Annotated in this window: 43 protein-coding genes and 2 pseudogenes (1 of these 45 running past the window's edge); 25 read left to right on the top strand and 20 right to left on the bottom strand. The window is 42.8% G+C overall.

The features are described from left to right. From PTE_RS15820 to PTE_RS15735, 18 genes are all read left to right on the top strand, one after another. Positions 1-290, top strand: the 3' portion of a protein-coding gene (locus tag PTE_RS15820; RefSeq protein WP_036848632.1) for a phage tail protein. It extends 169 nt beyond the left edge of the window; the window shows 290 of its 459 coding nt (coding positions 170-459); the start codon falls outside the window, past its left edge; the stop codon is at positions 288-290. Then, a complete protein-coding gene (locus PTE_RS15815) occupies positions 287-466 on the top strand; it encodes a DUF5908 family protein (RefSeq protein ID WP_036848631.1) in 180 nt (59 codons plus the stop codon). Before PTE_RS15820 ends, PTE_RS15815 begins: the two co-directional genes overlap by 4 nt. Further along, positions 453-1,136, top strand: coding sequence for a CIS tube protein (locus PTE_RS15810; protein ID WP_036848627.1), 684 nt, complete (start codon positions 453-455; stop codon positions 1,134-1,136). The genes PTE_RS15815 and PTE_RS15810 overlap by 14 nt, the downstream gene beginning before the upstream one ends. After that, positions 1,133-2,734, top strand: a complete 1,602-nt coding sequence (locus PTE_RS15805; RefSeq protein WP_036848624.1) for a phage baseplate assembly protein V — start codon at positions 1,133-1,135, stop codon at positions 2,732-2,734. The genes PTE_RS15810 and PTE_RS15805 overlap by 4 nt, the downstream gene beginning before the upstream one ends. Positions 2,735-2,746: 12 nt before the next feature. Next, positions 2,747-3,193: a GPW/gp25 family protein gene (locus tag PTE_RS15800; protein WP_036848622.1), complete on the top strand. Its 447-nt coding sequence runs from the start codon at positions 2,747-2,749 to the stop codon at positions 3,191-3,193. Continuing rightward, a complete protein-coding gene (locus PTE_RS15795) occupies positions 3,190-3,606 on the top strand; it encodes a hypothetical protein (RefSeq protein ID WP_036848619.1) in 417 nt (138 codons plus the stop codon). The genes PTE_RS15800 and PTE_RS15795 overlap by 4 nt, the downstream gene beginning before the upstream one ends. 84 nt (positions 3,607-3,690) lie before the next feature. Beyond that, positions 3,691-6,396 carry a baseplate J/gp47 family protein gene (locus PTE_RS15790; RefSeq protein WP_036848617.1) on the top strand — a complete coding sequence of 902 codons (2,706 nt, stop codon included), beginning with the start codon at positions 3,691-3,693 and terminating at the stop codon, positions 6,394-6,396. Then, positions 6,389-9,283 (top strand): hypothetical protein, encoded by a 2,895-nt coding sequence (locus PTE_RS15785; protein ID WP_036848614.1) that lies wholly within the window; start codon positions 6,389-6,391, stop codon positions 9,281-9,283. The genes PTE_RS15790 and PTE_RS15785 overlap by 8 nt, the downstream gene beginning before the upstream one ends. A gap of 148 nt (positions 9,284-9,431) precedes the next feature. Continuing rightward, positions 9,432-10,904, top strand: a complete 1,473-nt coding sequence (locus PTE_RS22925) for a hypothetical protein (RefSeq protein WP_051477432.1) — start codon at positions 9,432-9,434, stop codon at positions 10,902-10,904. 80 nt (positions 10,905-10,984) lie between these two features. Beyond that, positions 10,985-12,943, top strand: coding sequence for a contractile injection system tape measure protein (locus PTE_RS15775; RefSeq protein WP_036848611.1), 1,959 nt, complete (start codon positions 10,985-10,987; stop codon positions 12,941-12,943). A gap of 9 nt (positions 12,944-12,952) precedes the next feature. Continuing rightward, on the top strand, positions 12,953-15,034 hold the full coding sequence (locus tag PTE_RS15770; protein WP_036848608.1) for an ATP-binding protein: 2,082 nt from the start codon (positions 12,953-12,955) through the stop codon (positions 15,032-15,034). Positions 15,035-15,058: 24 nt separating this feature from the next. Beyond that, on the top strand, positions 15,059-15,961 hold the full coding sequence (locus PTE_RS15765) for a Pvc16 family protein (RefSeq protein WP_036848605.1): 903 nt from the start codon (positions 15,059-15,061) through the stop codon (positions 15,959-15,961). A gap of 153 nt (positions 15,962-16,114) precedes the next feature. After that, positions 16,115-16,972: a cycle-inhibiting factor gene (locus PTE_RS15760; protein ID WP_051477431.1), complete on the top strand. Its 858-nt coding sequence runs from the start codon at positions 16,115-16,117 to the stop codon at positions 16,970-16,972. A 27-nt stretch (positions 16,973-16,999) separates the two neighbouring features. Then, complete coding sequence (locus PTE_RS15755) at positions 17,000-18,007, top strand: cytotoxic necrotizing factor Rho-activating domain-containing protein (RefSeq protein WP_036848602.1); 1,008 nt, start codon at positions 17,000-17,002, stop codon at positions 18,005-18,007. Positions 18,008-18,247: 240 nt separating this feature from the next. Continuing rightward, positions 18,248-19,159 (top strand): hypothetical protein, encoded by a 912-nt coding sequence (locus PTE_RS15750; protein ID WP_036848599.1) that lies wholly within the window; start codon positions 18,248-18,250, stop codon positions 19,157-19,159. 201 nt (positions 19,160-19,360) lie between these two features. Continuing rightward, positions 19,361-20,302 carry a YwqJ-related putative deaminase gene (locus PTE_RS15745; RefSeq protein ID WP_036848596.1) on the top strand — a complete coding sequence of 314 codons (942 nt, stop codon included), beginning with the start codon at positions 19,361-19,363 and terminating at the stop codon, positions 20,300-20,302. A 634-nt stretch (positions 20,303-20,936) separates the two neighbouring features. Continuing rightward, a complete protein-coding gene (locus PTE_RS15740; RefSeq protein ID WP_051477430.1) occupies positions 20,937-21,722 on the top strand; it encodes a tail fiber protein in 786 nt (261 codons plus the stop codon). Positions 21,723-21,784: 62 nt separating this feature from the next. Continuing rightward, positions 21,785-22,828 carry a fucose-binding lectin II gene (locus PTE_RS15735; protein ID WP_036848593.1) on the top strand — a complete coding sequence of 348 codons (1,044 nt, stop codon included), beginning with the start codon at positions 21,785-21,787 and terminating at the stop codon, positions 22,826-22,828. A gap of 190 nt (positions 22,829-23,018) precedes the next feature. On the opposite strand, the pseudogene PTE_RS23935 reads toward PTE_RS15735, so the two are convergent. The 6 genes and pseudogenes from PTE_RS23935 to cmoM all read right to left on the bottom strand — a co-directional run bounded on the left by PTE_RS23935 (position 23,019) and on the right by cmoM (position 31,995). Further along, positions 23,019-23,258 (bottom strand): annotated as a pseudogene (locus tag PTE_RS23935) (Txe/YoeB family addiction module toxin). A 320-nt stretch (positions 23,259-23,578) separates the two neighbouring features. Continuing rightward, on the bottom strand, positions 23,579-24,529 hold the full coding sequence (locus PTE_RS15730) for an Rpn family recombination-promoting nuclease/putative transposase (protein WP_036848591.1): 951 nt from the start codon (positions 24,527-24,529) through the stop codon (positions 23,579-23,581). Positions 24,530-24,742: 213 nt separating this feature from the next. Further along, entirely contained in the window at positions 24,743-29,191 is a 4,449-nt protein-coding gene (gene mukB / locus PTE_RS15725; RefSeq protein WP_036848587.1) for a chromosome partition protein MukB, read from the bottom strand. Beyond that, on the bottom strand, positions 29,188-29,910 hold the full coding sequence (gene mukE / locus PTE_RS15720; RefSeq protein ID WP_036848584.1) for a chromosome partition protein MukE: 723 nt from the start codon (positions 29,908-29,910) through the stop codon (positions 29,188-29,190). The genes mukB and mukE overlap by 4 nt, the downstream gene beginning before the upstream one ends. After that, the gene (gene mukF, locus PTE_RS15715; RefSeq protein ID WP_036848581.1) at positions 29,891-31,213 is read right to left on the bottom strand and encodes a chromosome partition protein MukF; all 1,323 of its coding nucleotides are present in this window, start codon (positions 31,211-31,213) and stop codon (positions 29,891-29,893) included. The genes mukE and mukF overlap by 20 nt, the downstream gene beginning before the upstream one ends. Next, on the bottom strand, positions 31,210-31,995 hold the full coding sequence (gene cmoM, locus PTE_RS15710) for a tRNA uridine 5-oxyacetic acid(34) methyltransferase CmoM (RefSeq protein ID WP_036848579.1): 786 nt from the start codon (positions 31,993-31,995) through the stop codon (positions 31,210-31,212). Before cmoM ends, mukF begins: the two co-directional genes overlap by 4 nt. Positions 31,996-32,148: 153 nt before the next feature. Here cmoM and elyC point away from each other — a divergent pair, with 153 nt between their 5' ends. After that, positions 32,149-32,988: an envelope biogenesis factor ElyC gene (gene elyC / locus PTE_RS15705; RefSeq protein WP_036848577.1), complete on the top strand. Its 840-nt coding sequence runs from the start codon at positions 32,149-32,151 to the stop codon at positions 32,986-32,988. Positions 32,989-33,068: 80 nt separating this feature from the next. Here the strand turns inward: elyC and kdsB are convergent, their stop codons facing one another. The 6 genes from kdsB to PTE_RS15675 form a co-directional block, all read right to left on the bottom strand. Further along, positions 33,069-33,818: a 3-deoxy-manno-octulosonate cytidylyltransferase gene (gene kdsB / locus PTE_RS15700; protein ID WP_036848576.1), complete on the bottom strand. Its 750-nt coding sequence runs from the start codon at positions 33,816-33,818 to the stop codon at positions 33,069-33,071. Positions 33,819-33,821: 3 nt separating this feature from the next. Further along, positions 33,822-34,001 carry a Trm112 family protein gene (locus PTE_RS15695; RefSeq protein ID WP_036848571.1) on the bottom strand — a complete coding sequence of 60 codons (180 nt, stop codon included), beginning with the start codon at positions 33,999-34,001 and terminating at the stop codon, positions 33,822-33,824. 246 nt (positions 34,002-34,247) lie between these two features. After that, positions 34,248-34,463: a cold-shock protein gene (locus PTE_RS15690; RefSeq protein ID WP_021325185.1), complete on the bottom strand. Its 216-nt coding sequence runs from the start codon at positions 34,461-34,463 to the stop codon at positions 34,248-34,250. Positions 34,464-34,855: 392 nt separating this feature from the next. After that, on the bottom strand, positions 34,856-35,851 hold the full coding sequence (lpxK, locus tag PTE_RS15685) for a tetraacyldisaccharide 4'-kinase (protein WP_036848570.1): 996 nt from the start codon (positions 35,849-35,851) through the stop codon (positions 34,856-34,858). Further along, the gene (msbA, locus tag PTE_RS15680) at positions 35,848-37,596 is read right to left on the bottom strand and encodes a lipid A ABC transporter ATP-binding protein/permease MsbA (protein WP_036848568.1); all 1,749 of its coding nucleotides are present in this window, start codon (positions 37,594-37,596) and stop codon (positions 35,848-35,850) included. The genes lpxK and msbA overlap by 4 nt, the downstream gene beginning before the upstream one ends. Before the next feature lie 35 nt (positions 37,597-37,631). Continuing rightward, the gene (locus tag PTE_RS15675; protein WP_036848567.1) at positions 37,632-39,968 is read right to left on the bottom strand and encodes a ComEC family protein; all 2,337 of its coding nucleotides are present in this window, start codon (positions 39,966-39,968) and stop codon (positions 37,632-37,634) included. Positions 39,969-40,498: 530 nt separating this feature from the next. On the opposite strand from PTE_RS15675, the gene PTE_RS15670 reads away from it, so the two are divergent. Continuing rightward, a complete protein-coding gene (locus PTE_RS15670) occupies positions 40,499-41,311 on the top strand; it encodes a 2OG-Fe(II) oxygenase family protein (RefSeq protein WP_036848565.1) in 813 nt (270 codons plus the stop codon). A gap of 4 nt (positions 41,312-41,315) precedes the next feature. Then, positions 41,316-41,951: a LysE family translocator gene (locus tag PTE_RS15665; protein ID WP_036848563.1), complete on the top strand. Its 636-nt coding sequence runs from the start codon at positions 41,316-41,318 to the stop codon at positions 41,949-41,951. Positions 41,952-42,388: 437 nt separating this feature from the next. Here the strand turns inward: PTE_RS15665 and PTE_RS15660 are convergent, their stop codons facing one another. The 8 genes and pseudogenes from PTE_RS15660 to ansB form a co-directional block, all read right to left on the bottom strand. Beyond that, the gene (locus PTE_RS15660) at positions 42,389-42,856 is read right to left on the bottom strand and encodes a DUF6392 family protein (protein WP_036848561.1); all 468 of its coding nucleotides are present in this window, start codon (positions 42,854-42,856) and stop codon (positions 42,389-42,391) included. Between the two features lie 86 nt (positions 42,857-42,942). Further along, positions 42,943-44,068 (bottom strand): annotated as a pseudogene (locus PTE_RS15655) (S-type pyocin domain-containing protein); the annotation flags it as partial. A 461-nt stretch (positions 44,069-44,529) separates the two neighbouring features. Continuing rightward, positions 44,530-44,814, bottom strand: coding sequence for an integration host factor subunit beta (gene ihfB / locus PTE_RS15650; protein ID WP_021325190.1), 285 nt, complete (start codon positions 44,812-44,814; stop codon positions 44,530-44,532). Between the two features lie 72 nt (positions 44,815-44,886). Further along, positions 44,887-46,560, bottom strand: a complete 1,674-nt coding sequence (gene rpsA / locus PTE_RS15645) for a 30S ribosomal protein S1 (protein WP_036848559.1) — start codon at positions 46,558-46,560, stop codon at positions 44,887-44,889. Positions 46,561-46,731: 171 nt separating this feature from the next. Then, on the bottom strand, positions 46,732-47,424 hold the full coding sequence (gene cmk / locus PTE_RS15640; RefSeq protein ID WP_036848556.1) for a (d)CMP kinase: 693 nt from the start codon (positions 47,422-47,424) through the stop codon (positions 46,732-46,734). Positions 47,425-47,604: 180 nt separating this feature from the next. Beyond that, positions 47,605-48,891 (bottom strand): 3-phosphoshikimate 1-carboxyvinyltransferase, encoded by a 1,287-nt coding sequence (gene aroA / locus PTE_RS15635; protein ID WP_036848553.1) that lies wholly within the window; start codon positions 48,889-48,891, stop codon positions 47,605-47,607. Positions 48,892-49,018: 127 nt separating this feature from the next. Beyond that, positions 49,019-50,107 carry a 3-phosphoserine/phosphohydroxythreonine transaminase gene (serC, locus tag PTE_RS15630; protein ID WP_036848551.1) on the bottom strand — a complete coding sequence of 363 codons (1,089 nt, stop codon included), beginning with the start codon at positions 50,105-50,107 and terminating at the stop codon, positions 49,019-49,021. A 239-nt stretch (positions 50,108-50,346) separates the two neighbouring features. Continuing rightward, positions 50,347-51,390: an L-asparaginase 2 gene (gene ansB, locus PTE_RS15625; protein ID WP_036848548.1), complete on the bottom strand. Its 1,044-nt coding sequence runs from the start codon at positions 51,388-51,390 to the stop codon at positions 50,347-50,349. Between the two features lie 152 nt (positions 51,391-51,542). Between ansB and ycaO the strand changes: the two genes are divergently transcribed. The 4 genes from ycaO to pflA all read left to right on the top strand — a co-directional run bounded on the left by ycaO (position 51,543) and on the right by pflA (position 57,654). Next, positions 51,543-53,306 (top strand): 30S ribosomal protein S12 methylthiotransferase accessory factor YcaO, encoded by a 1,764-nt coding sequence (gene ycaO, locus PTE_RS15620; RefSeq protein ID WP_036848545.1) that lies wholly within the window; start codon positions 51,543-51,545, stop codon positions 53,304-53,306. A gap of 325 nt (positions 53,307-53,631) precedes the next feature. Beyond that, positions 53,632-54,489 (top strand): formate transporter FocA, encoded by an 858-nt coding sequence (focA, locus tag PTE_RS15615; protein WP_036848542.1) that lies wholly within the window; start codon positions 53,632-53,634, stop codon positions 54,487-54,489. Between the two features lie 54 nt (positions 54,490-54,543). After that, complete coding sequence (gene pflB / locus PTE_RS15610) at positions 54,544-56,826, top strand: formate C-acetyltransferase (RefSeq protein ID WP_036848540.1); 2,283 nt, start codon at positions 54,544-54,546, stop codon at positions 56,824-56,826. A gap of 87 nt (positions 56,827-56,913) precedes the next feature. Next, entirely contained in the window at positions 56,914-57,654 is a 741-nt protein-coding gene (gene pflA / locus PTE_RS15605) for a pyruvate formate lyase 1-activating protein (RefSeq protein ID WP_036848537.1), read from the top strand. Positions 57,655-57,671 lie beyond the last annotated feature (17 nt).

The following is a 57,671-nucleotide window of genomic DNA, read 5'->3' as shown; positions in this document are numbered from 1 at the left end:
TGGCCGAAAAAATCCAACATGGCAGTCTGATGTTGGAGCGTGGCGTGATGACGGTGACACCCCTCACGCTGGTGTTTGATCGTGTCCTGCGTGGCGAAAAAGCGGTCTATGCCGATGTCGTGATTATGTTACTGAATGAAAATTCGTTACCCGTGGCAAGTTGGACATTAAGCAACGCACTACCGGTACGCTGGTCCACCGGCGACTTTGACGCCAATAGCAATACCGTTTTGGTGAATTCACTGGAGTTGCGTTATCAAGATATGCGCTGGTTAGGAGTAAAAGTATGACCGTCGAAATTAAGGAGCTGATTATTCGAGCTAAAGTGACTGATTCCGAGAGTAATCCCATCACATCACAGACATTAGCCCAAGAGACGCTAGATAACGCCCGTCTGATCGAGATTATCAAACGGGAAGTGTTAGAGGCGTTGCGTGAAACAGGAGGCTATTATGAGCTTAATTGAACGCAGCCTGTCCAAACTCACCCTGACCGCCTTTAAAGACCGGGAAGGGAAAATCTCCGTAGGCAGCTTACAGGCAATGTATAACCCTGATGGGATCCAGCTCGATTATCAAACCCACTACCAACAGGATGAAAGCGTTAACAATGCCAGCCAAAGCAGCCGATATGTGCTATCACAACCCGCCGGTTTGACGTTAGTTCTGCTATTTGACGCGACCATGCCGGGCAACAACATCCCGGTAGAAACCCAACTAGCAACCTTGAAAGCTTTGTGTACGGTGGATGCCAGCACCAACGTGCCCCACTTCCTCAAAATCAAATGGGGCAAAATGCGTTGGGAAAACAAAGGTTATTTCGCCTGCCGGGCTAGTGATCTCACCCTCAATTACACCCTATTTGACCGGGACGCTACGCCACTGCGAGCCAGCGCCACGTTATCGCTGATTGCGGACGAAAGCTTTGTTATTCAAGCCACTGAACAGCAGTTAAAATCACCGCCGATCACCGCAGTCAGCGTGACCGATATGCTCTCTCTGCCGTTAATCGCCTTAGGCGCCGGGGCTTCTCTGGCAGGCGGCATTGATTACCTCACCCTCGCCTGGCAAAACAATCTGGATAATCTTGATGATTTCACCCCGGGGCAAACGCTACAGGCACAGGGGGATGCATGAAGATACCGGCGATAGACGTTAAAATAGCGGGGAAAACCCTCAGCCAGTTTTCTGTGATGAGTCTGACCGTAAACCACCCAATCAACGGTATCCCCACAGCCAATATCACGCTTAGCGTAGCCGGTGACGCCAACGCGATTTTTGCCGCTAAAGCTCAAGCTGAACTCACAAGCTGTCGGCCCAATCAAGAACTGATCGTGAGACTGCAAAAAACCGTGTTGTTTAAAGGGATCATTGTTCGGCAAGCGCTTAAGTTCAAAGGTCAGGACAGTCTGGTTACCCTAACGGCGAAACATCCACTGCAAAAACTCACTGACAATTTCCATTCACAGTTATTCAGTCAACAAAGTGATGAAGCCATTATCAGAAAACTATTCAGTCAAGCAGGTATACCTGTCACGATAAAACAGGCGCCTCAGCTTAAAACTGAACATGAGCAAATGGTCCAGTTTCGCTGCCATGACTGGAAATTCTTAAAAAACCGGCTGATCGCCACCAATATCTGGTTATTACCCGGTAACGAGACGGTCACGCTGGTGACGCCAGAATCACTGAATCAATCGACCGTGCACACAATTAAACAACGTACCGGTGATCAAGACATTGTGCTGTTTGAGGCAGATCTGCAATGGGATAACCGGCACAGCCCCAAAACGGTGAGCGTACAATCCTGGGATATCGCACAACAAAAACTGTCTCAGGCCACTCAGGCAAAAAACAGCGGGTTTGGCAGTGGTCAACTCGCGCCAGACAGTTTGGCAACCTTATCCGATCAGACATGGCAATGGGTTTTTAGCTATCCGCAAGATAATGAACAAGCCAAATACCTTGCGCAAGGCATCCTGAATAACCTGCGAAGTGATAACGTCTCCGGCAATGTTGAAGTCGCAGGGAATAGCCGCTATCAACCGGGGGATGTTCTGGCGTTAAGCGGCTTTGGTCAGGGAATGGATGGTAAAAGCGTTATCACCGGCGTCAGTCAAACCATCAATCAGCGGCAAGGCTGGCGCACCCGGCTAACTCTGGGCCTGTTGCCGGAGGCAGAACCGGCGATCCCGCAAGTTAAAGAGCTGCATGTAGGGATTGTGGAAAAATACCAACAGGACAAGCAGTCACTGGACCGAATTCCGGTCAGAATACCGGCGTTAAACTTAACCAACAGCGTACTTTTTGCCCGACTGGGTAAACCTTATGCCAGTCATGAAAGCGGGTTCTGTTTCTACCCGGAACCGGGGGATGAGGTGATTATCGGCTTCTTTGAATGCGATCCCCGCTTCCCGGTGATATTAGGCGCTATGCACAACCCGAAAAATAAAGCACCAATAGCACCCAGTGAAAAAAATCCAATAAAAACCCTGGTCATTAAACAAGGGGATAATCAACAAGCATTAGTGTTCAATCATCAAGATAAAATTGCCGCCCTTAATAGCGGAAAACATTCATTATCACTGCAACAGGATAAAGATATCACGCTAGATTCAGCGAAAAATCTGATCACCAAAGCCCAGGAAATTAACCTACAGGCGGAAAAATCCTTGTCAGCCACTGGAAAGTCCGGCGTCGATATTAAAGGTGCGAAAATTAACTTAACACAATAATAGGACAGCAAAATGACAGACAACATATTAGCCGATATTTATGGCCGGGGTTGGGCTTTTCCGCCACAGTTTTTTATCCAAGAGAATATACAGTCAGAAATACCCACCGGTGTCCAAATGGCAGCCGGTGCGGAAAATGTTCGCCAAAGCATGAAAATTCTCTTTCTCACTGAACCCGGCGAAAGAATTATGCGTGAAGATTACGGTTGTGGCCTGAATGATTATCTGTTTGCCAATATCAATGATGCACTGATAGCAGAAATCCAAACTCGAATTGAAGAACGCGTACTGCGTTATGAACCGCGCGCGGAAATCACGGTGATTCAGGTCAATCAGAGAACGGACTTGCCAAATACCCTCCATGTTCAAGTGACTTACTCCCTGAGAGGCAGCGAAATCAACCAACAAATTGATGGCATCCTTGAAGTCAGCGAAGGCCAGGTGTGGGTGAACCTATGAGTAAACAACTCGTGGTGGATGGTGACAATCTGCTATTTGAACCGCTATTCGGCAACCGGCAAGCCACCCTGCTGGGACCGGCAACCATTAGAGGCAGCGGGCACGCCCAGATCCAAGGCAAAAAGATCGCCATTGTGGGTGACGAAAAAAAGGTCCAGTTTCAGGCGCAATATATTACCCCTAGCCACCCGATACCCGGCATGGGGATGATCACCATTGCTCAATTGGATACCAGCCAGCAGGCAAACTTTTGTCGCAGCACCGCCACGGTGATCGTGGTCGGGCAGCAATTTACCGCCCGTTTCACCCCGACACAACCGGCGAATAATCCATCGAGTGGCCCGGATGTGACAACGCCGAGTATGGGAAAAGGTCGCTTTATTGCCAGCCAATATATCGTCAGTGCCGGATAAATCCCCCCTTCAACCTTATTTCTAAATAACTATGATCTCCTGAGAATTGATCAGGGATATATTCAAATAATAGGTGGTGTAAATATGGGACAGGCCGAGTTAGATAGTAAACTCTCCGCTATCGTGCCAAATACTGCGTTTAAACTTGATGAAAGAAGCACGCTGGATATTTTAAACTGGCTTAAAAAATACGCCGCAATCATCCCTTTCGATCAAGATAAAAAACAGTTCTGGGACAGTTTCTACTTTATTCATAAAAACGATCCTCAACAATTAGCCAATATTTACCAACAGGCGAATCAAGCCGATGGTCTTTTACCGCCACATCAAGCTTTTATATTGGCTTTTTTAAAACTATTAGAAACAACCAAACGCTTATTAAACACCTTCCCGGCACGACACCGTGATCTTTATTATCGAGAATTACTGGGACTGAACCCCAGAAATGCCCAGGCTGATAGCGTTGCTATCAGCGTTACCCTGAATACAGATAACGCGGAATTTCTGGTAGCACAAGGTACCCTGTTTGATGCCGGGCAAGATAGCGCTGGCAATTCGTTACAGTATGCGTCAGACGCGGATTTATTGGCGAATCAAGGGGCGCTGACCGACCTGCGTTGGTATCGGAAAGATGGCAACAATGGCCGGCAATCGGCAATACCTTTTAATCTTTCGGATAACATTGCATTACCTGAAAATGGTATCCGACTTTTTAGCCCAACAGCTAATGATGTGTCGGTTCTATCCGGATATCTGATTACCTCATCTTTATTTGCTATGTCCGCCGGAGAACGCCATATCACCTTGACGCTGGAAAACGATTGGGAAGGTCAAGCTGAACATCTCACCGCCAAAATAAGTGCAGAAGATCACTGGTTATCGTTGTCGGTAAAACTTATCGACAAAAAGAACATTGAACTTGGATTATCATCCACGGCTGATCCTATCAACCCGCCAGATAACCTTGATGGCATGACATTCGACGTACCGGTATTAAAATTAGGCACTGCTCAGCAACCCATACTGCCAAAAATTACCGGTATTGAAATCAATATCAACGGCAACCGCAGTGTGCACTATGCCTCTGATGGCGGAACTGAACAAACAGATAAAACCAGTTTCCCCTTTGGTCAATATCCACTGTTGGGTTCCGGTTTTAATCTGGTTGCCCCTGAATGGTATGGTTCTGAAAACGCGACGCTTACCCTGATTCCGCAATGGGTTGGCTTGCCCACAAAGAGTTTTAAAGCGTGGTATAAAGGGTACACCCCTGAACCGGATAATAGCGCGTTTAAAGCCCAGGGCTATTTAGTCACGCCTCAGGAAAGAAAGAAGCTCACTGGAACCCCATCATTATTTGGCGGAACCGATGTACCACAAGGACAAAGCCTGAGTTTTACCTTACCGACAATGGACTACTCTGTGTCTGATAATCCATCACCTAATGACTGGCCTGCATCAGTGCGCATAGAATTGGTTGACCAAGATTTTATGCACACCCAATACTGGCAAGATCCGACCGGTAAGAATTTACCCTACACCCCACAAATCAGTGCGTTGCAAATCGCATTCAGCGCTAAAGTAAAAACTGAGCAATATACCGTTTATCCTCTCACTCCTTTTGGTTGGGGAAACGCGAACGCTGAAACGCCTTCATTCGCCAATGACGCACTCTATTTGGGCTTCACTAACGTGTCACCGGGACAAACCTTATCCCTATACTGGCAATTAGTCGGTGTTCAAGAAATTACGCTATTTTGGTCTTATCTGAATCAACAAAACACCTGGCAGCCATTAAATCAACTGGTTCACGATCAAACTCACAACCTGTTTGACCGGGGGATATGGAGTACGTTATTGCCACAAGACGCGTCAAATCAGGCAACCTTAATGCCGTCAGGACGATACTGGTTGAAAGCAGAGATCTCTCAACAAACCGCCCCTGAGAATTACCCCAAAATGCAAGGCATACTGTATAACGCCACCACCGCTACATTAATCAACCCAGAAACTGTTGAAAATGATCACTTTATCGATGGATTAGCCGCCGATAGCATCAAGCAAACCGTCAGCGCGTCCGTCGCCATTAGCCGTGTGAAGCAACCCTGGGCATCCTGGAACGGTCGTCCAAAAGAAACAGAATCCGCTTTTCTTACGCGAATTCCGCCCCGGTTGTCCCATCGTAACCGTGCTTTAAGTTGGGATAATATTGTTACGCTACTGAAAGAGAATTTTATCAGCATATTTGATGTCAAATACCCTTCCGCCAATGAATTAACCAAAATCCCGGCTCCGGAAACGCAACAACTGATTGTGATCCCCAACAGCCGTTACAAAGATAACGACGATGCGCTACGCCCAATCCTGAATCCGGCCCGACTGGCGGAAATGGCCGACTGGATAAGCCAACTCAGCAGCCCCTGGACCACCCTCAAAATCGACAACCCCACCTACGTTAACGTGCTGATCAGCTATCAACTGGTGTTTGCTACGGGGGTTAATCCCGACTATGGCCGCCATCAGTTACAGCAGGAACTCAGCCGAAAATATATGCCGTGGGCAGAAGATAGCGCTATCGGCGTCACAACCGGCAACCGCATTGATTACTACCCGTTATTAGCCACCATTCAGCAGTCACCTCTAGTGGAACGGGTCACCAACTTAACATTGAAAAAATCGCCCCAAACCGCAGGAGCCATCGGTGACAGTGTAGAAGCCGCTGATAATGAAGTACTGATTTTGGTTTGGTCAGAAAAGAGTTCCGCTAATAAAGGAGCAGACAATGGATAATCAAGATGCCCTGTTTCCCATCGTTAAAGACGACATCGCCTTTGAGGCCCTACTCACTCAAGCCAAGACGGTCATTGAACAACAGTCTGGGCAACTCTGGAGCAATACAGCAGAAAATGATCCCGGTATCACTTTATTAGAAGCCGGTTGTTACGGCGCATCTGATCTAGCCTATCGCCATTCGCTACCCCTACGTGATCTGCTTACCCCCGAAAAACAAGAACAGACACCGGACGATGGCATTTTTCCACAAGAATTCGGTCCACAACAAATGCTGACCTGTGGCCCAATTACCGCGGAAGATTATCGCCGCGCCTTACTGGATTTGCATAGCAGCGATAACATTAACGACAAAAGCACAGGTTATTTTTTCTTTAACGATGTACAGCTAGTTCGTGAACCTGCAAGCGAACGCTATGAATACTGGTATAACAAAGAAAAACGTGAATACAGTTTCATTAAAACTCCAGATAGCCAACAGTTAACACTAAGAGGTAATTACTGGCTTTATCTACTCCCTAGCCGGGAAACTGAGGCCGATAAGGTACTGGCGCAGCAAAGTCTGGCGACTTTCTTAAAAAACAACCGTAATCTGGGGGAATCCGTCAGTAAAATTATCTGGCTACAACCCACGGATTTCCTCTTACAGCTTAATATTGAGCTGGATGATGATGTGAGAGATATTGCTGACATCTTCGCCAAAGTCTATATAACAACCGCACAGACGGTACTGACAACACCATTACGTTATACCACTCAAGCCATGAAAGAATTAGGCTACAGCAATGAAGAAATATTCGCGGGACCTTATTTACATCACGGCTGGATACCTGAACTACCTGCGGCCAAAGATTACACCACGGCGACAGAATTAAAACTCAGCCATCTGGCTAATCGTTTATTGGCTATTCCCGGAGTACAAAGTATTACCCGATTGGCATTAGGCAAACACGATGAAAACATTTCTCCGCTGGCAGACGATAATTGGTCCTGGACCATCGCTCAAAGATATTATCCCAGGCTATGGGGCAGTGATCCCTTAAGCTTAATTTCCTCGCCAGCAAGCCCGCTCATTATTACCGCCAAAGGTGGAGTAAAAGTTGCCGTATCTAAACAAGACATAGAGAACAAAATTACTATTGCACCATTAATTCAGACACAGCCTGAATTATTAAACTGGGGCAAACATCGTAAAGTCCTGGACTATTATCCGATCAGCAATAAATTACCCGCTTGCTATGGATTACAAACCTGCGCCGAGACCCAACAACAAATACACTTGCACCAATTTATGTTGCCTTTTGAACAGATGCTGGCTAATGGCTGCGCCGAACTCGCTATTTTGCCGAAACTGTTAGCCTTTAAACAACGGGGAAATGCAGTATATGGCACCCAATGGCCTTTTAAAGCCAATACAGTTAATCAGCAAGTCCATCAAAATATAAAATCTGATTTGATGGAAAAATTAAATAATAATTCCCAAATTAATAATGATGACGGTATCCATCCGCAAAATTATGCAAAAGAATTATCAATCCTGAATGACTTATTGGAATATTTTGGCACGCATCGCGCGGCCAGACCACTCACTCTGGATTCATTGGATTTTCTCTCTACTCAGCGCGGTTATTTGGCTCAACAACCTGAATTGACCTACCAGCGTAATAATATTCGTATTGATAAAGTGTCAGCGCTGCAAAAACGGATTGCCGCCCGTATTGGCTTAGGTGGCGAGTGTTTCAAAGACAACCCCAACTTGGCTAATTTGCCTTTCTATCTGATTGAACATCGTCAGCTATTACCGGTAAAGCCTGACAAAAAATTCGATAGTGAGCAAAAGCCCGATAATCTGGAAATAAAAAGTGACCCCAATGCTAAAAATCATCAATTAATCATTACCCAGAAAGGAGCAGCGGACCAATTATTGCACGGACAGGTCATTAATCTGATTACTATTGAGGGCGACAGAAAATTCACATTACGGGGCCAAATGATCACCGATATTACCGGAGACGCCTTCTCTCTTAACACCCGTAATAGCAGTTATCTAGAACGTAACCTAGACCGCGTGAAAACTGCGTTTGAGCAAGGTAATTTACGCTGGTGTAATAGCCCGGTATGGATGGAAGATATGGATTATCAACTGGTTTATGCCAGTGAAGCATATCAAACGGGAACAGAAGATGAACGCTGGATAATCTCCAGCCCCCAAAGTCCCTTCCCTGCTATGATCGAAATAAATGATGAAATCACCCTGAAATATATTATTACCCCCGATGGACCGCCGACAAAAACATTAGTTACAAAAACATTAGTTAATAATGATTCTCCCGCCGATTATGCACTTAAAGCACAAGTAGTGGAATTTGATCGCATTAAAGGCCGAGTATTACTTAAAAAAATATCAGGCCAACAATATGATTTCCCGAAATCAGAAGACGCATGGCGCTATCGTTGGTATTTTTCCAATGAAAAATACGCGTTGGCTGACCGTTTTTCATTTATAGTCAGTGTAGTGATTAATCGTCAGCTTATTGAGAATGATAAGGTCGATCCTTATAAACTGGAGGCGTGGGTAAAAACAGAGATCTTAACCGAATTTCCCGCCCATCTTTCTATGATTTTCCACTGGCTATCACCAGAACATTTCAAGAATTTTGCCAGTACTTATAAGCGTTGGCAGAACAATGGCGCTCCTCTGGGTGATGAAGCCTATAATATCTTAGAAACCTTAACGTTAGGGCGTCTACCTTCAACGGCAACCGGTACCGGTAATATGCGAATCGCCACTGAACAGCAGCGCAAAGAAGTTATTGGTGACTCTGGAACCGAATGGAACGAAAAGGTAATAGAAGATAATCAGTTATTATATGTACCAAAAATTTAAGTAAAAATAATAGCAAAAATAGATTAGTTGAATAATATCGATTTCATAGTTAAATAAAATATTCTCCCTAATTGTCATTTCATTATATGGCAACATTGACAGAATATTTAAAACAGAATAATTCAATATTATATATAAGGTAAGAAAAATGGAAAAAGAATATAACCTATCGACTTCGCAATCCAATACAGAAAATACTAAATCAATAGGACCTTCAACAGATGCACTTAAAAATCGCTTTAAAGAGGGCAGTATTCCCCTACAAACGGATTATTCAGATCTGATTGATATTGCTGATATTGGCCGCCGGGCAATGGGCAAAGCTCCCGATCAGACGGATAACCCAAATTCAGGACTAGAACTGAATAATAACTCTGGACTATCAGTAAAAACTAATCCTACCGGTGGCTTAAAAGCAGATAAAGATGGATTAAGTGTGGGCGAAGGTAATGGTATTCAAGTGAATACAGGTAATATCGCTATCAAAGCGAAAAGCAATAGCGCTATTTCCGCTGATAAAGATGGCGTCGGTGTTCTATGTTGGAATGCAGGCGGTATCACGGTAACTGACGGTTATGGACTTTATTTAAAATTAAAAGGGGGTAATACCAGTAACGGTTGGAGTGGCGTAAGCGGATTAAGCTTGAGTACAGAAGGTTTAGCTGTTAAATGTTGGGATAGCGGTGGTATTCAAGTCACTGACAATACGGGTATTTATTTAAAACTAGAAGGAGGTGATACACATGATTCAAGTGGCACCAGTGGTTTGAGTTTAAGTAAAAATGGTGTAAAAGTTAAAGCGGGTAATGGTATTAATGTTGATGGGAATGGGGTTTCTGTAAAAGCCAGAGACAACACAATTAACGTTGATCCTACAGGGATATCCGTAAGACTTGGTTGGGGAATAAAAATAGGTGATGGATTAGATGTTAAGGCCGGCAATGGTATTACCGCTGATTGGAATGGTGTCTCTGTAAAATCCAAAGATAACACAATTAGCGTTGATCCTACGGGAATATCTGTGAATCTTGGTTGGGGGGTAAAAGTTGGTGGAGGATTGGATGTTAAGGCCAGCAATGGTATTAACGTTGATAGTAATGGCGTCTCTGTAAAAGCTAAGAATAATGGTGCTATTGCCGTTGATAACGAGGGAGTCGCTGTTAAATGTTGGGATGGCGGTGGTATTACAGTCACTGATGGTTCTGGTCTTTATTTAAAATTAAAAGGGGGTAATACCAGTAATGGTTGGAGTGGTGTCAGTGGCTTGAGCCTGAGTTCTGCCGGTGTAAAAGTTAAAGCTGGTAATTATATTAAAGTAGACAGTGATGGCGTAAGTGTTGATATCAATTCAATTGCATCAGCACTGGCTGACCTAATTATCCCTTCAGGAACAATTGTGCCATTTTATGGCAATTATGATAGCCCTCCTTCTGGTTGGGTATGGTGTGATGGAACTAATGGCACACCTGACTTAAATACTAATAGCAATAAACACGACTCAGTTGACAGTATTAATTTAATTTCAGGTGGGGGAGATACAAAGACTGATTTTTGGCAGTTAGAGTATGGAACACATGTAGTAGCAAATGTGTATTTTATGAGATATATCATGAAAAAATAGACTCGTTAATCAGTATAATATACTCCATATATAAAACTTTTATATTAATTACATTTATCAATTAAACATGAGATATTAATATGACTTCGGAGCCAAATCTGTTAAATCGGATTACCATTACTATTTCAGCTAATAATCAACAGGTAGCTAAAAAAGTATTACATGGCTCCCTGCTTAATCAAGCCAATATAAACAACCTATTTAATACATTCTTTACTAAATATCCCATCAATCAGGACATTTATTTAGAAACATTAACTCTGGATCTTGGTGAAATAAGTTTACATAATTTTAATTTACTATTCCCTGTACGATTTAACACTACGCTGAATAAAGCATTAAGCCAATATCAAACCAACAATCGGGAGAAAAAAACAGACCTAAAACAATCAAAACCACAGAAAATAACCAACACCTCATCTTTATTATATAATAATTTAATTGACCTTAAGAATTTCATTCATTATTTAAATCAGGAAAATTCCATATCAAATTCAATGGAGGTCATAGACAATCATCAAAATATTGATATCAATATTCAGAAATTAATTAATCAGTTAGCAGGCTCAGAAAATCAATTGGCACTACTATTGGCAAAAAGCTGTTTATCTGAACCAAGTCTGCAACGGTTGTTAAATCTCAATCAACCCGATTTATTAAACGCTATTAATCATAGACTATCCGACAAAATAAACAGGCTACAATATTCAGGGGAGCTCGTCTCCCCAGGGCAACTGATACTCAATGCTTTACAATATATACAACTAAATAGCACACAGGGGATACCCAAACTGGATGCGAAAGTGTTATTACATATCACTACTGCATTAGATGGCGGTACACTTAATGCAGCATCTATTATTACGTTATTTCGCCAAATTATCATTCACAATATTCCATTAAATAGTTGGTTAAAACAGATCTGGCAAACTATTTCTGTTGCAAGATTAAGTAAAAAACATCTATCTGATAAAGAATATCAATATTTATCAGAACGTTTTACTGCAAACTGTACAGATAAAAATCGTTCTGATATAGAGTTAACTACTGTTCACAAGAATATCTCGAAAATCCAACAGGAAAAATATTTACCTGAACATTCTATCTCAAATCATATGGATAAAAACACACTCGGTAAAAAATTAATTTCTACTTATCATGACAACATTAATACTCGGGAAGAACCATATTTATCTGAATATTTTACTCAAAACCATACGAATAGAAAGCAATCCAGCAAACAGTCAGTTATTACTGACATTAGCGGCAAAATTACTCAAGAAAATCAATATACTTCAGAACATTTGGTTTCAGTCCATGCAGATAAAAATAAATCTAGTAAGAAATTAGCCTTTACTCACGTTGATATTCAAAACATCCAGCAATATCAATATTCGACAAATCAAAAGTTAATATCAGAAAACCATAAGATATCATCAACATCAAATAATCTATCTGTTAAAGATAGTCAATGTAGCCAATTCCGAACTATCAGAAAAATACGTCCTGAATCAACTTTGTTATCCGGACGAATTCTTCCATATCAGGTGAATAACACCGGAATATTGATTTTATGGCCGATGCTACCCGCATTATTTAATCAACTTGGCTTACTTGAAGATCAAAAATTTATTCATCGTCAAGCCCAGTTTAGCGCGGTTAATTTCCTTAACTACTTGGTTTGGGGAAATGAAGAAATACAGGGAGAACGAAAGATTATGAATAACGTTCTGTGTGGATTAATGGTTGATGAAATGATTGAATTAACCCCTATTGAACCAGAAAAACAATTGATAATAAATCAATGGCTAGACGCCGTTATCAGCCAACTTCCTGGCTGGAAAAAGTTAAGCAGCAATGACGTTCGCCAACTGTTTTTACAACGACCGGGTGAATTGCTGATCAGTGATCAAGAAATCAAAATCACGGTAGAGCATCAGCCGTTTGATGTGCTATTAGCCGATTGGCCTTGGCCATTAAATATCGCTAAGCTTCCCTGGCTGGATCGCCCTTTAAAGATTGACTGGAAAAATATTTAGAAGGTTTATATGGACTACCTACTGACAAATAACCCCTGTAGCGTGACAGAATTACACTGGATTTATCCCCATCTGGAACGTATCGATCTGCTATTACAGCACTATTATTATCAAAAGGGAGATCAGTACGATTCATTACCGGAAAGTTTTTTACTGGCCGAAGAGGAAGTAGAACAGTGTTTAATATCACCGCAAGGTATGCCTCATTGGCTGACTAAAACGAATAATCCTATTCGCTATTCAGAAATCGAGGAAAGCCCTGCCCTTGATGCATTATCATTGTTGGTCAAACGTTTTGAACTGACCGAATTTGAGCGTGATGTTTTATTATTAGGTTTATTACCCCATTTCGATAGCCGTTATCATGCGTTATTTGCCGCTCTAAATGGTAGCAGTAAAAAACAGTGGCCCAGTTTTACTTTAGCCATTGAATTATTTAGCCAACGCCAAAGTGATCGGCAATTACTGCAAAACAGCTTGTTACCGCAAACACCGTTAATCAGTAACCAATTATTACGACTCAATAATCACGAAGAATCTATCTGGTTACAAACGCAATTTTTAACCCACAACGCAATCTGGCATTTTTTATCGGGACAACGAACACTTTTACCACCCCTAATAACCTGTGCTAACTGGCGTATTCCAGCCTCACATAATTGGTATCCGCAAACTCTTTATTCTTCTCTTGAAAAGATATTATTGAATGACACCGATGAAATACGCCCATTAGTCATACTCAGAGGAAAACAGGACAGCGCCAGAGAATTAGCGGTCAGCAATATTATGGCATCTCATGGTATTCATACCTTAGTCCTGGATTTAGCCCACCTGCCCGACGAAGAAAATAGTGTCACAATATTCATACTAACGGGCGCAATACGGGAAATTCGGTTACACGATGCTTGTTTACTCATCCGTAATTTTTCTTTGCTTGCAGAGGAAAAGAAAAGATTACACCATGAATTATCTGTTTTACTGAACCAGCCGCAATTAAAAATAATTTGCCTGACAGAACCGGGAGATGCATTAGTCTGGCTTAAACATTTACCAATGGTGCAAATTGATATGCCAGTAGCAACTTTAGCAGAGAGAAAAACAATGCTAAAAGCAAGTTTACCGGAGAATGTCGCTCAGGAAATCAATATTACTCAGCTCTGTCAACGTTTCTCCTTTACCGCAGAAACATTACCGATCATTCTTGAAGAAGCGCATCAATATCAAATGATTCGGCAACCAGAAGATCAAATAAAAGAAACAGACCTGCGTAAGGCATTAAGTTTTCGCGCTCAACAGAATTTCGGTAAATTAGCCCAACGAATCACCCCAAAACGCAATTTTAATGATTTAGTGATTTCAGATACATTGGCGCAACAGTTAAAAGAAATCATTGCGGCCACTCATTACCGTGACCAAATTCTAAGCGCTGGATTTCAGGAAAAAATCAGCTATGGTACCGGTATTAGTGTATTATTTTACGGAGAATCAGGTACCGGTAAAACCATGGCTGCCGAGGTAATTGCCGGTCATCTTGGCGTGGATTTAATTAAAGTGGATCTGTCTACCGTGGTGAATAAATACATCGGTGAAACGGAAAAAAATATCTCCCGTATTTTTGATCTGGCCGAAGCGGATTCCGGGGTGCTATTTTTCGATGAAGCCGATGCTTTATTTGGCAAACGCAGTGAAACCAAAAATGCCCAAGACAGACACGCTAATATTGAAGTTTCTTATTTATTACAACGGCTGGAGGATTATCCAGGGTTAGTCATTTTAGCCACCAATAACCGCAGCCATTTGGACAGCGCGTTTAACCGTCGCTTTACCTTTATTACCCGTTTTACTTATCCGAATGAAGCATTACGCAACAAAATGTGGCAAAAAATTTGGCCTGAACAGCTGATATTATCCAACGAAATTGATTTTGAACATCTGGCTAAACGGTCTGATTTAACCGGAGCAAACATTAGAAATATCGCTTTATTATCATCCATATTAGCCACAAATGATAATATTGGACAGATTGAAAATAAACATATAGAACGGGCCGTGATACTTGAATTAAATAAAACGGGCCGCTTGGTATTTTAAAAATTAAGTAGAATTGGAGTCAATATGACAACTATAATTTCTTCTGACAACGCGATTATCGAGATTAATAAAGCATTAAATGATATTCTAATTAAATATTTAAACATTCCTGGTCAGAATATTAATATCCGCTTTGACCTACCAGAAATTAACTCAATTCAATCAGAACCGACAGTCAGCGTATTTCTTTATGATATACATGAAGATCTGCAATTACGCTCTGCCGAAGCAAGACGTTATAACCCGCTAACCAGTACATTATTACCGGGATGGTTCAACATCAATTGTAACTATTTAATCACTTACTGGGATGCCAATAAACCGTCCAGCGACAGCTCCAGCCCGGACAGTCAGCCGGATAATCAGGCGGCACAAGTGATGACCCGCATTTTAAATGCATTGATTAATAATCGTCAATTAACCGGCATACCCGGCGCATATGCCCGCGTAATCCCACAACAGGAGAATTTAAATAGCTTAGGTAACTTTTGGCAGGCTCTCGGTAATCGCCCTCGCCTCTCTCTATTATATTCCATTACTGTACCGATGAAATTGCAAAATATTGAAGACAGTGTAACCCCAATAAGTAAAATATCCGCTTCTGTGAACCAAAAACCCAGTCTGGATAATTCACAAATAAACCAGGCTTTAATAGATAAATTATGCATGGAATTAGGCGGCACACAAGATGTACGTCTTGCCCTTGCTAAAGTGAATCTGACAACCGAGCCTGATACAGAAAATAATCAAAATCAAGAAGATGAAAGCGTTATTGTTGAAGTTTCCGGTATGACTAGTGCAACATATTTACCACAAATAAAAGATACACTTGAAAAATGGAAAAACAGCCAAGCGGCTATTGTTAAGATAAATGGTGTTGGTGTTGTTATTTCTAAAGAAAACTCTGATAGATTAACTGGAATTTAAAATTATTTTTATATTAAAATAACAAACAATCACTCACCTAATAAATAATTACTTATTAAAACTAATTATTTTTAATATATTTATTTCAGCTTTCCATGTTATAAATATGCTATTCATTCCTCGAATTCACTCTATAGATAAAATGGTAAAATAATGCAAAACGAATATAGTGAAAATACAGTAACAGACTTGCACCTGGAAGTGGGTTGTCACACCAAACCATCTAAACTGAGGGGGAGATTATCCCCCCAAGACGATAACGAAAATTCTACAGAATTAATAGATGATATTATAAAACTCCATAATGATCCCAAGGGAAACAAATTACTTTGGTATGATAATTGGGAGGATAAAATCATCGATAGAAATTCTGATGCTATACTTAAAGCAATTGATGAAAATGTTTCTCAATTCGGAGGACTTGAAGCTTATAAAGATATTGTTGGAGAAAACCCTTATGATCCCATTGAACCGGTTTGTGGCTTGTCTGCACAAAATATATTTAAATTAATGACCGAAGCAGAACAGGCGGTTAATCCTGTAGAACAATTTAAAAAAGAAAAAATAAACGGCAATGAGTTTTCCGAAAAACTTGATCAATTCAACGATTCGAGGAGCTATGTTGCATTAGTTAATGATCACCGATTTGGACATATGTTTCTGATTGATATTACATCAACCAGCCAAGGAATTGTAGGATATATTTATCAGTCAGATTTAGGCAATGGAATATTACCTGCACTTAAAATAGTAGACTGGTTAAGTTCCAGAGGAAAAGAGCCAATTAATGCTCATAAGCTAAAAAAACTATTAAGTAATGAATTCAATATATTATCTGAAAGTGAGCAAAAGGAACTCATTGCAGAATTACTTGAAATAAATAAAAACATATCCAACGTAAAGTTAGATAGATTTAAAAGAGATCAAGAAGTTAATATTTATTTAAGAGAATATGATAAAAACAATTTCTTTGAAAATATTGAAAACTTAAAAGCTAAACTTGGGATTTGACTTCCATTAATATATTAAGGAGCGATTATGCCTACATATAAAAACCAAGAAAAAACCAGTAAAACTAACAAGAATAAATGGCAAAAAAATGATTCAGATGAGGACAGCCAACTACCCAATGAATCCCTGACTCTCCAGCAAGATAAAAAAGGCCATACAGACAGGCAAATAAAAGGATTAAAACAATTTCTTGCGGATAGAAAAATTAACAAAGGGCATATTTCCCCACTGGAGAATAAAGGGTTATTAGTAGGTAGCGGTAATACACCTATCAACGTAAAAGTTACCGCTCATCGTTATGACAGCAACCAAGAGCTTGCACATGCGGTATCCTTAAGAAATGAGGAAAACTCTTTTCATGATGTGATTACAGGATTCCATGGGGACCAAGTGACATCTTCAGAATCGGGCTCAGGAACAATAGGAATACATTGGGGAAAAAACACGTTGGATCCCAATATTACCGGTATTAATGTAGCTAATGGCGCATCGGGAACCGTAGGAATAAGAATTGATTTAAAAGATATTCAGCCCGGATATCCGGTCATTGTCACATCCGGCGCGCTGAGCGGTTGTACCATGATATATGCCGTGAAGGGTAACTATTTCTTTGCCTATCATACAGGGCAGAAACCCGGTGATGATGAATGGAAAACAGGTCGGCAAGGCGTTACCACTACCCATCAAAGCCATAAAGCCCTTTTGCCGAACAGCGAACCCATTACGGTTAGCGAACATAACAACGATTTAATCAATGTTTTTGCAACATATGATCAGAGTGTTATTACCTATATGGGAAAAAAGGGAGTTGAAATTAACAATCCAGCAGAAACAGAAAATGTCAGCGTTTTTAACTATGACGAAAGCAAGCCTACAGAACCCTATCTTGGCAGGGTTGGCTACAGCTATGCGCTACTGGCTAACGATAAAGGAAAAATAAACGTCAAGGTATTGTCGGAAGATGCTATTGTTCCATCAAACAAGAAAGGCAATGCCATTAAAGTTATCAATTCACTCAAAAAACGGTTGTTATAACCATCAGAGGTTATTATTATCTCATCTAATTTCCACCAATTGATAATTTTATATAAACAAACTTTTACCTAATATATTAAGGAGAAATTATGCCTACATATAAAAACCAAGAAAAAACTGATAAATCTTGGCTAAAAGGTAATTCACAACGACTTTTAGCTTATAATCAACTGCCTAAAGATTATTATGTAAATCTACCATCTTCAATATATTTCTTATATCAACCTAACAGGTGATAATATGGAACACGAATACAGCGAAAAAGCACAGCAAAAGCAAAAAAAACGCCAATTACAGTCAAATAACGCAACTCATCATGATAGCAATCCATTGGAATTAGAACTGGAGAAAAACTCTAACTCCGTCACACCTGCCGATCATCATAAAAAATGGTTTACTTATGAAGGTGATAAAGAGGTGGAACTGACTACAGAAAGAATGAAAGAAATATTCTCAAATAAACAGCCTAAAATTATTATTGCTGGTGATGGTCATAATAAACCACCCTTTCAATACGCAAAAAATATACCTGATGTTAATAGCAGTTTTGATGCTGGTACACTTCAACTTTATATTGAGGCAACAGATGAACAGATAAACAAAAATAGATCGGAGTATACACCAAAAGAATTTATGGCAAAACCAAGCTGGTTTATGAATAAAAATAGGCGAGCTGGAATTGTTGGATGGGAGGATTCAGAGCTATCCAATGCCATGAAAGAGATGTTTGAGCTATCGGCAAAATCAATAAGTGAACCAGAGAAATTAACAGAAAAAGATATTTCCTCCTTTTATGAATTACATACGACTGCTATTCAGCATTTTTTACCCAATTTTAAGCAATTAAGTAATGAATTTCTTGAAATTATGGCGAAAGCTGGAAGTAACAAGGAATTAGATAAAATCGCTCTAGAAATGATGCGTTTCACTTCGGGTAGATGGCGTGATGAATATGTCAATCCAACGTTAGCAGAAAAAATTGCAAAACATGCCGCTGAAAATGAAAATCATACATTTGTTGTCTCCATAGGGGATGCTCACCTCAGTATTAATCCTATGCAGGAACATTTAAATAAAATGAGGAAAAAATTTAACTTTAAACACCAGATTATATTTACCCGAGATAAGGCCCCCACACTTCCTATCATCTAAAAAGCGGAAAAATAAATGGGTAGATATATAATCACCACTTTTATACCCTATAGATTTCAAGATGCATCGCGACGGCAAGGGAGCGAATCCCCTTTAACCGCGTTTCCGGGCTAGATATTTCTCGGCAAACGCAGTGAAACCAAAGACGCCCAAGACAGACATGCCAATATTGAAGTTTATTACAACGGCTGGGGAATTATAATGTACAAAAATGATATTTGTAAAGAAATACGCAAATCTTGCGAAAAAAAAACTTCAGATGCAACGTTATTAGATGCATTACATCTGGATATTCCTGATTCTAGAGCAATCATGTCTGCTTATAAGAAAAAAACACCTAAATTATCTGATTTTAGTGCAAAGACACAATTAATCCTCGACTCTTCAAGACAATTTGGTCAGCAAAAATCTGCAACAAAGCAACGTAATTTTTCTGTATCTGGTTTAAAAGCGAATGGTGCTCCTGGTGGAAGTTTTATTTATTCAAAAAAATCTTTAGATAATTTCGCTGCCCATGCAGGATATGTACACAATGATGATTATGATGATGAATTTGTCAATCTTAAGGATAATGATAGAAATTTAGCTGAAAGAAAACTATTTCCTGGTATTAAATTAGTTAAACACCATAAAGAATTAATAAAGAAAAATGGACAAGGACAAACGGAAATTCAACCAACAGATGAATCTATAGCATATATAATCACTGACTCTACATCCTTTATTTCAGGGATAAAGGATATGTATGAGAAAGCAGGAAATTCTTTACATCCAATAATTGAATCCTTAATTAAACAGCACATGATTAATAATGCAGGTGTATTACCCACGATGGCTGGTATTGCTGGTTTGCATGCAGAGGTACAAGCCCTTAACCATTTATTAACTTTAAATGATGAACGGGAAGGGAAAGCTATTGGAAGTCGAAAAATAGGCGAATATATGCGGGATATGCTGGAATCATCTATTTTTACTCAACGACTGACAACAAGACAAGCTGGAAGTGATTTTGCTGCTTGCCATAATTGCTCCGGAATATTATCGGCACCAGTCAATGTTGTTACTGGTAAGGTAGAAAGTGCGGGAAGTCATTTTTCATCAACAATATCTGAGAATTATAAGACAAAAGAATCACCAGTATAAGCCTGTAATTTAAATAGATGATTCACTTTCTATATTTTTAAGGAGCGCGTTAATCTGCTTAACGGGCTTCTTATCATTCTGTTGTCAGAAAAGGTAATCTTGCCAGAATTTACCCACAAAACGCTTATTTATTTAATTATCTTCCCTGAAAATTTCCGCCACTTACCTGCTCTAATGATTTAAGTAAATATTTAGCATTAGCTGGTAAATGTAGCAAATAAATAATAAATTCCACTGCCCTCTATTTCTATCTCCATAGATATTTCATTCAAATATTGCAAAAAAATAATCTAGAATTATTCTCCAAACTATAACTGTTTTATTTATTAATATAAACAACCCACTAAACATTTAACAGTCACTATTATTAATTGATGTTGCGTCTAAAAATTCATCTCCCATAATTATTTTGTTTCACAGAGAATTATTTAAATAACCATTGGATAAATTTTTAAATATAAATAATAACATCTATAAATCATGTTATTGCGGTAGCTATACCCTTGAATCAAAACTAATGAAAACAAAGTAATAAACGTTTTTTATATCTTAAATGTAAATAGTAAATAAAGGAAAAAATCATCAATTTCATTGTTGAACAAAACAACTCAATATCATATACAAGGTGATAAAAATGGAAAAAAAATATAACCGGTCCACTTCAGAATCCAACACAGAGAATACCAATACTATGGATCGCCATATAGTTGGTAAAACGCCCGGTCGGACTAATAACCCAAATTCAGCGCTAAAACCGGGTGATGAGTATACACAGGCAATAAAAATTAACCCGGATGGCGGCTTAAAAGCAGATAAAGATGGACTAAATGTAAAAGCGGGTAATGGTATTAAAGTAGACAGTAACGGTATCAGTATTGATCCCAATAATGTACTGCCAAAAGGAATGATTATGATGTTCTCCGGTACTCATGCTCCTACAGGCTGGGCTTTTTGTGATGGTAATAATGGAACCCCAGATTTAAGAAGTCGTTTTGTCATGTGCGGGGAAACTATCTCTGAAACAGGGCAAAGCAGTAGTAAAGCCAATGGTAGTGGCACCGGAAAGAACTTTTTCAAAAATACAACATCAACTACAGTTTCGGTAAATGTTACTGTGGGAAATACAGCATTAACAGAAGCACAAATACCTAGTCATAAACATATTGGGGGGATGGCTTATGTGAATTATAATGGAATGAAATATGGTTATAATTACCCTGGTGGCACTAATATGAAACAAATACTTAATCAATCTGACACAGTAATGGCTGCTTACGACGCTCCTTATTACGCATATACATCAAACACAGGAGGAGGACAAGGACATAATCATTCGGCAACAGCATCGTCCCCTTACCACAATCATAACGTTGATATAATTCCACCTTATTATTTATTAGCTTTTATTATGAAACTTTAATTCCGTTGTACCAAAAAGATTTAAATTATCTCTCATTTTCTAACCACAAAGGATATATAACAATGAATATATCTAGTTATTTCTTCCTGAATGAAGAAAACATTAAATTCAATAATCAATGTTTAAATACATACATTAGTTACCCCCAACCCATCAGTAAAGATTGGCCCAATCTGCCTGCCGGGTTTCAAAGATATATTGACGATATTATTAATTTAAATGGTTTTTTATATTTTTTTAAAGGTTCACTATATCTTAAATTCGATATCGCGAAAGCACAGGTCGTTGATGGACCGAACTTCATTATAGATGGGTGGCCTGGATTAAAAGGAACAGAACTGGAAAATGGAATAGATGCAGCCATAGAATTGACCACAAACACCGTCTGTTTCTTTAAAGGTGAACATTGTGTAGATTACACCATCGATTTACACACAATTAAGACCAACACTATTTCAGATCGGTGGGGAATGACCGGGAAATATACAGCATTTAGTAGCAATCTGGGTGCTGTTATTTCATGGCCAGATATCGATGGAAATTTTATTTATTTTTTCAAAGGTGATTCTTTTATTCGGTTCGACCCAAATTTGAATGCACTTGATGCCGGGCCAATCATCATCTCCAGCGATAATGAGGGTTGGAGAGGGTTAACCTTCAAAAATATTCAATCGGCAGTATCGGTCGATACCGATTTATTAGGCAGCCACCGAGACAATAATGCAGGCAATAGTAAAGTCTGTAATGGAACATGTGGTACTAATGACACGGGTAAACATTGTTTCAAGTTACCTCAAAGTATTAGATTTGGCCTGACAGCCTACGCTAATAAAAATATTCCGCAAACTGTAAAAGTATATATTGACGATCTTCTGGTAGATACATTAACCGGTAAAGGACAAAATAATCTAATGGCAACTAAAGCCTACACATCAGGTACAGGCAAGGTCTGTATTGAGATTGAGGGGGATGGCAAACCATGCAAGCTTCGTTATTTCGATAATATATTTGATGGAAAACCGGGAACCGCTATTATCGGTGCTGAAAATGGTAACAATAGTCATTACAATGATAGCGTGGTGTTCTTGAATTGGCCTCTGACATAAACTAAAAATACTTAGGTAAATGTCACTATCAATAAATAAAATCAATATTATTGCGCCCTCCGGGGCGCATTTTTTCCTACTCATATGACTACCGTAAAATAAATAGTAGTATTTGGCGGATTATCCTGATTTTATTTACTCTTAAAAATTTACAAATAATTTCAGACAAGAAATATGAAGTACTACCCCACTAATAATGATACCGGCAAGAAAGAATAATCAATCGATCACCTTCCACTTTATAGATTAGCCTATGCTTATCGGTAATACGACGTGACCAATAACCTGTAAGATTATGTTTCAATGGCTCAGATTTACCAATACCACGGAATGGCGTTCTCTCTATATCTTTAAGAAGCGCGTTAATCCGCTTAACGGGCTTCTTATCATTCTGTTGTCAGAAAAAGTAATCTTGCCAAAATTTACCCACAAAATGCTTATTTAATTAACCTCAGTTCTGCTTAAGAACAGAGATTTCAGAAGCACGTAGATTCAGACTCGGTCTTATCGCTTGGAATGTAAATGTGCCGCTTCTATGCGTTTCGTGCATTGACTCACGCATTTTTATGCCGATAACGTATCAACAGTAAATTTGTCGGACATGTGTTCAAGCTCACTCTGGCTCAGTCCAGTAATTTTCATCGCCGTTTCACGGTCGATACTCATACTTTGGTGACTGTTCTGACAGTCACCGTAAGATCCTCTTTTAACACGAATCGTTGAATGCTGATTAAGAGCTCTCAATACGAGTTAGTGGCGCATTTGCTCAAGTTCGTTTTGGCTCAACCCGGTGGTTTTCATTTTCGTTTCACGGTCGATACCCATGTCGATCATCGCCCACGCGACTTTCAAGATCCCCCGTTTTTCGCCTTCCTGCAATCCTTCCTGACGTCCTTCCTGACGTCCTTCCTGACGTCCTTCCTGACGTCCTTCCTGGCGTCCTTTCTGCTCGAGTTTCTGCGCTATTGTCATCAGTACCTCCTCATACTTCGGGGACTGTTCTGCCAGTCGCCGGATAAAACCCTCTGGATCGGCGGTATCTCCCGCCTGTAATAAGTAGTTTAGCACGCTTTTTAGCTGTTCATCCGTATAGTAATCATACGTCAGCAGTATGACCAACTCTTGCAGCAACTCTGCCATATCTCGCTGCCGGATATGCTTTTGCACCATTTCCAGTAGCGCGACCCGTTTGTGCGTCAGGATTGCATCATCAGGAATTACCGTCACATCTACCAGCGGGAATTTATTGGAATAGATTTCCTCCGCCAAGGCCGGATCATCGAAACAGTCGAGCCAATGGGTACTCCAGGGATACGGCTGTATTTTCCCGTGATAGAACAACACCGGAATAACTAGCGGCAATTTTTCATGTCCCTGTTCCAGATGCCGCTGCATTGCGGAAATACTGTATCGCATCAGCCGGAATGCCATCATCTTATCCGGGGAACTCTGGTGTTCGATCACGCAATATACGTATCCGTCACCCTGCGCTGTTTTCAATGAATACAAAATGTCGGAATAATGCGCACGCAAATTGCCTTCAATAAACGACCCTGATTCCAACCGCAGTGTATCCAGATCACAAACTGCCCGTAATGTCGCAGGCAAATGGATCTCCAAAAAGTCTCTGGCAGTATCAATATGACTTAAAAACTGTTTAAAAACAGCGTCATGTGGCGTTGGTGTATTTTTTCTCTTCATCGGTGAATGGTAGCATACTTTCTTTTATATTGAAGGAATATTAAGCAAAAAACCAAGCGGACTGAATAATATGTCCTTTTCTCGTATCAATAATATCTAATCTGATAAGCAGAAAATAAACTGTACAATCTCAAGCTAAACTATCTATTGCGCCATCCGTGGCGCAATCTCTTTATTTTCTCTATCAATGACTATCGCAAGTCATCCATTTAATTAAGCGTTAGCATCTGAAATCAATTGAGTTGCCAGAGCATCCTGCCCAAATCCCCGCAGCCCGACCACATGAACATGTTCGTGGTTTTTAAATACTTTACGCACCAATTTATAGGTGGTCCCTTTTTCAGGGCTGATATTTTCTGGTGCAGCGATAATTAACTGCATTTGCAGGCGTTCGCATAATTCAAACAAAGTAGCGATAGATTTGGCATCCAAACGCGCCGCTTCATCCAAGAACAGCAACCGACAAGGGGAAATATCCTTACCACGCAAACGGCGAGATTCCTCTTCCCAACTCTGCACCACCATCACCAGAATCGACATGCCGGTACCAATCGCTTCACCGGTAGACAGCGCCCCACTCTCTGCTTTCAGCCAACCATCCGATCCGCGGTTAACTTCAACATCCAGTTCCAAATAGTTACGGTAATCCAGCAATTCTTCACCTATGGTTTGTGGCAAACGCTGCCCCATATCCACTTGCGGATTCAGACGCTGATAAAGTTTTGCCATTGCCTCTGAGAAGGTCAATCGCTGGCTGTTAAACAGGTCCTGATGTTGTTCCTGCTGTTCAGAAAGGACATCCAGCAATATTGCATGGCTTTCACGCACATTCACATTTAACCGCACACCACGAACCTGACCAAAGGAGACGGCTTGTAATCCCTGATTCAGCATACGAATACGGTTCTGCTCACGCTGAATGGTTTTGCGGATAATATTCGCCACACTCTTCGAACTGATAGCGAGTTTTTGCTCGCGGGCAGTCAGCTCTTCCGTCAGACGGGCCAGCTCAATTTCCATCTGTTCAATCGCGTCAACCGGATCGTCAGTGCGGATAATGTCCTGACGAATACGTTCACGCAGATGCTGATAAACAGCTATAAAGAACTGTACCTTACGTTCAGGCCGTTTGGGATCTTCCGATAAACGCAAAGCATCACGCAGATGTTCGTTATCAGCCACCGCCAGACGCAATGCCCCCAACGCTTTATCCGACATGGAACGTAACGCGCCACCCTCCATATACGCCAGTTCACGGCGATGCAGGCGACGCTCAACACCATTGTCTTTCACCATGCGCATCACTGCGCACCAGCCTGCTTTAGCAGAAACCACCTGTTCACGGATCTGATAGTAATCGCGTTCCAGTTTCCGCAGTTTTTTCTGCACGCTTTCCATTTCCGCTTCACAGAAGGCGATCTGCTTCTCAAGCTGATTGACTCTGGAACGGTTAACGCTGAGTGCTTCATGGAGTCGATCACGACGCTCGCGGGCGCGAATTTCAGCATTCGCATCCGCCTGCACACCGATATCTTTCATCTCCTGTAGCAGCTCTTTCAGCATATCCTGTTTGGTTTCATAGGAGCTTTTCAGGGATGCCAGCACTTGGTTAAACTGGGAATACTGCGCTTGCTGTTGACGCAGTTGTTCACGGGCGCGGCTGCGATCCGATTCCGCATGTTCCAGACGCTGACGCAGTTTGTCATTCAAATCCGCATTTTCACTGAGCATACCCGCAGAATCACTGTAGCTGAAATGCGCACGGCGCTGCACGATTTCCACCAGCGCAAAAGCCTGTTGTTTAGCCTGATGCTGGCTCTGTTTGGCGATTGCATAATCCTGTTGCAACTGTTCATGTTGCTGTGGATCACTTTGCAAAACCGCAACCATAGGTTCCAGTTTTGTCAGCGCCGAACCATGTTGTTGCAGGAAACGCGCGGCTTCCTGCGCTTCGTCCCTCTCTTCGCGCACTTCTTCTACGCGATCAATTAAAGTTTCATCCAATAACAGAGTCACTTGAGGGATCAATCGGTTTAATGTCGTCAGGCTTTCTTTCGCCTGTGTATATTGCTGGCGCTGCTGTTGAGTCTGCTCTTCAAACCGGGACACTTCACGTTCCAGTTCCGTATGGCGCTGTTTCAGTTCACGGATTTCAGCTTCCGGATCGGTATCAAATGCCACCGACAGGTGTTTACCAACAAACTGACTGAACGCCTGATGAGCACGCTGAATTTTCTGCACATCAAAAGAGAGCGTGGCATAACGCTCTGCCAAAGCATCACGCTCCAGGTTCAAGGCTTCCAAACGGTTTTCTCTGGCGGCGCGACCAAACAGCGGCAATTCAGGGTAACGGGAATAACGCCATTGGCGGTCGGAAGATTTGACCAATACCGCATTGGTCTGCTCTTCAGCATCAAATACGCTGTCATCAAAGGATTGTGGATCCCCTTCAATTAAGTAGAGATCTTCCGGGCAATCTTCCAGCGTTTCAAGATGCGGACGTACCAGAGAAAGATCCGGCACCACAATGCCGTGACGTGCCGGTCCATACAGGGCAGAGAAATACGGCGCATCATCAATGGTGATATCGTCATAAATTTCTGACAGCAAAACCCCGCCGAAACGTTCTGCCAACGCAATCATCCGGCTGTCTTCCGCGCCGCTTGGCTGACTGAGGCGCTCGATTTGCTTTTCCAGCTCACGTTTTTGCGCCGCAACTTCATCACGCTCTACCGTAGCTTCACGCTCACGCTCAAGCAACTGCTGCATATATTCGGTTACGTCATTACTGCTTGCCAGTGCCTCACCACTCTGTTCACACAATTGGTTCAGAGTATCCTGCGCAGCCAGCCAAACCGGTGCACGGGCAGTCAGTGACTGAATTTTCTGTTTCAGTTGTTCAAGTTCCTGACGCATCTCCATGCGGCGTTCACCGCTTTCATTGACGCTTAGGCTTAACGCTTCTTGCCGGGCTTCAAGTTCATTTTGCAACGCTTCCAGATCTTCAGCCTGATACTGACGCCCCTGGCGCTGACAAAATTCGCTCAATAAACGCTCTGCGTTCTGCTGGTTGTTCAGCCGCTGTTCCAGTTCAGACAACCGTATCCGCAATGGCTGTACCCGATCGGCCAGATGTCGTTGTGATGGCCAATCACGCAGCAATTCGCGGGCACTCTGCCATGCTTCACTGCGGCTGGTTTCACCAACGATGCTTTTGACCAGTTGATACGCCTGTTCGAACTGATTATGCGCCGCGTCCGCAATACTTAATTTCTGCTCCAGCGCCAACAGGGATTCTGTCGCCTGCTGCTCTTTAGCCTGAAAGGTTGCCAGCCACTCTTCTGCGTTATCAACGGAAAGATCCGGTAACCGGCAAAGCTCACGGGCACGTTCCAGCGCTTGTAATGCCTGTTGATACTGAATAGCCCGAGTTTGCTGAACATCCAGCGCTTGCTGGTAATCCGCTAACTGGCTTTTCAGTTCATCCACTTCCTGTTCCGCCGCTTCCGCTCTGGCTTCATATTCAGCCTGAAGCTCTCCTGCTTCTTCAACAACGTCTGTCTGTTCCTCCAGACGGTAAGACAGCTCTTCCAGATCCGCTTGATAACGGTCGATTTTTTCCTGCTGGCGCATGGCAGTCTGCACCAGATTCAAGTGGTCACTGGCAGCCTGATGATCAGTTTCTAAATCAGACGAGGTGCCACTCTGTTCAGCCAGTTCACGAGCCATTTCGACATGACGATACTGCTCAGTCACCAGTTGTTTATGGCTGCCAAATAGTTCACCACGCAATGCTAACGCTTCATCCAGATGAGTGCGGCGCTCATTGGCATGGCGCATATAATCGGCGGAAACGTAGGAAGTTGCTTCAGTGATCAAATGTTTGAACAGATCGCGATCAGATTGGGTTACCCGAATGGCTTCCAGCGTTATGCGGTTTTCACGCAATGCGGCTTCCATATCCTGAAATGCCTTGCGGACACCGCTATTTTCCGGCAACAGGTAATCGCGCAGGGAGCGGGTTATCGCACTGGAGATACCACCGTACAGGGAAGCTTCGATCAGACGATAAAACTTGCTGCGATCACTGGCTGAACGCAGGCGTTTGGGGATCACGCCCAAATCAAACATCTGCGCATGATAATCCGTAATGGAGTTAAATTGTTTGAACTGCACGCCTTCCATTTCATCAAGACGGTCTTTCAGTTCATTCAGCGGCAATACACGCGCCTGTCTTTCACCCACATTTTCAGTCAATAACTGAGTGGGTTGGATAGCCGTCGGCAGGCCCTGAATCATAAAGGGTTTGATATCAACTTTGCGGTCACGGCCCGCCACTTGTTGCAATCTCACCCCAACCACCACCCGCTGATGGCGGGAGTTAATCACATCCAGGGTTGAGTAACAGACTCCCGCGCGTAACTTGCCGTGCAAGCCTTTATCACGGGAGCCGGAAGTGGCACCCGCTTCTGTGGTGTTACGGAAATGGAGCAGCGTCAAATCAGGGATAAGCGCGGTGACAAATGCCGCCATCGTGGTGGATTTACCCGCGCCATTACCGCCTGATAAGGTGGTCACCAGTTCATCAAGATCAAAAGTTCTGGCAAAAAAACCATTCCAGTTAACCAGCGTCAGCGAACGAAATTTACCGCGTTCAATCATGGTTGTTCATCTCCCGCACCCTCTGCTGAATTACCCTGTGTTTCATCATTTTCACTGTCATCAAGCGACAAGCTGCCTTCAACCGGCATTGCCTCACCATCACGGATCATCCTCAGTTGTACTTCACGAGGATCGTCGCCACTGCGTACATCAGCACCAAAACGGAATACCGCCTCAGTGAGGGTAAATTTGTTGCTGTCATTCGCCAAGAAATAGACCATGCCCAAACGACGCAGACGGTTGAGCGTCGTGCGCACTTTTTCCTGTAATTTCTGTTTATCCAGATCCGAACCGGAAGAACGCTGGTTGACAAACTTCATCAGTTTGCTCTCATCAGCCAGCGAGATCAGTTCTTCATACAGTTCCTGAGAGGTAAAAATCCCCTGATTAGCCAGCCGTTCAGGGCTGAGATAGAGATAACAGAGGATTTTGCCGACCATCATATCCAGCTCTGATAATACCGAACGGGGGATCAAGGTGGTCGAACGGGGCCGCAGATAGAAGAAGCCTTCCGGTGCACGGATCAACTCCACATTATAGCGGGCGTAAAATTCTTCCAATTGCTCCTGAAAATCCATCAGAAAAGCGTGATTATCAAGATCATCTATCCCGATATGACGGCCCGAGCGAAGCTGGCTGTCCAGTTCCGGGAAAAGTGAATTGGCTAACGCCTGTGCCAGTTTAACCGGCATAAATTGTTCAATATGTGTCGATGACATGTGCCTGTACCTTGGCTCCGTAATCATTAATCGCTAACCATTCCGCTGGCAACCCAGAGAAATCCGCTTCTGCAACCCCCAACCGCACAGCCTGATCCACCAAAATACGCGCCACATCAAAGTGACGGGGAAGCGGATGTTGAGCAAGGTAGTCTCTTAGCACCGCCCCCAAATCCAGCGGGCGTTGCTCCTGCTGATAGATCAACAGGGCTTTTTCAATCATTGCCGCCAGTTGATCGTTTATTTCACTGAATTCTTCATATTCCAGTTCTAATGGCAGTTCGCCGGTCACTTCTTCATTACGTAACGCCAGTTCTTGATCACGCATATCCAGTAAACGCTCTGCGTTGGCAACGGTGAGTGTCCACGGGTTAGCAAAATAGTGCTGCACTGATTGACGTAAGCGCTGAGAGAAAATCCGGTTTTTATCCATATCAATCGCGGTACGGATAAATTTGTGAACGTGGCGGTCGTAGCCGATCCATAAGTCAATCGCCTGCTGACCCCAACTGATAATACGGTCCAGTTTGCTTTGCAGATCAAATACCAGTTTATCAACCAGCTCTGATCCGCCACTGCCCATATTCGCATCCTGAATACGCAGCAAATTGGCCTGTAGTTTATCTCCCGCCGCTTCCAGTGTGTCTTGCAGCTCCCGCAATGTCCCTGATGTTTCTGATAACAGCTGTTCACAGTTGGCAATCGCGGCTTGCCAGTCTTGATTCAGCAACGCCGCGATATCTTCTTTAACGAAGTTTTGCTGTTCGTCCATCAGACGTTGGGACATATCAATGCTATCGAAGATTTCCGCGACAGAATATTTCAGCGGCGCAAAGACGTTGCGATGCCAATGAAATTCATCTCCCCCTTCTTCCGCCGCCTCTGCCGCCCGGTGCAACTCATTTGCCACAATCGAAAGCTGCATAGAGAGGCGTAAGGTAGAAAATTCCCGCTGACGAATGTAGTAGTCACTGATACTGATGCCAAGCGGTGTTAAGCGATAGATTGCGTTGCCATCGGCCAATTCACTGGTAAAGCGGTTAAGCAGTTTCTGGCGCACCATGTCATTGATGGCGTTATTAGCCCGCACCGCGACGGATTCCGCCGTTTGCTCGAATCCTTTGCAAACTTCACGAAAAGCGTCAATCAGCTCCCCTTCGCTCATCTCACCATCAAGACGCTCGCTGTTTAGTACCGCGATTGCCATCAGAAAAGCCAGCCTTTCCACCGGCAAGGAGATGGAAAAATCATTTTTCCTGGCCCAGGACACCAGTTCCGGGATAGTCTGGGAATATTCACTCATAATTCATCCTTTAATGCCGGCTTGCGTGCCATTACATGAATGTAACGCCCCAAACTGATATAAGGCTCCTGTCGGCAATAACGCTGTTCTAATTCCAGCAACGCTGGAAAGTTTTTGCTCTGTAATTGGCGACTTTGCAAATAGTCGTGAAAAACACGCACCCCGGTTTTACCGGTAATCACCATATTTAATTCATCAAGCCATTGATATACCTGTTCAGGCACCAACGGATTCTGAGGAGACAGTGAACGTTTTCTGCGACGCGGCATATTAGGTGTCGCCAAATGAAAATTACCTAAAATAGCATTACGCATGACCAAACCATTGGCATTGTAAAACATTAAAGACAGCGCGCCGCCAGGATTAATGATATTCGTTAACACTTCTATTGCATATTTCTGATCGGTAATCCATTCCAGTACTGCATGAAACAATACCAGATCTACCGGCTGTTCTATATATTGGCTAATTTCTTGTACCGGGCTTTGTATAAATTGCATATTTTGGCTGACCCCTTTTTCTTCAGCGGTCAGCTTTGCCCGTTGGATCATTTCTTCTGATAAATCGCAAAGTATCACCTGATGACCCAGTTCAGCTAATTGGCATGCCATATTCCCTTCACCGCCACCCGCATCTAAAATACGCAGTGGACGTCGTGGTAATTGAGCCAGTAATTCGCTGATATCCTGCCAGACAACGGCTTGCCTGATTTTACCTTTGGTTGTGCCGTAAATATTACGAGAGAATTTGTCTGCAATATCATCGAAATTGCGATCCCGCATGAAAAACTGCCTCACTAATGGAATAGATCTGATTTATCTGTTGAGATTTCATTATGCCAACTGCTATTTTGGCACAGCATTCATTGACATAACCACTTTTGACTACAAATCGTGGGCCAGATGGCTATAATTCAATCAAATTAAGGCAAATAAATGCTATTTTTATTTAAAAAGTACGTTGGTGCGATGGTAATGCCTCTGCCACTAATATTACTGATTTCACTTGCTGCCTTATTCCTGTTGTGGTTTACCCGTTGGCAAAAAACAGGAAAAACAGTTCTGACACTCAGTTGGCTTACTCTGCTTCTACTCAGCCTGCAACCCGTTGCCGATAAGCTGTTGTTACCATTGGAATCAGTTTACGCTAAAGCCTACCAACCTGATCCCAGTCACATCAATCCACCTGTTGATTATATCGTCGTTCTTGGTGGTGGTTTCACTTATAACCCAAATTGGGCACCCAGTTCAAACTTGTTTAACAACAGCTTGCCACGGGTAACAGAAGGCATCCGTTTATATCGCCTAAACCCCGGCGCTAAAATGGTCTTTACCGGTGGTAAGGGAGAGAGTGCTAAAAGCAACGCGGAAGTCGCCGCTATAGTAGCACAATCTCTGGGCGTACCCGCAGAAGATACTATCGCACTGACAAAACCCATGGATACAGAACAAGAAGCACATGAAGTTGAAAAATTGATTGGCAAGCGCTCTTTTATTCTGGTCACCTCCGCCAATCATATGCCGCGGGCGATAACTTTCTTTAAACAACGTGGATTGAACCCCATTCCCGGCCCGGCAAATCAATTAGCCATCACGTCCTCTTTACATCCCTGGGAAAAATACCTGCCCTCTGCTTATTTCCTGTCTCATTCAGAGCGGGTATGGTATGAAACTTTAGGTACTCTCTGGCAACGTATTAAACCGTCGAAAAGCTCAGAGCCTCCACAAACACCAGAGCATGCTCAACCGGTAAATGATCCACAAACCATGCCTTGAAATAACATGGAGAAACGAAAGCGCAAATAGTAATAAAATGACGCGCTTTCGTTAACTCGAGAATGGGTGCAAACAAGTCATTAGATTTTAGCAAAAACTTTTCTGACTGCGGCTAAATCTTCTGGCGTATCAACCCCCGCTCCCGGCGCTTTCAGTGCAATACCAACATGGATTTTCTCGCCGAACCAAAGTACCCGCAATTGTTCCAGCATTTCAATTTGCTCTAACGGGCTTGGCTCCCATTGCACATAACGACGGATAAAACCCGCGCGGTAAGCATAAATACCAATATGACGCAGGAAATTATCACCAATCATTTCCCGTGATTGCATAAAACGATCACGTTCCCAGGGGATCGTCGCTCTGGAGAAATAGAGTGCATAACCCTGTTTATCCATAACCACTTTCACCGCATTGGGGTTAAAGGCTTCTTCCGCGTCACGGATTTTCACCGCCAAGGTTGCCATTCCGGCTTGGCAAGCCGCCAGATTCTCTGCGACTTGTTTAATAATCTCTTCAGGAATTAAGGGTTCATCACCCTGAACATTGACAATAATTTCATCATCGGAGAATTGATATTTTTCAATAACTTCCGCCAACCGCTCAGTACCAGAATGATGATTCTCGTTAGTCAAACAAGCCTCACCACCCGCAGCCACAACCACATCAGCAACGTCGTGATTATCCGTTGCCACAATAACCCGTTCAGCACCCGAACGCATGGCGCGCTCCATAACCCGCACAATCATTGGCTTACCATGAATATCGGCTAATGGTTTACCGGGTAAACGGGTAGAAGCAAAGCGGGCAGGAATAATAACGGTGAACATGCCTTATTTTCCCTCATCCAGAGGTAACTCACGGGCTTCGTGGTCTAACAGAACGGGAATGCCATCACGCACAGGAAATGCCAGTCGATCCAACTTACAGATAAGTTCAAAATTCTCTTTATCGTAACTGAGCTTGCCGTTACATACAGGGCAAGCAATAATTTCGAGTAAACGGTGATCCATATACATCCTCCAGTTGTGGAGCTTTTATTCGATGCGGCCCAGAATAACATAAGCCTGGTGTCACCGTTAACTCTTGTTATTTGATCTTTCGATCCTTTTCCCAATATCATTCACAAAAATCCAGATAGAGGAAATGTGAAGGTTCAGAACCCTCTCAGTAGATGTTATGCTTTTGTCTGAGAACCGATTTAGCTCTCTCTTTAATCATAAAGAGCGACAAATAAAATAATCTAATGAGATGAAGTCTTAAAATGCAATTACATCGGTTGCAGTTAAGCTATAACCGTTGCGAGTAATTGAAAATTCTACATTTTGTCCTTCTGTGAGTGATTTGCTTTTTGTATTAGCAATCGCTTTTCTTCTGACCAATATGTCTTGTCCCCCATCTTGTGGAGAAATAAAACCATATCCTTTATTCTCATCAAACCATTTCACTCTGCCCATCTTTAATTGTAATGTCATGATAAATCCCCCATTTGCTCATCTCACAATAATTTAATTTATTGTTTTTGATGTTTTTTACCCTTGATTAAGTTTTCGAATAGAACCTCGTCTCAGTTTCAATACGTTAAAATACACTTAATTCGAGTAGCACATTTGTTTAAGTAATGAATACAAACAACAAGTATCCTGCCAACATTGCCGATGACTGAACCAAGTTCATACAACGGTTGCTCATCCACAATGCATCGTTTTAATATCATTTAACAACGATAAAAAATCAAATAAATCTGGAATAATTACTGAAATTTTACGAATTGGTCAGAAGAGAACGGCTTGATAAGGAAGCGGATAGAACAGCCTCCTTGCCCGCTATCAGCTCACATTGGGCTGCTTTAGTTCAACTGTGAAATTTACTTAAACTTTTTATTGGCTTCCAATAATGAATCTATTTCATTCAACATTGCCTGCCCTTTTTCCTGTGGTAATTGGGCATCTACCGGTAAATACCACCAATTTGGCCGGGCAAATTTAAAGCACTTAACAGCATCTTTTTCCGTCATCAGTAAATTCTGGTTTGTATCAGCCAGATGACTCAGTTGCTCTTCGGTGTACATTTGATGATCAGCAAATGCATACTCTTTTTGTACATCAGCACCCAACTGTTGCAGAGTAGCAAAGAACCGTGGTGGATGCCCGATTCCTGCCATAGCAACAGCGTGAGGTATGAGATGCACTGCTCGTTTTTCACCGCTAACCATATTCACCGCCAGCCTGCCGGCTAATGTCATTGATAATTCGCCTGATTCAGGAGTACCGCCGTTGGTAATAACGGCATTAACCTTATTCAACCGCCCGGATAACTCACGCATTGGGCCAGCCGGAAGCCACCAACCATTACCAAAACGGCGTACGCCATCAATGACCGCGATTTCAAAATCCCGTTGTAAAGCATAATGCTGTAGACCATCGTCAGTAACGATAATATCTAATGACGTATCTGCCAGTAACGCTTTTACTGCTTCAACCCGTTTTGGCGCAACCGCTACAGGTGCACCAGTACGACGATGGATCAGCACCGGTTCATCACCTGCCTGAGCCGTAGTGATCTTGTCAGTCACCAACAAAGGATAATTTTCTGCTTTACCGCCATAGCCACGGGACACAACACCAACCCGGTAACCTTTTTTCTGCAACTGTTCCACCAGCCAGATAACAACCGGCGTCTTACCATTACCGCCAACAGTCAGATTACCCACCACCACAATAGGTACAGGCGCTTTCCAGGATTGACTCAACCCCGCTTTATAACTCAATCTCCGTAAGCCACTTATCAGCCCGTAAAGGGCTGAAAAAGGTAATAACAGCAAATAAAGCCATGAACGGCCTGACCATATGCGTTCAATCATTGCCCAAATTGCATCCGATGTAGTTGTGAGTAAACCCCATTGTTCTCCAACAGAGAGAGATGGTTGCCTCGTTCAACAATATGCCCGTCTTCAATAACCAGAATTTCATCCGCTTTTTCAATGGTTGAAAGGCGATGTGCGATAACCAGTGAAGTTCTGTTTTTCTGCAATTCATCTAATGCCGCCTGAATCGCCCGCTCAGATTCAGTATCCAATGCTGAAGTTGCCTCATCAAGAATCAGAATCGGAGAATCACGCAACAAGGCGCGCGCGATAGCAATACGCTGACGCTGACCACCCGAAAGCAGAACACCATTTTCACCGATCATGGTATCCAGACCGTTATCCAACTTCCTGATAAAATCCATTGCATAAGCCATCTCAGCCGCCTTCTCAATCTCTTCGCGGCTGTATTGGTTTTCACTGGCATAAGCAATATTATTCGCTACGGTGTCGTTAAATAAATGGACATTTTGCGATACCAAAGCCACCTGGCTACGCAAAGAGAAAAGCGTATATTCCCGTAAATCATGACCATCAAGCAAAATGTTACCTGCGCTGATATCATAAAAACGGGTCATCAAATTGGCTATTGTGGATTTACCAGACCCCGATCGCCCCACCAACGCGATAGTTTTGCCGGCCGGGATATTCATGGAAACACTTTGTAACGCCGGCAGTTCTTTGGTCGGGTAGCAAAAAGTGACATCACGGAACTCAATATCCCCTTTCGCTTTTTTAAGCTCCAATTTGCCATCGTCTTTTTCCTGTTCCATATCCAGAATAGCAAACAGAGTCTGACAGGCAGCCATACCACGCTGGAATTGCGCGTTAACATTAGTCAAAGATTTCAATGGGCGCATCAGCGCAATCATGGATGAGAATACGACGGTAATTTTACCGGCGGTCAGGGTTTCCATAATATCCGGAAAGCTTGCCGCGTACAGTACGAAAGCCAAAGCAAACGAAGCAATAAGCTGAATAATCGGATCAGAAATTGATGAAGCGGAAACCATCTTCATGCCTTGCTGACGCATACGGTTACTGACTGTATTAAAGCGTTCAGATTCTACTTTCTGCCCGCCGAAAATCAGCACTTCTTTGTGCCCTTTCAGCATCTGCTCCGCACTGGCGGTGACTTGCCCCATGCTGTTCTGCATATTTTTACTGATACTGCGAAACCGCCCCGATACGGCACGAATAACTAATGACACTATCGGCGCAATCACAATCAGGATCATTGATAGCTGCCAGCTATAGTAGAACATCAGGATAAACAGGCCGATGATTGATGCCCCTTCCCTGACCACGGTAATCAGTGCACTGGAAGAGGAGGAGGCCACCTGTTCAGAATCATAAGTAATGCGGGAAAGCAGTGTCCCGGTAGATTGTTGATCAAAGAATGACACCGGCATCCCCATCATATGGCTGAACAGACGACGGCGCATCTGCATAACCACTTTACCGGAGACCCAGGAGATACAGTAACTTGATACAAACCCGGATAGCCCACGCATAATCATCAAAGCAATCACAACCAGTGGCATCCATTTCAGTACATCACTGCTTGCTTTGCCGAAACCTTCATCAAGTAAAGGCTTAAGCAATGAAAGCATTAACGTATCACCGGCAGCATTAAGGATCAGTGCAACCGCAGCAACTATCAGCCCAATCTTAAAAGGAAAAATGATTGGCCATAGTCGGCGAAAGGTCTGCCAGGTAGAAAGGTCTTTATCATTCATTATTGAGTTACCAACACCAAAAGAAATAGCGGGTTATTCTACTCATGATCACCACGAATACCAAACCACTGATGATACCAACGTGACATAATTTGTTGCCTGTAGTCCACAATTTCAACGTAATCACCATAAAAACAACCCGTTATTTGCCCAGACACCGCGGTAGTACGCCATTCTGCCCCGGCCTTACGATAACGCCGCTGCACCTTGACCGAAGGGAGCCTCCACGGGCTATAGCGTGCAACAGAGGCCAATGCATATTGCGGCGCCACGGTATGAATAAAAGTTGCCGTAGATGATGTGTTACTACCATGATGTGGAACTTGCAATATCGTCGATCTTAAATTCTCTTTTTCTATTCCCAGCAGCTTATATTCCCCCTGCTTTTCCAGATCCCCAGTCAAAAGCAGGCTGTGTTTGCCATCATCTACACGAATGACACAGGATTCATTGTTACCCGCGTGTAATGATCTTGCCGGCGGCCATAATACACGGAAGCTCAACCCTTGCCAGCGCCACTGTTCACCGCGTATACATGGAAGATGTTCACTGTTAATTAAAGGGCTTCTGACAGGAATATCAGGATATTTCCGTTGTAAGAATTCCAGCCCGCCCGTATGGTCAAGGTGATCATGACTGATAATAATCTGCTCCGGCGTTAATCTGTGCCAACGCAAATAAGGAATTATCACCCTCTCGGCCATACTGCCGGTTTCCCAGCGATTACCGGTATCAAAAATCAGCGCCTTGCCCTCTTTTTCAATGATAATAGCCAGCCCATGCCCAACATCCAGCATAGAAAACCGCCATAGATATTCTTCGTTGCGCCTCAGATAACAGAGCATGACCGCTAAAGAAATGCCAATCAGCCATTTGTATGATTGCCACCAGGCGAATCGCCAGATAATGACAATAAACCAGGTAATAAATGTGATTAATAGAGGAAAACGGCCAGTTTCACTCCATGACTGTTGCAAAACTGGCAAAGGGATCAAAGAGAAGGTCACAGAGTAATCGACTAATTGCCATAATAAAGCGTGAATAACAGGGCAAAAAGTGCTTATTAATGCCAGCATAATCAACGGCACAGTCATAAAAGAGATGATTGGCACTGCCCAAAAGTTAGCAAATAAAGCGGCAAAATTAACACCATGAAACAATAATAGCTGGAGGGGAATGAGCATCAGCATCATGCCCATTTGCATATATAACCCACGCAACCATAGCCATTTCCAGCCATAACGAAATGGCTCAGTCAACGGTGCCCAGTAGAACCAGAACATCAACGCCATCACAGCAAAGAAGGAGAGCCAGAAACTATCAGAAAGCACGGTCAGGGGATCAAATAAGAGAATAATTGCGGCTGTCCACAATGCCCACTGCCAAGGGAAACACAGAATATTTCTGTAGCGTAAATAGAGCCAGAGAGTTAAACCAAGTAATGCGCGAATAGCCGGAATTCCCCAACCCGATAGCCAGACATAATTCATTGCCACTATCCAGCCGGTAATTAGTGGGAATTTGTGCCCTATCCAGCGTACAGGAAAGAAAAGTTGCAATACCCTTGCCATTCCCCAACCAAACATGCTGGCAATGGTAATATGCAACCCGGAAATTGCCATAAGGTGAGCGGTACCTGTCTGTTGTAATAATAAGTTATCCTCCTTACTTAGCCATTGACGCTCACCGAATGCTAATGCCATTGCAATGCCACTGTGTTTTAACTCACGCATGGCCGGAGCAATCTTACTGACCAGTTGCTGGCGTAAGTTACATTTATCGTCAATTAATTCAGCGTGAATGACTTTTCCGGTTAAAGGTTGACGGATAGCTAATGCCCTGCGCTGGCTATCATAACCAGCTTGATTTAGCTGACTATGAACTGGCCGTAATTTCATTTTTAGCTGCCATTTTTGACCGGCACACAGAGAGTTAAGTGGAATATTCCAATAGGCAGAGATATACAGTGGCGGGAAAATAATTTTATTTTCATCTGCAATAATACGCAGAAGAACCCTGTTTTTTCCTTCAATGACTTCATCACCTAATGACAAGCTCTCAACAATTCCCTGCGATAAGTGCTCTTTCTCACTAAGATAGATTATCTGTTCGAGCAGATGATTTCCCTGCCAGCATCCGATAAGAAATGCCAGCAACGAAATTGATACCATCCGGCAAAGATAGGATGGCAAAAACAAACAAAATAAAGCCAATAATATCAATGCAATAATCTGCTGTTTTTGCGGTAATTCAGGCAGAAAAAGCAAGGGTATAATACCGGCAATAATGGCTACCGCAGCCTGATTCACACTGATTACCGGAACAGGCTGTTTCCAGTTTGTCGTTATCCTGTTTATCAAGACTGAAAACCACATCCTTATTTACCCTATCCTTACCCTTTTATTTTACTCAACAAAGTATTTCTTATTATTTAAAAGGCTGCCAGAGGTATCAGAAGAATTATCAAACACCTTCGCAGATTAATTTTAGGTTAATAATAATTTCATATAAAAACGTGAGCAGCTTCGCAAACAGTCAGGAACTGTAATATTATTTTTTCTCTTTATATTCAGCGCAGATATAGAATAAAATACATTGCGAATTCATACTCGCACTACAGACACAAACGCGCAACCCAAGCTATCAAGAAGTTATATTATCTATTTACTATTACCATTAAATCTATTGTTTTTGAAATCATTAGTAAAGGCTGTAAAATAAAAAATCATTACCACCAGGTATTATCTCTATTATTGAACACTAATTTGGCAAAGTTACAAAAATCACTATCTGATTTTTGTGATTAATATCGCATTGATTAAACATGAATAAGATTACTCTTTATACTCTATTTTTATGTGAAAAATCATCAGAAATCATGTTAAATACAAACAAGGTGGTTTTTATGAAAAATGAAATAATTTTATCTGACTCTTTACAAGAGAATGATCTCACTAGACTATTTAATGATGAAGCGTTAGCAATTCATGTAAAAAAATATGTCGATAGTCATATTTCAGACAAACTCTCAGATTTTTTCCTCACTCATGAGAATCTAGAACTTCACGCTCATGATTTAAAAAAAGGAGACAAAACTATTTTTGTGGATTATGGCGTTGATAGAGTTGGTATATCCTACAACACGACCTTTGGAAAATCCAAAGATAGCGATAGTTATAAAAAATATTTTGAGAACGCGTTATCCGCAATAAGAAATGTCAGAAATTTCTGTGCCCCAATGTTAGCCCCTTTCGATAAATTGCGTTTAGAGTTGGATGAAGTCTGGTCCCCGGGCGCCAGTATTGCAAACTTTGAAGGTAAAAAGATGCACGTTGGCATCGCCAGGGTGATGAAAAGGCCCGAACTCTCTTTCATGGTTGAAAAACAACCTCATTTTGATGGGCTTCAACAGCAATCTGTTAATTTGTTAGGGCAATTCTCGGTAAATATATATATAAAAATGCCGGTAAATGGAGGAGAGCTAGAACTGTGGGATGTCCCTGCAATTCCTATCACCGAGTTAATCGAAGATAATGCAGAAAATGATTGGCGAGGCACTCTTCCGCCTTCCATCCTTATTAAACCAGAACAAGGAGATTTGATCATAATAAATACCAGGAAGCCCCATGCCATTCGCAGTTTTTCCGATGGGTGTAGAATATCATTACAAAGCTTCATTGGATTATCACTAAATAAACATCTCATGCTATGGAATTAATTATATGGTTGATGTAATGAGTACATTAGGAACGTTTTTTCTTTTAGGATTGGGAGCTGCAGCTCCCGTTGGCCCTATAAATATAGAGATTATGCGCAGACACTTAAATATCAGTTGTCTTCACGCTGTGGTTTTCGGTTTAGGTGCTTGCTTTGCCGATATAATTTATTTATTACTTTTAGGTGCCGGGGTATTACAATTATTCTCTAATACTATTTTCATGCCTATTCTGGGTTTTTTAGGTGCGTTAATTGTCATTTGGTTTGGTATTACCAGTTTTCTAAATAAGAAAAACGAAGAAAACAGAAGTATCATACGAAAGCCCTATCACAGACAATTTTTTGATGGTGTATTTTTAACACTATTAAATCCGTACAATGTTATTTTCTGGTTGTCTGTCAGTGCGCAACTCAACAATATTACATCAGGTAAATATAGTTTAGCTATTGGTGCATCAGGGACAATTATTGGTGTTATATTTTGGGTGGCATTGATTAATGCTGTTATATTTTTCTCCAGGAAAATGCTCAGTCATCGTGTTATTAAATTTATTAATTATACCAGTGGAGTCATTTTGATTATGCTTGGGATCTATTTCTTTTCATATTCAATAACATTATTCAATCTGCATTTTTCTTAAGCAGGAAACGCAGTGCCTGAGGAATGAATAAAATTCTTGATCAAACGAAAGTCATGGATATCCTCAGGCATAATTAAAAATTTCTGTACCTGTACTTAGAAAAAGCTGAAATTAAAATAATCACGATAGTCTCATCACTTATCGTTGATCAAAAGAGAGAAAAATTCATTATGAAATATAATATCAGGTCATTTATGAACAATTAAAGTTAATGTTATCTCAATCAGTATATTATTTTCTCAAAAAAATGATAAGAAAATCCTTTCGTTATCATTATTCATACTCAAGATATACCCTACAGTGAAAAAAACATGCTAAATGGTCGCCTTTATTTATATAACCCCAGCTCTTGATTAAACCAATTCATCTACGATTTTGTTTTTCAAACTGTTCGCAAATGAATTGGCTTTCAAAAAGAACCGCCCCTCTATTATTGACTACCAACGCACTTCTGATGTGGATAAAAACATTACAGAATCAACATGCTCAAACAGGTCATAATCAACCTGCATACTGGTTGGTATCCGAAAATCCAGTAGCGTATACAGTTCTGTCCAGCCGACATCTTTCTTGAGAAATTTTCGCGGCGGAAGAGCCTTTTCAGGCTTACCAAACTGCTCGTGAACCCATTTCCTAGACATTAAGGACTTCAAAGGAGAAGGTAATTCATTAGGGAATTGGTATGAGGGTCTCTTCTGATCAAGCAGAAAAAGCTCTACAGCAAATAAAACCTTACCATCCCTTTTAAAAGCTAAATGCATACCCTCTTTAGCCATATTTAAAGTAATATCTGGATCTCCAGGGTATCCTGTTGGTTTCGTTTTATAAGGGATTAATCCTTCATTAAAAATTTCCTGATAAGACTTCCCCAGACTGTTTATTAATGCCTCTACGTTGACTGTCATTTATATAGCCTCTGTTCTTCATTAAGTTCGTGCATTTTTTCCCGAGCATTTTTAAGTTGCGCTTCTGATGCACCATAATCCTTTCATGCTGGAGTTATTGCATCAAAGTCTCTATCAATATGGGCTGGAACCTGAAACTCCTGTTCGTTCGGTGTCCATAAAATCGTCGGCCTGTGCTCTCCCGGCTCCCAGAATTCATAATTACCCGTGGTCCGATTCAGTAACCGACACTTTATCCAGACCACTTTCCGGGCTAACGTGATACCCCTGAACTGTCATCCTGCCGCTTTTTTCATCTCTGATCCAGCGGAAACGCACACGCGTCGGGGCTTTGCCAAACTGTTCAGCAATTTCACTCAGGTGATAGCGGTTTAAGTAGTCCTCTTCGCCTTCATTCAGCTTCGGTGAATAAAACAATCCCATTAACCCGACCGTCAACGGATTTGGGGCAGCCAGCCAACGCCCGGAGCTGGCAGCGCCACCGCCAATGTAACGCATCACCAGCGCTTCCCCATCCGCTACCGCGCTGCGGGTGGTGGCCGCCACTGCCGTAGCCGCCGCTTCAACCTTCTCCTTTCCACCGCCAAACCACCGTTTATACCACGGTAATTTTTTATCCTGCGGCTTATCCGGTTCAGGCGGGTGTTTTTTGCCCTGAGGAGGTGGTTCAGGCTTTTGCGCCGCTACCGGAGCGGGAGATGACGGCACCTGATATATCCCCATTCTGCCAAAGTTATTCGCGGGTTCAGCTTCGGTTCCCGCGTCCGTACAGCCTTTGCCCCGCTGGCAGGATTTCGTAAACACCGGTATCGGCGGTGGGGGAGCCTGCGTCACAGACGGTGGACCGGGCTGAACGCTTCCCGCAGCCTTCACAGGCAAAGAGACAGTCTGCGCCGCCATATTAGTGGGAGCAACAACCCGGTCAGCAGGCTCTTCCTGCTTCTCATAGCTGTCCATCACGGAATTAATCAGCTGGGCCCGACAGGGGCAGGTGCTGACACTATCTAATGTGCCCGCCAATCGTCGTCCCATGCTAAACATACTGGGTACACCCCCGGCAATTATGTAAGTACCGGAATGTTTACCACAGGTGACATGATCCCCTTCACGGGCGGTTGCCCGCCCGTTAAATGTGATGGTCTGGTCACCGGTGATAATGACTCCACCACAGGTCGTTTTATCATCAACGAGCAGATAATAGCCCTTTGCCATCCTATTCGCCTCTCCATTGGTTTACCACATGAAGAGTGTTCCTAACTGAAATTATCATCATATTCTTATCACTTATAGGCTAATAGATGATCAATACTGCAATAGATTTCACTTAGAAAGATATAGGAATATTCCGAAAATTATAGAAATGAGGTTGATTGATTCTGGTAATTCATCATATCTCGTAACAATTTTGATACAATTTTTCAGCAAAGGAGGGAATCACAAATGAATTTAAAATCAATGGCAACATCGGTTTTATGTACCAAATGATTTTTTGGGGAAATCATGTCAGATTGACAAGATTATGGAGGCAGGTTTTCTTAACATAATAATCAGCTCTTTTTGTATGAGCCTTATTAGAATCAAAACGCTGACCAAAAGGTCAACACTTTGTTATTAATCTAAAACAGCACCCAAAGGTGCTGTTTAGAATAAGCAATAACTTGTTATCTTCAAACTTAATCGTAGATATTCACGCGATCACGTAACTCTTTGCCAGGTTTAAAGTGGGGAACGTATTTACCTTCCAGTTCCACTTTATCACCCGTTTTAGGGTTACGACCTACGCGCGCGGCACGGTAGTGAAGAGAAAAACTGCCGAATCCGCGCACCTCTATACGCTCACCATCTGCCAATGTTATTGCCATATGGTCGAGCATTTCTTTCACTGCATCTTCAACGGTTTTGGCCGAAATATGAGATTGCTGGCCAGCAAGTCTTTCGATTAATTCAGACTTGGTCATTAGTACCTCCCTAAACTACCGTACTTGGATAACACGAACGTGTGATGTATTATCCACCGTTATTAACTTTAATTACTCGCCTTTAGCTGCTTTGAAAGCTTCAGCCATTGCGTTGTTAGCAAAGTTTGTGTCTTCTTGTTTGTTCACAGAAGCGATAGCGTCTTTTTCATCAGCTTCGTCTTTAGCGCGAACAGACAGGTTGATTACACGGTTTTTGCGATCAACACCAGTGTATTTAGCTTCAACTGCATCGCCAACGTTCAGAACCAGAGTCGCATCTTCAACACGGTCACGAGAAGCTTCTGATGCACGCAGGTAACCTTCAACGCCGTCAGCCAGTTCTACGGTAGCGCCTTTAGCATCAACTGCGGTGACTTTACCATTAACAATAGCACCCTTCTTGTTTACAGACAGGTAGTTATTGAATGGATCTTCCGCCAGTTGCTTGATGCCCAGGGAGATACGCTCACGCTCTGCGTCAACTTGCAGCACAACAGCGGCAATTTCGTCGCCTTTTTTGTATTCACGAACGGCTTCTTCTCCGGTAACGTTCCAGGAAATGTCAGACAGGTGAACCAAGCCGTCGATGCCGCCATCCAGACCAATGAAGATACCGAAGTCAGTGATAGACTTGATTTTACCTTCAACACGGTCATTTTTGTTGTGAGTTTCAGCAAACAGCTGCCATGGGTTAGCTTTACACTGTTTCAGGCCCAAGGAGATACGACGGCGTTCTTCGTCAATATCCAGAACCATAACTTCCACAACGTCACCAACATTAACAACTTTGGATGGGTGGATGTTTTTGTTGGTCCAGTCCATTTCTGAAACGTGTACCAGACCTTCAACGCCTTCTTCGATTTCTACGAAGCAGCCGTAATCAGTCAAATTAGTCACGCGGCCAGTCAGTTTAGTCCCTTCTGGGTAACGCTTAGCAATTGCCACCCATGGATCTTCGCCCAGTTGTTTCAGGCCCAGAGATACGCGGGTACGCTCACGGTCGAATTTCAGTACTTTTACTGCGATTTCATCGCCCACATTGACGATTTCACTTGGATGTTTAACACGTTTCCAAGCCATATCAGTAATGTGCAGCAAGCCATCAACGCCGCCCAGATCAACAAATGCACCGTAGTCAGTCAGGTTCTTAACGATACCTTTAACTTCCATACCTTCTTGCAGGTTTTCCAGCAGTTGATCACGTTCTGCGCTGTTTTCAGATTCGATAACAGCACGACGGGAAACAACTACGTTGTTGCGTTTCTGATCCAGTTTGATGACTTTAAACTCAAGCTCTTTACCTTCCAGGTGAGTCGTATCACGAACTGGACGAACATCAACCAGAGAACCAGGCAGGAATGCACGGATACCGTTCAGTTCGACAGTAAAGCCGCCCTTCACTTTGCCGTTGATGATGCCGGTAACAGTTTCTGCTTCTTCGTAAGCTTTTTCCAGCATCAGCCACGCTTCATGGCGTTTTGCTTTCTCACGGGACAGAACAGTTTCACCGAAACCATCTTCAACAGCGTCTAGCGCAACATCAATTTCATCACCGACCTGGATTTCCAGCTCACCCTGAACATTTTTGAACTGTTCTACAGGAATAGCAGATTCTGATTTCAGACCTGCGTCAACTAATACAACGTCTTTATCGATAGCAACAACGATGCCGCGAACGATAGCACCTGGACGAGTTTCAATAGATAGCAGGGATTCTTCAAAGAGTTGAGCAAAAGATTCTGTCATGTTAATGATCTTCAAGATTTCAATTTAACGTCCACTTAGCTTCCCGCCGAATGGGGTTGTTTTACATGCCCTGTCACTATTCCCTGTGACAAGGTTGTTTGGTTTGTGGGAAAATTTTTTAGCCCACGTACCTAATTTTCAGTACATCACCATCAATTATAAGCTAAAAACTTAAAATTGCTTAGGTAATGAAAGTGTTTTTTTCACATAATTTAGCGCTTTATCGATAACTTCTTCGATAGACATACTGGTTGAATCCAATATTAATGCGTCTTCAGCGGGCGCTAACGGCGCAACTGTCCGGTTACGGTCGCGATAATCGCGTTCCTGTATCTCGGATAAAAGACGTTCAAAGTTAACACTAAAGCCTTTTTCCTGCAACTGTAGCATACGTCTGCGCGCACGTTCTTCTGCGCTGGCATCAAGGAATATTTTCACCGGCGCATCAGAAAACACCACCGTTCCCATATCCCGACCATCAGCAATCAAACCCGGAGCAATGCGAAAAGCACGTTGACGCCGTAACAACGCCTCACGAACCCGAGGGAAAGCAGCTGCCTGTGAAGCGGTGTTTCCCACCGTTTCGGTACGGATTTCATTGCTGACATCTTCCCCCTCAAGTATCACACTTAGCTTCCCTTTTTCCGGGACAAAACGGACATCAAGATTAGCCGCCAAAGGAACTAACGCGTCTTCGGACCGGATATCCACCTGATGATGAATCGCCGCCAGCGCCAATACCCGATAAATAGCACCTGAATCAAGCAGTTGCCAGCCTAAAGCTTCCGCCAATGCCTGACATAAAGTGCCTTTACCCGCGCCACTTGGCCCATCAACAGTTACTACTGGGGCTATCGCCACCATTATTGTTCTCCTTTCGCATGGCGAATTCATTCTTCGCCGGATGCTGAATATTTACTCAATAAAACAATCAATATCTGTAGTTTATTATACGCCCTCAAAAGGGAAGCGGAATAAGCGGATTCTACGGTAAGTAGGTTTTGATCAAAGAAATACGCTTTATTGAGTCATAATCGTCGCCAGTTATGACTTCCGCTGGCTTAATCTTTCCAATTGATTGAAATAGTCCGGGAAGGTTTTTGCTGTACAACCCGGATCGAGGATAGCAACCGGTGTATCAGACAGGGCCACCAGCGAGAAGCACATTGCCATCCGGTGATCATTATAGGTGCCAATTTCAGCCGGCAGTAACCTTTGTGGCGGTGTAATCCGGATATAATCTTCCCCTTCTTCCACTTCCGCGCCCACTTTACGCAATTCTGTTGCCATTGCATGGAGCCGGTCTGTCTCTTTTACCCGCCAGTTGTATATATTACGAATAACGGTCTCCCCTTCCGCAAACAGCGCGGTCGTGGCGATTGTCATCGCGGCATCAGGGATCGCATTCATATCCATATCAATGCCAGTCAGGGTGCCACGTTCACATTCAACGAAGTCATCACCCCAGCGAATTTTCGCCCCCATTTTTTCCAGGACATTGGCAAATTTGGTATCCCCTTGAAGGCTGTTTTTACCAATCCCAGTCACACGCACACTGCCACCTTTGATTGCCGCCGCCGCCAGAAAATAGGAAGCAGAAGACGCATCACCTTCAACCAGATAGTGACCCGGAGAGTGGTATTGCTGCCAGCCTTTAATATGGAAAACCTGATATTGATCGTGACTTATGGTAATTCCGAAACTTTTCATTAGTGCCAGAGTGATATCAATATAAGGTTTAGAAACCAATTCACCCTGAATATGAATCTCAGAATCCTTTTCTGCCAATGGCGCGGTCATTAGCAACGCAGTCAGAAACTGACTGGAAACACGACCATCTACGGTCACTTTACCGCCAACAAAACCACCTTTAATGTGTAACGGCGGATAATTTTCCTGCTCCAGATACTCAATTTCCGCCCCCCCCTGACGCAAAGCATCCACAAGATGACCAATCGGACGCTCTTTCATCCGGGGTTCGCCAGTGAGAATGACATCATTTTTACCAAGGCATAAAGCAGCAGCTAATGGGCGCATTGCCGTACCGGCATTGCCAAGAAACAGTTCCACCGTGCCTTTACCGGTAATCACCCCACCCATACCGTCAACTTCACAACAGGTACGATCATCAGACAGACGGTAGCTGACCCCCAATGCCGTCAAGGCATTGAGCATATGGCGGATATCATCACTATCCAGCAAGTTAGTCAGACAGGTTGTGCCTTTGGCGAAAGCCGCCAGTAATAATGCACGATTGGAAACACTTTTTGACCCTGGCAGGTTAATGGTTCCATTAATAGAGGAAATAGGTTGCAGCGTCAGGGATTGCATAAATAACAGGATCTCCGATTCTCAATGAAATTATTTTAAGTATAAGTGAGATATTTTTACGTTTGAGGAAATATTTCCTTAACCCTGAATATTCCGGGAACGTTTGTTCCCGGTCATGGTTGGCAAGTTAGCCGTTACGGCGTTCAAAATCAGCCATAAAATCAACCAAAGCCTGAACGCCTTCTATCGGCATAGCATTATAAATAGAAGCACGCATACCGCCGGAAACACGGTGTCCTTTCAGTGCCTGTAATCCCTGAGCCTCTGCTTCTGCCAGAAATTTCCTGTCCAGTGAAGCATCTGCCATCTGAAACGGTACATTCATCAGGGAACGATTTTCAGGAGCAATCTGGTTGTGGTAGAAATCACTGTTATCAATGGCATGATAAAGCAGCCGGGCTTTGGCCTGATTACGTTTTGCCATCTCTTGTACCCCGCCTTGCCCTTTCAGCCACTTGAAGACCAAGCCGGAGAGATACCAGGCAAAAGTTGGCGGTGTGTTGAACATGGAATCATACTCCGCCAGAACGGTATAATCAAAAATCGACGGTGTTTCTTTACGGGCTTTACCTAATAAATCTTCACGAACAATAACCAGTGTGAGCCCCGCCGGACCAATATTTTTCTGCGCTCCGGCATAAATCATACCATAACGGCTGATATCCAACGGCCCGGAAAGAATAGAGGAAGAGTAATCCGCAATAATAACTTTATTATCATCAAAATCTGGATTTTCATGAATGGCGATACCATCAATGGTTTCATTCGGGCAATAATGGACATAAGCCGCATCATTGCTTAATGACCATTCGCTCATTGGCTTAACGCCTTTCAAGCCATTAATTTCGGTTTTGATATTAATCACATTCGGCGTGCAATATCTTTCTACTTCTTTGACTGCACATTCAGCCCAGTAACCGCCATCAATATAATCGGCTTTAACATTATCACCCAAAAAGTTCATTGGGATAGCCGCAAATTGACCGCGGGCACCACCGTGGCAAAACAATACCTTATAATTTTCAGGTACTGACAATAAATCCCGCAGATCCTGTTCTGCTTCCTTTGCTACAGCAATGAATTCCTTACTGCGGTGACTGATTTCCATAATCGAAGTCCCGATACCATGCCAGTTACAGAGTTCCTGTTCTGCTCTGCGCAATACTTCAACCGGTAACATTGCTGGGCCTGCACTGAAATTATATACCTGACTCATTTACTTCACTCCATCTGACGAAATGATAATAATAACAAAAAGAATCTGATATATCGGTTGTATCATTCCCCTTTCATTGCTGCAATGGTTATTGAATAGCGGAATAAAGATAAACGAAAAATAACATGTATTGATGACGTAATGATAATGTGGTGGGGAAAACAACACATCCAAGGCGCTGTATTTTACAGCGCCCACACTTAACTTTTTATCACCCCAAACAATCAGGGAACGCTAACTCAATATTTAACAAACATCTCGTGAATTTTTACCGGATCATGAGTTTTAGTCAGTGCTAATTGTAAAAGCACTCTGGCCTTTTGCGGATTCAAGCGTTCAGATGCCACAAAACCATATTTGCTATCATCCACTTCCGCATCCTGAGTGACATATCCTACCGGTACACGGCTTGCTCTCACGACCACAACCCCCTCTTTAGCGGCTTTAGCCAGGGTATCGAAAATCGCTTTGTACATATTACCGTTGCCCACACCGGCGCTGACAATCCCTTGATAGCCATCATTTAGTAGTGCTTTCGCTGGCAGATCAGAAGCATTCGCATAGTTATAAACAATGCCGACTTTTGGCAGCTTATCCAGTTTGCTGACATCGAAAATAGCCTTGTCCGCTCTCGGCTTCGCTTCAGTGTAATAATTGACTTTGCCATTATGAACAAAACCTTCAGCACCAGCATTAATTGGCTGGAACGCCTGAACTTCAGTCGTACTCATTTTCACCACGGTACGCCCGCTGATAACCGCATTATTCATTGCCATCAACACGCCACGGTTGGCTGATTCTTTATCACTTGCAACCACGACTGCGTTATACAGATTTAACGGGCCATCAGCACCAAGCGCAGTAGATGGGCGCATTGCGCCAACCATCACAATCGGTTTCTGGCATTGAGTTGTCAGATCGAGGAAATAAGCAGTTTCTTCCATCGTGTCTGTGCCGTGAGTGATAACAAAACCATCGGTTTTATCACAATCAGCGTTGATTTTTCTCGCCAGTGTCAGCCACACCTGATCATTCATATCCTGTGAGCCAATATTAAATACCTGCTCACCTTTCAAGTTGACAATATCTTTGATTTCAGGAACAGCATCGACTAATGCATCAACCCCAACTTTTCCAGCAACATAGCTGGATTCAGTCGCAGACTTACCTCCACCTGCAATCGTTCCTCCTGTTGCCAAAAGTGTAATATTTGGCAAAGCCAAAGCAGAACCGCTGATTAATGCCAATAAACTGGCTAAAGCTGTTTTGTTAATCTTCTTCATGCTGATTCCTTAATAAAAAATATCCTGTCCGATTATGAATGATGATAACAATAAATCTGTGATGCGTACTAGACTTTATAGTAAGGAATAGAGCTGCCGAAGAAAAACTCGTATGATGAGCGCTCTGTAATGAGCACTCATAAGTGAATACCATGACGCAAACCTTTATTCCCGGCAAAGACGCCGCACTGGAAGACTCAATCAATAGCTTTCAGCAAAAACTGCAACATCTTGATTTTAATATCGAAGAAGCCTCATGGCTGAATCCGGTCCCTCATGTCTGGTCAGTTCATATCCGCGACCGCGATTGCCCTTTATGTTTCACCAACGGCAAAGGTGCAAGTAAAAAAGCCGCTTTAGCTTCTGCTTTAGGGGAATATTTTGAACGTCTGTCAACCAACTATTTTTTTGCTGATTTCTATTTAGGGCAGGCTATCGCTAACGGTGAGTTTGTCCATTACCCCAATGAAAAATGGTTTGCTTTACCGGATGATGATTCCCTGCCGGAAGGCATTCTGGATGCCCGGTTACGTCAGTTTTACAATCCTGACAATGACTTATGCGCAAGTCAGTTAGTTGATTTGCAATCAGGCAATAAAGAACGTGGTATCTGCTCACTGCCGTTTACCCGTCAATCTGATAACCACACTGTCTATATTCCAATGAATATTATTGGCAATCTTTATGTTTCCAATGGGATGTCAGCAGGCAACACGATTAATGAAGCCAGAGTTCAAGGGTTATCAGAAGTTTTTGAACGCTATGTAAAAAACCGGATTATTGCGGAAGGCATCAGCCTGCCAGAAATTCCCCAAGAAGTGATGAATCGTTATCCTGGGGTTGTTGAAGCGGTTAACAAATTACAGGATGAAGGCTTCCCACTCTATTGTTATGACGCTTCTCTTGGTGGACAATTCCCGGTTATTTGCGTCGTTCTGTTTAATCCCAATAATGGTACCTGTTTCGCCTCTTTTGGTGCTCATCCTGAATTTGGTGTGGCACTGGAACGTACAGTTACCGAACTGTTGCAGGGCCGCAGTCTGAAAGATCTGGATGTGTTCAATGCCCCCACTTTCGATAATGAAGAAGTTGCGGAACATACCAATCTGGAAACCCACTTTATTGATTCGAGCGGATTAATCAGTTGGGATCTCTTCAAGCAAGATGCTGATTATACATTCGCTGACTGGAATTTCAGCGGCACCACAGAAGAAGAATTTACCACCTTAATGACTATCTTCAAGCAACTGGATGCGGAAGTTTATATTGCTGATTACGAACATCTTGGTGTTTATGCCTGCCGTATTCTGGTGCCGGGTATGTCTGATATTTATCCCGTGGAAGATTTGCATATTGCCAATAACACCATGGGGATCCACCTGAGGGAAACTTTATTCGCGCTACCGGATAGTCAATGGCAACCGGAAGAATATCTGGCCCTGCTTGAGCAATTAGATGAAGAAGGTCTGGACGATTTTACCCGCGTCCGTGAACTGCTTGGCATAGCTGTTGGTAAAGACAATGGCTGGAGCAATTTACGTATTGGTGAACTGAAATCCATGTTAGCGCTGGCAGGTGGTGATCTGGAACAAGCACTGATTTGGGTAGAGTGGACTCAGGATTTTAACGCCTCAATCTTTACGGCTGAACGGGCTAACTATTATCGCTGTCTGCAAACATTGCTTTTACTTGCTTTGGAAGCGGATAAAGCGCCTTCGCAATATTACCCAGCATTCATAAAAATGTACGGGCAGGATGCTGTTGAAGCAGCGTCAGCGGCTATTTCCGGTGAAAATTGTTTTTATGGCCTGTGGTCAATTGATTCAGATTTAAAATCACTGGCTGCTCATCAGGCTTTATTAGCCGCTTATGAGAAGTTGCAAAAAGCAAAATATCATTTCTGGAACGCCAAATAATATTCAATTTGGCTGAAAAGATAATTTATTATTAAAAGTAAAGTTCAGGTTAAATTAAGTTTATTTAAAACAACAAATAAATAACAAATTAACCTGAAATTTTACTTGTTGAATTGCCTTTCAATAAGCGAATAAAAAAATACAATAAAATTTAAAAAAATTTTAATTCACGTAACTCAATAAATTTATTAATATTTTATCCATTCAAGTCCATCAAAACAGCGTTTGCTCTCTGAGGATTATGATCTATATCAAATTTAGCCCCAAGAGCCTTTGTTACTATCATTACGTACAATAACTAATGAATAATAAAGAGAATGTTAGTATGCGAGCTGACAACCCTTTTAACTTATTGCCACCTGCGGTAATGACACAAATCGCCGATGATCTTGGTGTTTATAAAACCACCAAACATCCTGCAATAACCTATATGTCAGCCATCACTGCCGGGGTTTTTATTTCTATTGCATTTGTCTTTTATATTACCGCCACCACAGGAACCGCCTCTATCCCTTACGGGCTGGCTAAATTAGTTGGCGGAATTTGTTTCTCCCTCGGATTAATGCTAGTTGTCGTTTGTGGCGCAGACTTATTTACTTCCACTGTGCTCACGATTATTGCTAAAGCAACCGGGCGGATAACCTGGAACCAAATGTTTAAAAACTGGATTAACGTTTATTTGGGTAATCTGATTGGCGCGCTATTTTTCGTCACGGTAATATGGTTTGCCGGTCAATATAATGTTGCTAATGGATTATGGGGCCTAAACGTACTACAAACGGCTGACCATAAAGTACACCACACGTTTATTGAAGCCCTGTTTTTAGGCATTCTCGCCAATCTGATGGTTTGCCTCGCGGTTTGGATGAGTTATGCCGGACGGAGTTTAATCGACAAAATATTTGTCATGATTTTACCTGTGGCCATGTTTGTCGCCAGCGGCTTTGAGCACAGTATTGCTAACATGTTTTTAATTCCGCTTGGTATTGTTATTAAGCATTGCGCACCAACTGAATTCTGGATCAATGTGGGAGCGACACCTGAACAATTTTCTCAACTCACCCTTTCACACTTTATTACTGACAATTTAATTCCGGTCACTATCGGTAACATTATCGGTGGCGCAATTTTGGTGGGTTTGACTTACTGGTTAATTTATCTGCGTAGCGAGCAAAAACATTAATTAGCGCCCTCGCCGGGTTTCTCAAAAGTTCGATTATTAAAAGGTAGAAGTATCATGACTGAATTAAATGAAAAATTCTCTGTAGCATGGCAAGGTTTTAATCAGGGTGACTGGCAGAACGAAGTTAACGTTCGCGACTTCATCCAAAAAAACTATACACCATATGAGGGTGATGAATCTTTCCTGGCAGATTCGACCAAAGCAACTGATGCCCTGTGGGAAAAAGTCATGGAAGGTATCAAAATCGAAAACCGTACTCATGCGCCGGTTGATTTTGATACTGATGTTGCTGCTACCATTACCTCTCATGACGCAGGTTACATCGAAAAAGATCTGGAAACTATCGTCGGCCTGCAAACTGAAGCCCCACTGAAACGCGCCCTGATCCCATTTGGCGGCATCAAAATGGTGGAAGGATCATGTAAAGTTTATGGTCGTGAACTCGATCCTAAACTGAAACAAATTTTCACTGAATATCGCAAGACACATAACCAGGGCGTGTTCGATGTTTACACTCCAGATATTCTGCAATGCCGGAAATCCGGTGTTCTAACGGGTTTACCTGATGCCTATGGCCGTGGTCGTATCATTGGTGACTATCGCCGGGTTGCGGTATATGGTATCGACTATCTGCGTGATGATAAACTCGCCCAATTCAATTCGTTGCAGGAAAAACTGGAAAATGGCGAAGATCTGGCGATGACCATTCAGTTACGCGAAGAGATTGCCGAACAGCATCGTGCTCTGAATCAAATTAAAGAGATGGCCGCTAAATACGGCCATGATATTTCTGGTCCCGCAACTAATGCTAAAGAAGCGGTACAGTGGACTTATTTCGCTTATCTAGCAGCGGTTAAATCTCAGAATGGTGCCGCTATGTCCTTCGGGCGTGTATCCAGTTTCCTGGATATTTACATCGAACGGGACCTAAAAGCCGGGAAACTAACAGAAATCGAAGCTCAGGAATTGATCGACCATCTGGTCATGAAACTGCGTATGGTTCGCTTCCTGCGTACACCTGAATATGATGAACTGTTCTCCGGTGATCCAATCTGGGCAACAGAATCTCTGGCCGGAATGGGCGTGGATGGCCGTACTCTGGTGACCAAAAACAGTTTCCGTTTCCTGAACACTTTATACACCATGGGCCCATCGCCCGAACCCAACATGACTATCCTGTGGTCTGAAAAACTGCCTGTGAGTTTCAAAAAGTTCGCCGCAAAAGTTTCCATCGACACCTCATCTTTACAGTATGAGAACGATGATCTGATGCGTCCTGATTTCAATAACGATGACTACGCTATCGCCTGTTGTGTCAGCCCAATGATTGTGGGTAAACAGATGCAATTCTTTGGCGCCCGCGCAAATCTGGCGAAAACCATGCTGTACGCAATCAACGGCGGCGTGGATGAAAAGTTAAAAATACAGGTTGGCCCAAAAGAAGAGCCAATGAAAGATGACGTACTGGACTACGATAAAGTGATGGCCCGTATGGATCATTTTATGGATTGGCTGGCAAAACAGTATGTTACCGCACTGAACATCATCCACTATATGCATGATAAATACAGCTACGAAGCGGCATTGATGGCGCTGCATGATCGTGATGTTTACCGTACTATGGCATGTGGTATCGCCGGTCTGTCTGTCGCTGCTGACTCGTTGTCTGCCATTAAGTATGCCAAAGTCTCACCGATCCGTGACGAAGACGGTTTAGCTGTTGACTTCAACATTGAAGGTGAATACCCACAATTCGGCAACAACGATCCACGGGTTGATGATATCGCCTGTGATTTGGTTGAACGCTTCATGAAGAAAATCCAGAAGCTGAATACTTACCGTCACTCCGTGCCTACTCAATCAGTTCTGACCATCACCTCTAACGTGGTATATGGCAAGAAAACCGGCAACACGCCTGATGGACGCCGCGCTGGCGCACCATTTGGCCCTGGAGCTAACCCAATGCATGGCCGTGATCAGAAAGGGGCCGTCGCTTCCCTGACCTCTGTTGCTAAACTACCATTCGCCTATGCAAAAGATGGTATCTCTTATACTTTCTCTATCGTGCCGAATGCGTTAGGTAAAGATGATGAAGCACGTAAAACTAACCTGGCAGGTCTGATGGATGGTTACTTCCACCACGAAGCAACCATTGAGGGTGGTCAGCACCTGAACGTCAACGTAATGAACCGGGAGATGTTGCTGGATGCAATGGAAGACCCTGAAAAATATCCTCAATTAACTATTCGGGTATCGGGTTATGCCGTGCGTTTCAACTCATTGACGAAAGAACAGCAACGGGATGTGATCACCCGTACTTTCACGCAATCTATGTAATCAATCTATGTAATAATGTGTTGCCAAAAGGCCCTGAATTCTGGGGCCTTTATTCATTTATCCCGTCAGTTTTGGAGCAATCCTATTATGTCCGTACTTGGCCGTATTCACTCTTCCGAATCCTGTGGCACTGTTGATGGCCCAGGTATCCGGTTTATCGTCTTTTTTCAGGGCTGTCTGATGCGCTGCCTCTATTGCCATAATCGCGATACATGGGATACCCACGGTGGTAAAGAAGTCACTGTCGAAGAATTGATGAAAGAGGCAACAACCTATCGTCATTTTATGAACGCCTCAGGCGGCGGCGTTACCGCATCGGGTGGTGAAGCCATTCTTCAAGCTGAATTTGTACGTGACTGGTTTAGAGCCTGTCATGCCGAAGGCATTCATACCTGTCTTGATACCAATGGATTTGTCCGCCGTTATGATCCGGTTATTGATGAACTGATGGACGCGACTGATCTTGTTATGCTTGATTTAAAACAGATCAATGATGAAATCCACCAAAAGCTGGTGGGTGTTTCAAATCATCGCACTTTGGAGTTTGCCCGCTATCTGGCTAAACGTCATCAAAAAACCTGGATTCGTTACGTTGTTGTTCCAGGCTGGTCCGATGATAATGGATCCGCTCATATGCTGGGTGAATTTACCAGCAATATGAAAAATATTGAAAAAATTGAGCTTCTACCTTATCACGAACTGGGTAAGCATAAATGGATTACCCTAGGTGAGGAATATAAGCTGGAAGGTGTTAAACCGCCGGCAAAAGAGACAATGGACAGAGTGAAAGGTATTTTGGAAAGCTATGGGCATAAGGTTGTGTATTAATTAAATAACCTCAGCTC

This window comes from Photorhabdus khanii NC19 (genome assembly GCF_000517265.1).
Classification (GTDB): Bacteria; Pseudomonadota; Gammaproteobacteria; order Enterobacterales; family Enterobacteriaceae; genus Photorhabdus; species Photorhabdus khanii.
The sequence above is the reverse complement of the archived record's forward strand: the minus strand, read 5'-3'. Positions and strand labels throughout refer to the sequence as shown.

What these genes read in the sequence shown, in the direction of transcription:
- PTE_RS15815 (WP_036848631.1), top strand. Translation starts at nt 287, where the DNA reads ATGACCGTCGAAATTAAGGAGCTGATTATTCGAGCTAAAGTGACTGAT.
- PTE_RS15810 (WP_036848627.1), top strand. Translation starts at nt 453, where the DNA reads ATGAGCTTAATTGAACGCAGCCTGTCCAAACTCACCCTGACCGCCTTT.
- PTE_RS15805 (WP_036848624.1), top strand. Translation starts at nt 1,133, where the DNA reads ATGAAGATACCGGCGATAGACGTTAAAATAGCGGGGAAAACCCTCAGC.
- PTE_RS15800 (WP_036848622.1), top strand. Translation starts at nt 2,747, where the DNA reads ATGACAGACAACATATTAGCCGATATTTATGGCCGGGGTTGGGCTTTT.
- PTE_RS15795 (WP_036848619.1), top strand. Translation starts at nt 3,190, where the DNA reads ATGAGTAAACAACTCGTGGTGGATGGTGACAATCTGCTATTTGAACCG.
- PTE_RS15790 (WP_036848617.1), top strand. Translation starts at nt 3,691, where the DNA reads ATGGGACAGGCCGAGTTAGATAGTAAACTCTCCGCTATCGTGCCAAAT.
- PTE_RS15785 (WP_036848614.1), top strand. Translation starts at nt 6,389, where the DNA reads ATGGATAATCAAGATGCCCTGTTTCCCATCGTTAAAGACGACATCGCC.
- PTE_RS22925 (WP_051477432.1), top strand. Translation starts at nt 9,432, where the DNA reads ATGGAAAAAGAATATAACCTATCGACTTCGCAATCCAATACAGAAAAT.
- PTE_RS15775 (WP_036848611.1), top strand. Translation starts at nt 10,985, where the DNA reads ATGACTTCGGAGCCAAATCTGTTAAATCGGATTACCATTACTATTTCA.
- PTE_RS15770 (WP_036848608.1), top strand. Translation starts at nt 12,953, where the DNA reads ATGGACTACCTACTGACAAATAACCCCTGTAGCGTGACAGAATTACAC.
- PTE_RS15765 (WP_036848605.1), top strand. Translation starts at nt 15,059, where the DNA reads ATGACAACTATAATTTCTTCTGACAACGCGATTATCGAGATTAATAAA.
- PTE_RS15760 (WP_051477431.1), top strand. Translation starts at nt 16,115, where the DNA reads ATGCAAAACGAATATAGTGAAAATACAGTAACAGACTTGCACCTGGAA.
- PTE_RS15755 (WP_036848602.1), top strand. Translation starts at nt 17,000, where the DNA reads ATGCCTACATATAAAAACCAAGAAAAAACCAGTAAAACTAACAAGAAT.
- PTE_RS15750 (WP_036848599.1), top strand. Translation starts at nt 18,248, where the DNA reads ATGGAACACGAATACAGCGAAAAAGCACAGCAAAAGCAAAAAAAACGC.
- PTE_RS15745 (WP_036848596.1), top strand. Translation starts at nt 19,361, where the DNA reads ATGTACAAAAATGATATTTGTAAAGAAATACGCAAATCTTGCGAAAAA.
- PTE_RS15740 (WP_051477430.1), top strand. Translation starts at nt 20,937, where the DNA reads ATGGAAAAAAAATATAACCGGTCCACTTCAGAATCCAACACAGAGAAT.
- PTE_RS15735 (WP_036848593.1), top strand. Translation starts at nt 21,785, where the DNA reads ATGAATATATCTAGTTATTTCTTCCTGAATGAAGAAAACATTAAATTC.
- PTE_RS15730 (WP_036848591.1), bottom strand. Translation starts at nt 24,529, where the DNA reads ATGAAGAGAAAAAATACACCAACGCCACATGACGCTGTTTTTAAACAG.
- mukB (WP_036848587.1), bottom strand. Translation starts at nt 29,191, where the DNA reads ATGATTGAACGCGGTAAATTTCGTTCGCTGACGCTGGTTAACTGGAAT.
- mukE (WP_036848584.1), bottom strand. Translation starts at nt 29,910, where the DNA reads ATGTCATCGACACATATTGAACAATTTATGCCGGTTAAACTGGCACAG.
- mukF (WP_036848581.1), bottom strand. Translation starts at nt 31,213, where the DNA reads ATGAGTGAATATTCCCAGACTATCCCGGAACTGGTGTCCTGGGCCAGG.
- cmoM (WP_036848579.1), bottom strand. Translation starts at nt 31,995, where the DNA reads ATGCGGGATCGCAATTTCGATGATATTGCAGACAAATTCTCTCGTAAT.
- elyC (WP_036848577.1), top strand. Translation starts at nt 32,149, where the DNA reads ATGCTATTTTTATTTAAAAAGTACGTTGGTGCGATGGTAATGCCTCTG.
- kdsB (WP_036848576.1), bottom strand. Translation starts at nt 33,818, where the DNA reads ATGTTCACCGTTATTATTCCTGCCCGCTTTGCTTCTACCCGTTTACCC.
- PTE_RS15695 (WP_036848571.1), bottom strand. Translation starts at nt 34,001, where the DNA reads ATGGATCACCGTTTACTCGAAATTATTGCTTGCCCTGTATGTAACGGC.
- PTE_RS15690 (WP_021325185.1), bottom strand. Translation starts at nt 34,463, where the DNA reads ATGACATTACAATTAAAGATGGGCAGAGTGAAATGGTTTGATGAGAAT.
- lpxK (WP_036848570.1), bottom strand. Translation starts at nt 35,851, where the DNA reads ATGATTGAACGCATATGGTCAGGCCGTTCATGGCTTTATTTGCTGTTA.
- PTE_RS15675 (WP_036848567.1), bottom strand. Translation starts at nt 39,968, where the DNA reads ATGTGGTTTTCAGTCTTGATAAACAGGATAACGACAAACTGGAAACAG.
- PTE_RS15670 (WP_036848565.1), top strand. Translation starts at nt 40,499, where the DNA reads ATGAAAAATGAAATAATTTTATCTGACTCTTTACAAGAGAATGATCTC.
- PTE_RS15665 (WP_036848563.1), top strand. Translation starts at nt 41,316, where the DNA reads ATGGTTGATGTAATGAGTACATTAGGAACGTTTTTTCTTTTAGGATTG.
- PTE_RS15660 (WP_036848561.1), bottom strand. Translation starts at nt 42,856, where the DNA reads ATGACAGTCAACGTAGAGGCATTAATAAACAGTCTGGGGAAGTCTTAT.
- ihfB (WP_021325190.1), bottom strand. Translation starts at nt 44,814, where the DNA reads ATGACCAAGTCTGAATTAATCGAAAGACTTGCTGGCCAGCAATCTCAT.
- rpsA (WP_036848559.1), bottom strand. Translation starts at nt 46,560, where the DNA reads ATGACAGAATCTTTTGCTCAACTCTTTGAAGAATCCCTGCTATCTATT.
- cmk (WP_036848556.1), bottom strand. Translation starts at nt 47,424, where the DNA reads ATGGTGGCGATAGCCCCAGTAGTAACTGTTGATGGGCCAAGTGGCGCG.
- aroA (WP_036848553.1), bottom strand. Translation starts at nt 48,891, where the DNA reads ATGCAATCCCTGACGCTGCAACCTATTTCCTCTATTAATGGAACCATT.
- serC (WP_036848551.1), bottom strand. Translation starts at nt 50,107, where the DNA reads ATGAGTCAGGTATATAATTTCAGTGCAGGCCCAGCAATGTTACCGGTT.
- ansB (WP_036848548.1), bottom strand. Translation starts at nt 51,390, where the DNA reads ATGAAGAAGATTAACAAAACAGCTTTAGCCAGTTTATTGGCATTAATC.
- ycaO (WP_036848545.1), top strand. Translation starts at nt 51,543, where the DNA reads ATGACGCAAACCTTTATTCCCGGCAAAGACGCCGCACTGGAAGACTCA.
- focA (WP_036848542.1), top strand. Translation starts at nt 53,632, where the DNA reads ATGCGAGCTGACAACCCTTTTAACTTATTGCCACCTGCGGTAATGACA.
- pflB (WP_036848540.1), top strand. Translation starts at nt 54,544, where the DNA reads ATGACTGAATTAAATGAAAAATTCTCTGTAGCATGGCAAGGTTTTAAT.
- pflA (WP_036848537.1), top strand. Translation starts at nt 56,914, where the DNA reads ATGTCCGTACTTGGCCGTATTCACTCTTCCGAATCCTGTGGCACTGTT.